47 protein-coding genes and 1 pseudogene (2 of these 48 only partly in view) are annotated in these 57,671 nt (G+C 59.2%); 18 read left to right on the top strand and 30 right to left on the bottom strand.

Annotated elements, in window-relative coordinates:
* The 10 genes from hemN to BLW70_RS17975 all read right to left on the bottom strand — a co-directional run.
* Positions 1-467, bottom strand: partial view of an oxygen-independent coproporphyrinogen III oxidase gene (gene hemN / locus BLW70_RS18015; protein WP_074876157.1) — the start only. 922 nt of this gene lie to the left of the window's left edge; 467 of the gene's 1,389 nt are visible here — the first part of the coding sequence; the start codon lies at positions 465-467; its stop codon lies beyond the left edge, outside the window.
* Positions 468-488: 21 nt separating this feature from the next.
* Positions 489-1,835, bottom strand: a complete 1,347-nt coding sequence (locus BLW70_RS18010; RefSeq protein ID WP_074876155.1) for an oxygen-independent coproporphyrinogen III oxidase — start codon at positions 1,833-1,835, stop codon at positions 489-491.
* A gap of 116 nt (positions 1,836-1,951) precedes the next feature.
* The gene (locus BLW70_RS18005; protein ID WP_074880659.1) at positions 1,952-2,395 is read right to left on the bottom strand and encodes a CopD family copper resistance protein; all 444 of its coding nucleotides are present in this window, start codon (positions 2,393-2,395) and stop codon (positions 1,952-1,954) included.
* Between the two features lie 899 nt (positions 2,396-3,294).
* On the bottom strand, positions 3,295-3,735 hold the full coding sequence (locus BLW70_RS18000; protein WP_046046902.1) for a CBS domain-containing protein: 441 nt from the start codon (positions 3,733-3,735) through the stop codon (positions 3,295-3,297).
* Positions 3,736-3,775: 40 nt separating this feature from the next.
* Positions 3,776-4,153 (bottom strand): nitrite reductase small subunit NirD, encoded by a 378-nt coding sequence (gene nirD / locus BLW70_RS17995; protein WP_074876153.1) that lies wholly within the window; start codon positions 4,151-4,153, stop codon positions 3,776-3,778.
* Positions 4,153-6,714 (bottom strand): nitrite reductase large subunit NirB, encoded by a 2,562-nt coding sequence (gene nirB, locus BLW70_RS17990; RefSeq protein WP_074876151.1) that lies wholly within the window; start codon positions 6,712-6,714, stop codon positions 4,153-4,155. Before nirB ends, nirD begins: the two co-directional genes overlap by 1 nt.
* A gap of 95 nt (positions 6,715-6,809) precedes the next feature.
* Positions 6,810-6,980, bottom strand: a complete 171-nt coding sequence (locus BLW70_RS30720; RefSeq protein WP_159439167.1) for a hypothetical protein — start codon at positions 6,978-6,980, stop codon at positions 6,810-6,812.
* A 316-nt stretch (positions 6,981-7,296) separates the two neighbouring features.
* Complete coding sequence (locus tag BLW70_RS17985; protein ID WP_074876150.1) at positions 7,297-8,523, bottom strand: RtcB family protein; 1,227 nt, start codon at positions 8,521-8,523, stop codon at positions 7,297-7,299.
* 275 nt (positions 8,524-8,798) lie between these two features.
* Positions 8,799-9,014, bottom strand: a complete 216-nt coding sequence (locus BLW70_RS17980) for a TOBE domain-containing protein (RefSeq protein ID WP_008145745.1) — start codon at positions 9,012-9,014, stop codon at positions 8,799-8,801.
* A gap of 132 nt (positions 9,015-9,146) precedes the next feature.
* Complete coding sequence (locus BLW70_RS17975) at positions 9,147-10,409, bottom strand: OprD family porin (RefSeq protein WP_074880656.1); 1,263 nt, start codon at positions 10,407-10,409, stop codon at positions 9,147-9,149.
* Positions 10,410-10,675: 266 nt separating this feature from the next.
* Here BLW70_RS17975 and BLW70_RS17970 point away from each other — a divergent pair, with 266 nt between their 5' ends.
* The 5 genes from BLW70_RS17970 (at position 10,676) to BLW70_RS17950 (ending at position 19,001) form a co-directional block, all read left to right on the top strand.
* A complete protein-coding gene (locus BLW70_RS17970) occupies positions 10,676-11,623 on the top strand; it encodes a LysR family transcriptional regulator (RefSeq protein ID WP_074876147.1) in 948 nt (315 codons plus the stop codon).
* 91 nt (positions 11,624-11,714) lie between these two features.
* A complete protein-coding gene (locus BLW70_RS17965) occupies positions 11,715-12,518 on the top strand; it encodes a putative hydro-lyase (protein ID WP_074880653.1) in 804 nt (267 codons plus the stop codon).
* Between the two features lie 477 nt (positions 12,519-12,995).
* Entirely contained in the window at positions 12,996-14,015 is a 1,020-nt protein-coding gene (locus BLW70_RS17960; protein WP_074880651.1) for a substrate-binding domain-containing protein, read from the top strand.
* On the top strand, positions 14,003-17,023 hold the full coding sequence (locus BLW70_RS17955) for an EAL domain-containing protein (RefSeq protein ID WP_074876145.1): 3,021 nt from the start codon (positions 14,003-14,005) through the stop codon (positions 17,021-17,023). The genes BLW70_RS17960 and BLW70_RS17955 overlap by 13 nt, the downstream gene beginning before the upstream one ends.
* A gap of 118 nt (positions 17,024-17,141) precedes the next feature.
* Positions 17,142-19,001, top strand: coding sequence for an ABC transporter ATP-binding protein (locus BLW70_RS17950; protein ID WP_074876143.1), 1,860 nt, complete (start codon positions 17,142-17,144; stop codon positions 18,999-19,001).
* Between the two features lie 143 nt (positions 19,002-19,144).
* Here BLW70_RS17950 and BLW70_RS17945 read toward each other — a convergent pair whose 3' ends face one another.
* The 11 genes from BLW70_RS17945 to BLW70_RS17895 all read right to left on the bottom strand — a co-directional run bounded on the left by BLW70_RS17945 (position 19,145) and on the right by BLW70_RS17895 (position 35,884).
* Positions 19,145-20,053: an amino acid ABC transporter substrate-binding protein gene (locus BLW70_RS17945; RefSeq protein ID WP_074876141.1), complete on the bottom strand. Its 909-nt coding sequence runs from the start codon at positions 20,051-20,053 to the stop codon at positions 19,145-19,147.
* Between the two features lie 48 nt (positions 20,054-20,101).
* A complete protein-coding gene (potE, locus tag BLW70_RS17940; RefSeq protein WP_074876139.1) occupies positions 20,102-21,442 on the bottom strand; it encodes a putrescine-ornithine antiporter in 1,341 nt (446 codons plus the stop codon).
* 78 nt (positions 21,443-21,520) lie between these two features.
* Entirely contained in the window at positions 21,521-23,821 is a 2,301-nt protein-coding gene (locus BLW70_RS17935) for an Orn/Lys/Arg family decarboxylase (protein ID WP_074876137.1), read from the bottom strand.
* A 34-nt stretch (positions 23,822-23,855) separates the two neighbouring features.
* Positions 23,856-26,039: an ornithine decarboxylase SpeF gene (speF, locus tag BLW70_RS17930; RefSeq protein WP_074876135.1), complete on the bottom strand. Its 2,184-nt coding sequence runs from the start codon at positions 26,037-26,039 to the stop codon at positions 23,856-23,858.
* Positions 26,040-26,851: 812 nt separating this feature from the next.
* A complete protein-coding gene (locus tag BLW70_RS17925; protein ID WP_074876133.1) occupies positions 26,852-28,162 on the bottom strand; it encodes an MFS transporter in 1,311 nt (436 codons plus the stop codon).
* A gap of 93 nt (positions 28,163-28,255) precedes the next feature.
* Positions 28,256-29,473, bottom strand: coding sequence for a fumarylacetoacetate hydrolase family protein (locus BLW70_RS17920; RefSeq protein WP_074876131.1), 1,218 nt, complete (start codon positions 29,471-29,473; stop codon positions 28,256-28,258).
* Positions 29,474-29,499: 26 nt separating this feature from the next.
* Positions 29,500-30,558 (bottom strand): Ldh family oxidoreductase, encoded by a 1,059-nt coding sequence (locus tag BLW70_RS17915; protein ID WP_074876129.1) that lies wholly within the window; start codon positions 30,556-30,558, stop codon positions 29,500-29,502.
* 16 nt (positions 30,559-30,574) lie between these two features.
* The gene (locus tag BLW70_RS17910) at positions 30,575-32,155 is read right to left on the bottom strand and encodes an aldehyde dehydrogenase (NADP(+)) (protein WP_074876127.1); all 1,581 of its coding nucleotides are present in this window, start codon (positions 32,153-32,155) and stop codon (positions 30,575-30,577) included.
* Between the two features lie 36 nt (positions 32,156-32,191).
* Positions 32,192-33,739, bottom strand: a complete 1,548-nt coding sequence (locus BLW70_RS17905) for a UxaA family hydrolase (RefSeq protein ID WP_074876124.1) — start codon at positions 33,737-33,739, stop codon at positions 32,192-32,194.
* Positions 33,740-33,903: 164 nt separating this feature from the next.
* Positions 33,904-34,866 carry a LysR family transcriptional regulator gene (locus BLW70_RS17900; protein ID WP_074876123.1) on the bottom strand — a complete coding sequence of 321 codons (963 nt, stop codon included), beginning with the start codon at positions 34,864-34,866 and terminating at the stop codon, positions 33,904-33,906.
* Positions 34,867-34,936: 70 nt separating this feature from the next.
* Positions 34,937-35,884: a LysR family transcriptional regulator gene (locus tag BLW70_RS17895; protein ID WP_074876121.1), complete on the bottom strand. Its 948-nt coding sequence runs from the start codon at positions 35,882-35,884 to the stop codon at positions 34,937-34,939.
* Between the two features lie 101 nt (positions 35,885-35,985).
* Here BLW70_RS17895 and BLW70_RS17890 point away from each other — a divergent pair, with 101 nt between their 5' ends.
* Positions 35,986-37,302 carry an L-fuconate dehydratase gene (locus BLW70_RS17890; protein WP_074876119.1) on the top strand — a complete coding sequence of 439 codons (1,317 nt, stop codon included), beginning with the start codon at positions 35,986-35,988 and terminating at the stop codon, positions 37,300-37,302.
* A gap of 271 nt (positions 37,303-37,573) precedes the next feature.
* Here BLW70_RS17890 and BLW70_RS17885 read toward each other — a convergent pair whose 3' ends face one another.
* Positions 37,574-38,005, bottom strand: coding sequence for a con-10 family general stress protein (locus BLW70_RS17885; protein ID WP_074876117.1), 432 nt, complete (start codon positions 38,003-38,005; stop codon positions 37,574-37,576).
* A gap of 264 nt (positions 38,006-38,269) precedes the next feature.
* On the opposite strand from BLW70_RS17885, the gene BLW70_RS17880 reads away from it, so the two are divergent.
* Positions 38,270-38,827 (top strand): ATP-dependent Clp protease proteolytic subunit, encoded by a 558-nt coding sequence (locus BLW70_RS17880; protein ID WP_074876115.1) that lies wholly within the window; start codon positions 38,270-38,272, stop codon positions 38,825-38,827.
* A 190-nt stretch (positions 38,828-39,017) separates the two neighbouring features.
* Here BLW70_RS17880 and BLW70_RS17875 read toward each other — a convergent pair whose 3' ends face one another.
* On the bottom strand, positions 39,018-40,172 hold the full coding sequence (locus tag BLW70_RS17875; protein ID WP_074876113.1) for a carboxylate-amine ligase: 1,155 nt from the start codon (positions 40,170-40,172) through the stop codon (positions 39,018-39,020).
* A 197-nt stretch (positions 40,173-40,369) separates the two neighbouring features.
* On the opposite strand from BLW70_RS17875, the gene BLW70_RS17870 reads away from it, so the two are divergent.
* Complete coding sequence (locus BLW70_RS17870) at positions 40,370-40,618, top strand: DUF6555 family protein (RefSeq protein ID WP_074876111.1); 249 nt, start codon at positions 40,370-40,372, stop codon at positions 40,616-40,618.
* A gap of 60 nt (positions 40,619-40,678) precedes the next feature.
* Here BLW70_RS17870 and BLW70_RS17865 read toward each other — a convergent pair whose 3' ends face one another.
* From BLW70_RS17865 to BLW70_RS17855, 3 genes are read right to left on the bottom strand one after another with little or no spacing between them, the layout of a single operon-like run.
* A complete protein-coding gene (locus BLW70_RS17865; RefSeq protein ID WP_074876110.1) occupies positions 40,679-41,497 on the bottom strand; it encodes a DUF3618 domain-containing protein in 819 nt (272 codons plus the stop codon).
* A complete protein-coding gene (locus tag BLW70_RS17860) occupies positions 41,494-41,925 on the bottom strand; it encodes a phage holin family protein (RefSeq protein WP_074876108.1) in 432 nt (143 codons plus the stop codon). Before BLW70_RS17860 ends, BLW70_RS17865 begins: the two co-directional genes overlap by 4 nt.
* Positions 41,925-42,575, bottom strand: a complete 651-nt coding sequence (locus BLW70_RS17855; protein WP_074876106.1) for a hypothetical protein — start codon at positions 42,573-42,575, stop codon at positions 41,925-41,927. Before BLW70_RS17855 ends, BLW70_RS17860 begins: the two co-directional genes overlap by 1 nt.
* Before the next feature lie 716 nt (positions 42,576-43,291).
* Between BLW70_RS17855 and wecB the strand changes: the two genes are divergently transcribed.
* The 6 genes and pseudogenes from wecB to BLW70_RS31135 form a co-directional block, all read left to right on the top strand.
* Complete coding sequence (gene wecB / locus BLW70_RS17850; protein WP_235865041.1) at positions 43,292-44,458, top strand: non-hydrolyzing UDP-N-acetylglucosamine 2-epimerase; 1,167 nt, start codon at positions 43,292-43,294, stop codon at positions 44,456-44,458.
* A gap of 36 nt (positions 44,459-44,494) precedes the next feature.
* Complete coding sequence (locus tag BLW70_RS17845; protein WP_074876104.1) at positions 44,495-46,708, top strand: hypothetical protein; 2,214 nt, start codon at positions 44,495-44,497, stop codon at positions 46,706-46,708.
* 12 nt (positions 46,709-46,720) lie between these two features.
* Positions 46,721-48,835, top strand: a complete 2,115-nt coding sequence (locus BLW70_RS17840) for a glycosyl transferase family protein (RefSeq protein WP_074876102.1) — start codon at positions 46,721-46,723, stop codon at positions 48,833-48,835.
* Complete coding sequence (locus tag BLW70_RS17835) at positions 48,832-51,372, top strand: NfrA family protein (protein WP_074876100.1); 2,541 nt, start codon at positions 48,832-48,834, stop codon at positions 51,370-51,372. Before BLW70_RS17840 ends, BLW70_RS17835 begins: the two co-directional genes overlap by 4 nt.
* Before the next feature lie 11 nt (positions 51,373-51,383).
* Positions 51,384-52,247, top strand: a complete 864-nt coding sequence (locus BLW70_RS17830) for an alpha-amylase family protein (RefSeq protein WP_074880646.1) — start codon at positions 51,384-51,386, stop codon at positions 52,245-52,247.
* A 127-nt stretch (positions 52,248-52,374) separates the two neighbouring features.
* A pseudogene (locus BLW70_RS31135) lies at positions 52,375-52,525 on the top strand (saccharopine dehydrogenase NADP-binding domain-containing protein); the annotation flags it as partial.
* Between the two features lie 317 nt (positions 52,526-52,842).
* Here the strand turns inward: BLW70_RS31135 and BLW70_RS30835 are convergent.
* Together BLW70_RS30835 and BLW70_RS17825 are read right to left on the bottom strand one after the other, a co-directional pair.
* Positions 52,843-52,992, bottom strand: coding sequence for a hypothetical protein (locus tag BLW70_RS30835; RefSeq protein ID WP_162842858.1), 150 nt, complete (start codon positions 52,990-52,992; stop codon positions 52,843-52,845).
* Between the two features lie 63 nt (positions 52,993-53,055).
* Positions 53,056-53,283 (bottom strand): PLD nuclease N-terminal domain-containing protein, encoded by a 228-nt coding sequence (locus BLW70_RS17825; RefSeq protein WP_074876098.1) that lies wholly within the window; start codon positions 53,281-53,283, stop codon positions 53,056-53,058.
* A gap of 169 nt (positions 53,284-53,452) precedes the next feature.
* Here BLW70_RS17825 and BLW70_RS17820 point away from each other — a divergent pair, with 169 nt between their 5' ends.
* Together BLW70_RS17820 and dapF are read left to right on the top strand one after the other, a co-directional pair.
* Positions 53,453-54,472 carry an AbrB family transcriptional regulator gene (locus BLW70_RS17820; protein WP_074876096.1) on the top strand — a complete coding sequence of 340 codons (1,020 nt, stop codon included), beginning with the start codon at positions 53,453-53,455 and terminating at the stop codon, positions 54,470-54,472.
* 272 nt (positions 54,473-54,744) lie between these two features.
* Complete coding sequence (dapF, locus tag BLW70_RS17815) at positions 54,745-55,563, top strand: diaminopimelate epimerase (protein WP_074876094.1); 819 nt, start codon at positions 54,745-54,747, stop codon at positions 55,561-55,563.
* 77 nt (positions 55,564-55,640) lie between these two features.
* On the opposite strand, the gene BLW70_RS17810 is transcribed toward dapF, so the two are convergent.
* A complete protein-coding gene (locus BLW70_RS17810; RefSeq protein ID WP_074876092.1) occupies positions 55,641-56,006 on the bottom strand; it encodes an avidin-fold protein in 366 nt (121 codons plus the stop codon).
* A gap of 196 nt (positions 56,007-56,202) precedes the next feature.
* Between BLW70_RS17810 and BLW70_RS17805 the strand changes: the two genes are divergently transcribed.
* The gene (locus tag BLW70_RS17805) at positions 56,203-56,478 is read left to right on the top strand and encodes a hypothetical protein (protein WP_074876091.1); all 276 of its coding nucleotides are present in this window, start codon (positions 56,203-56,205) and stop codon (positions 56,476-56,478) included.
* 50 nt (positions 56,479-56,528) lie between these two features.
* On the opposite strand, the gene BLW70_RS17800 is transcribed toward BLW70_RS17805, so the two are convergent.
* A complete protein-coding gene (locus BLW70_RS17800; protein WP_074876089.1) occupies positions 56,529-57,083 on the bottom strand; it encodes a TetR/AcrR family transcriptional regulator in 555 nt (184 codons plus the stop codon).
* Between the two features lie 125 nt (positions 57,084-57,208).
* Between BLW70_RS17800 and BLW70_RS17795 the strand changes: the two genes are divergently transcribed.
* Positions 57,209-57,671, top strand: partial view of a DJ-1/PfpI family protein gene (locus BLW70_RS17795; RefSeq protein ID WP_074880643.1) — the 5' portion only. It continues 158 nt past the right edge of the window; only the first 463 of its 621 coding nucleotides appear in the window; it begins with the start codon at positions 57,209-57,211; the stop codon falls past the right edge of the window.

Genomic DNA, 57,671 nt, shown 5'->3' with positions numbered 1-57,671 from the left:
GTGCGTGGGTCGACCTCGATGGAGAACTCATGGTTATCGCTATCATCCATGTTGAACGCCTGGTGCAGGCAGTCCATCAGGTCGGCCAGCTGCTCGCTGGTCAAATAGGTCGGCGTGCCGCCCCCCAAGTGCAACTGGGTGAGTTTGCGGGTGCCGTCGAACAAGGCCGCCTGCATCGCGATTTCACGCTTGAGGTACGTCAGGTACTCGACGGCGCGATGGGTTTTCTGGGTAATAATTTTGTTGCAGGCGCAGTAGTAACAAAGGCTTTTGCAGAACGGGATATGGATGTACACCGACAACGGCTTCGGCGCGGCCACCTGATTGCTGTCGCGGGCGGCATGCTGATAGTCATCAACCGCAAACGCCTGATGAAACTGCGGCGCCGTGGGGTAAGAGGTGTAACGCGGCCCCGGGCGGTCGTACTTTTCGACCAGGGCGCGATTGAAATCAAAAGTCGTGTTCATGATCGATCAACTCGCAGGAGGTTAATGCTTCGCACCGCCCAAATCCTTTTCAAACAGGTTGCAGATGGCATCCACTTCCGGCCGACCGGCAGGAAGGATGCTGATGAAACGGTCTGATAACTCGATCAACCCGTCCCGACTCAATTGCTCCAGCAATGGCCAGGCGGCGGAGAAGTATTTGGAAAAAACCAGCCCGTAGCGCCGCTCGATAGCGCGGATATCCAGCTCCTGATCACAGGCCAGACGCTCCATGACCATTTGCCTGATCTGATCCCCCGCCTCGAAGCGCCAGCCTCGACACGTCGGCAATTGCTTCATGTCCAGTTGCTGCTGATAGCGTTCAATCTCGTCGGTATTTTGCGTGTACAGATCGTCGATCTGGCTGATGGCACCCAAACCGAATCCAACATGATCGCAATAGCCGTGACGGGAGAACCCTTCACAGGTACGGCGCAACCGGCCGCGCTCCTGGGCGATCGCCAAATCATCATCAGGCCGGACAAACTGCCCCAGACCGATGTAGTGATAACCCGCGCCAAGCAGTTGATCGAAGCAGATCTGGCGCATCGCACCCTTATCGTCCTGGCTGCACAGTGCTCTGACCTTGTCGCCGAGCACCGGCCGATAGCGCCGCGGGGGCCGGGCATAATCAAACACCATCAGCCGGTCCGGTTCCAGCTCGATAATGCTCGCCAGCTTCAGCGCAAAACTGTCTGGGGTCTGCCAGGCATGACCGAAACCCAGGTCGACATTAATGGATCGAAAGCCAAAGGTACGCGCGGCATCCATGAGCGACTGGATCGGCGCCGGGTTCTGGTAGCAGGCCACCGACCTGTCACAGTCGGCGTCGATATCCGGAACGCCGATGCTCACATGAGTGAATCCCTGGTTGCGCAGCAACCCCATGGTCGCCCAGTCGGTGTGGTGGAGGTCGACCTCGACGCTGTAGTCGCCGCCTTCATGTTCGAGAAAGTTGAACCGGCCACGCAGATGACTCATCAGCCGTTCCAGGTGGGCAGGCGTTGGGGTTCCTCCACTCAGATGAAACTGCTCGACCCGTTGTTGCGCACCGAGGTGACAACCGACGAGGTCGATTTCCCGCTCCAGATGCTGGAGGTACTGCTCGATACCGTTGTGCTCACCGTTGATAATGCGCGGGGAACAGGAAGACGGCTTGAGGCTGGAAGGCAACTGCACATTCAGGGACAGTGGACGGCATTTCTGACGGCTGACGCGCAGCGCACGAAGCAGATCAAGGGAGCCAATACCGTCATGAAATTTTTGCGTATCGGCATGACAGTTAGGGTCAAGCACGCCTTGATCGCACCGAGCGATCAACTCGCCTGGGTTGTGAAATAAATCGAGCATGGCGGTCTCCGAGACTGGCTGCGGACTTTCAGTCTCCGGGTTTAACCCTCAATGCTCCTTGATTTGCGTCAAGCGCAAGCGAAGTGTCTGCACGACGGACCAACGGTCAGGCCCGATTACCACGTCAGATAAAACATGCCCTTGGCCAGCAGCACGATCACGACCATGTGACCGAACAGGCTGCCGTGAATGAAGTGCAAGTATCGCGGGCTCATTCGGCCGCTTTTGAACAGGAACATGGCACCGAGGAAATGCAGCAACACACTTACGGCCACTGCGATTTTCAATGCCAGTAAGGTGCCGAACGATGAGGACAGTGGTGCGGCCAGGGCTGGCAAGTAGCGTAACCAGACCATGCCCAGCCCGGCGCCGAACAATACCAGCAGGACCCACGGCATCAGCGAGCGGGCCCGGCGGCCGATGCCCTGCTCCACCAGCAGCATCACCCTGGCGGGTAGCTGTTTGCGGATGCTTTCCAGGAACAGGACTTCGAAGAACACGGTGCCGATGAAGATCAGCGCGGCAAACAGGTGCAAGGTCAGAATCAGCGGATAGATCATGGTGTTTTCGCCTTGGGTCAAGGCAACCGGCGCTACGGCGAACATTGGGCGTGAGCGCACTGGCTGTCGGTCTCTGGAGACTACAGAGACTGGCTGGTTGTGCGGTTGATACTGATCAAGAAAGCGGCAAAACCCTCGAGTTCGGTGGCCTGTCTTTTGTTGATCGTGTGCATATCCATTTCTGCGGTGACGGCGGCTTAGGGTTCCGCCCTTACGGCGGGTCACTTGGAAAAGCGCCAAGTAACCAAACGCTCTTGCCCCTGACGTACGGTGCCTCGCTGTGGCTCTGCATGCCCTCGCTCCGGTCCTGCTCCGTGGGCCCGCCGCCATCGGCCATCCATGGCCGGGGGCGGCTAACCCGGCATCCATGCCGGGTTGCCCACTGCGCAGAACCTCCACTCGGCCTCCCGAGGGGGCGACTACCGCAACAGCACCGCGAGGCGGCCTACCGGCCGGCCTGTCTCTTCATGCGTACGCATTCCCCTGTCGGAGCGAGCCTGCTCGCAAAAGACGTGAACGATAACGCGTGCTGTCTGAATGAACGCGGTGTTCGGACGTTTTTCGCGAGCAGGCTCGCTCCCACAGGTTCAACGCCGCTTTTGATCTTGCTTTTGATCTTGATCTGCCCCGTCGGAAGGCCGAGCGCAGGTTCTGCGCAGTGGGCACCGCGGCAAGGATGCCGCGGTAGCCGCCCCCGGCCATGGATGGCCGATGGCGGCGGGCCCACGGAGCAGGACCGGAGCGAGGGCATGCCGAGCCACAGCGAGGCACCGTACGTCAGGGGCAAAAGCGTTTGGTTACTTGGCGCTTTTCCAAGTGACCCGCCGTAAGGGCGGAACCCTAAGTCGCCATCACCGCAGCAACGGATATGTCCCCCAACCTTAGTGGCGCTGCCCGGTCTAGTGCCCGCGAATGTAATGCTCCAGCTGCCGAATCAAATCCGCCTGCTCAACGATAGCTTCCTTGACCAGATCCCCAATCGATAACAACCCCATCAGTTCGCCGCCCTCCATCACCGGCAGATGACGCAGATGGCTGTCGGTCATCACCGCCATGCAACGCTCAATACTCTGCTGACTGTCAGCCGTCACCACCGGCGCGCTCATGATGTCGCGCACCGGCGTACCCACCGAAGAGCGCCCCTGCAGCACGACCTTGCGCGCATAGTCACGCTCGCTGATCACCCCGACCACCTGCCCGGCCTCGATCACCGGAAGCGCGCCCACATTCTTTTCGGCCATGATCCTCAGCGCTTCAAGCACCATTTCATCCGGCGCGATGCTATGCACCTGGCGGTTTTGTACGACCTTGAGTTTCAGCAATTGTGCGGCTGTTTTCATAAATGCCTCCGATGCGGATACGCGATGCTGTTGACCAGGCTCAAGCCACTCCGACTTCCACCACGCCGCTGTTCAACCGCACGGGCCAAACCCGCAGACGCTGTTGCGGATACTCCAGGCAGCTGCCGTCCTCAAGGCGGAAATGCTGTTTGTAGATCGGCGATGCAACCACCAGATCACCCTTGATACTGCCGACCAACCCGCGACCGATCACATTGGCCCCGGATTGCGGGTCATGGTTATCGATGGCGTAGAGGGTCCGCCCCTCGGCACCCGGCAGGTAGAACAGCGCCACTTGCGCGCCATCGAGCCAGACGACGACGCCGGAGTTGCTGACCAGGTCCTGTTGCCCGCACACCGTTTGCCAGGCCTCGGGGTTTTCCAGGGAATCGATGCGTTGGGTATTGGACTGGCTCATCAGGCAATCTCCTCGGTAACAGGGATAAGGTTGAGTTCGGCGGCCATGATCGGGCGCCGCTGGCCGCGTTCCTGGACGAAGTGGATGTCCGGGTCCGGGCGTTTATCGTTGACGAAGGTACGGAAGCGCTTGAGTTTTTCCGGGTCTTTGAGAGCGTTGGCCCATTCGCATTCATAGCGATTGACCACCAGTTGCATTTGCGATTCGAGCTCTTCACCCAACCCTAGGCTGTCGTGAATGATCACATCCTTGAGGAAATCGAGGCCGCCTTCCAGGCTTTCGCGCCACACCGAGGTGCGTTGCAATTTGTCGGCGGTGCGGATGTAGAACATCAGGAAGCGGTCGATGTAGCGGATCAGGGTCGCATCGTCGAGGTCGGTGGCGAACAGCTCGGCGTGACGCGGGCGCATGCCGCCGTTACCGGCGATGTACAGGTTCCAGCCTTTCTCGGTGGCGATCACGCCAACGTCTTTGCTCTGGGCTTCGGCGCACTCGCGGGTGCAACCAGACACCGCAAACTTGAGCTTGTGCGGCGAACGCAGGCCCTTGTATCGGTCCTCGATGGTCAGGGCCATTTGCACGCTGTCCTGCACGCCATACCGGCACCAGGTGCTGCCGACGCAGGATTTCACGGTGCGGGTCGATTTGCCGTAGGCGTGCCCGGTTTCGAAACCGGCTTCAATCAGCTCGGCCCAGATGTCCGGCAATTCATGCAACTGCGCGCCGAACAGGTCGATACGCTGGCCGCCGGTGATTTTGGTGTAGAGGTCGTATTTCTTCGCAACCACACCAATCGCGATCAGTTTGTCGGCAGTGATCTCGCCACCGGGGATGCGCGGCACCACCGAATAGGTGCCGTTTTTCTGCATGTTGGCCATGAAGGTGTCGTTGGTGTCCTGCAACGGCACCAGTGAGGCGTCCATGATCGGCTGGTTCCAGCACGACGCGAGAATCGAGCCCACCGCCGGTTTGCACACGTCGCAACCGGTGTGGCCACGGCCATGCTTGGCCAGCAATTCTTCGAAGGTGATCACCCCTTCTACCCGCACCAGCGCATAAAGCTCTTGGCGGGTATAGGCAAAGTGTTCGCACAGGCTCTTGTCGACGCTGACGCCACGGGCGATCAACTCGTGCTCGAACACCTGCTTTAGCAACCCGGCACAACCGCCGCAACCGGTGCACGCCTTGGTCTGCGACTTGAGCAAGCCAAGGTCGGTGCAGCCACCGTCGATGGCCGAGCAAATGGAACCCTTGGTGACGTTGTGGCACGAGCACACCGTGGCCGCTTCGGGCAACGCGCCCGGGCCCAGGGTCGGCGCGCCTTCGGACGATGGCAGAATCAGGCTGGCAGGTTCGGCCGGCAGCGCAATCGCGTTCTGCATGTATTGCAGCAGCGTGTCGTAATAGCTGTTGTCACCGACCAGCACCGCACCGAGTACGTGCTTGCCCGTCGCGTCCACCACCAGGCGTCGATAGCTGGCCGTGGTTTCGTCGATGAACTGATAACTGCGCGCGCCCGGCGTGCTGCCATGCGCGTCGCCGATGGAACCTACATCGACGCCCAGCAGCTTGAGTTTGGTCGACATGTCCGCGCCCATGAACGGCTCGGCGGCTTCGTTGCACAACAGTGCGGCAACGCCGCGCGCCATTTGATAGCCCGGGGCGACCAGGCCAAAAATGCTGCCATTCCACGCGGCACACTCGCCGATGGCGAAGATGTTCGGGTCGCTGCTCTGGCATTGGTCGTCAATCACCACGCCGCCGCGCGGGCCGACTTCCAGCGAGCATTGGCGGGCTAGTGCGTCTTGCGCACGGATACCGGCGGAAAACACGATCAGGTCGGTTTCAAGAAATTCGTCATTGGCGAAGTTCATCCGATAGCGGTATTCCTCGCCTGCACTGATCGATTGCGTGCCGCGCGACAAATGCACGCCGACGCCGAGCCGTTCGATCTGCGCCTTGAGCGCCAGGCCACCGTATTCGTCCAGTTGCACCGGCATCAGGCGCGGGGCGAACTCCACCACATGTGCTTCCAGCCCCAGGGTCTTCAGGGCGTTGGCCGCTTCCAGGCCCAGCAAGCCACCGCCGACCACCACACCGCGTCGGGCGTTGCTGGCCGCGGCACGAATGGCGTCGAGGTCTTCAAGGGTGCGATACACCAGGCGCGAATCGCCCTCGGCGCCTTCAATCGGTGGCACAAACGGATAGGACCCGGTGGCCAGCACCAATTTGTCGTAGGCGACGCTGCCTTGCGCGGTGATCACTTGGCGGCGTGCACGGTCGATTTCCAGCACCGGCACCCCCAGATGCAGGATGACGCCCGGGGTCTGGTACAGCGAGGCTTCGCCGAGGGCCAGCGACTCGGCATCGCGGCCGGAGAAATACTCGGAAAGGTGCACACGGTCGTAGGCACGCATCGGCTCTTCGCTGAACACGTGCAGCCGATAGTGATCAAGGGCACCGCGTTCGATCAGCTGTTCGACACAATGATGTCCGACCATGCCATTGCCGATCACGATCAGCGTTTGCAGCTTGTTCAAAGTGGCAACATTGGAATTCATAAGAGACACCCGTCGATAGCTGTTCAAAAAGCAAAAAAAAACGCCTGAAACCTTGCGGTTCCAGGCGTCTTTGCCTGTTCATTTACGGTGCTAAGTCAGGCATCTATGCCGGAACCACCGATGTTGCCCACGACCTGCTCGGCCAATCGATCGTCGTTGACCGAGGGGGCTGCCCACTCGACTGCGTCACAGTGGGCCTGAACAGTGTCTTGCAGACTTTGTGCCAGTCGGCGATTGGCAGCTTTTGCGCAGGTAAACAGGGCCATGGGGCGAATGCCGATCAGTTAAGCCTCAATGCTATTTGTAGCAGCTGGCGAAGCCTGCGTTCGGCTGCGAAGCGGCCGTGAAATCAGACGATGCGGTGTTTCAGGAAGACCGCAAACTCAGGTTTCACGACTGCTTCGCAGCCGAACGCAGGCTTCGCCAGCTGCTACGGATTGTGTCGTCCCTTAAAGATCGGCATTAGGCCTGGGAGCTTCAGAACATCCGAAATTTGCCTTCGCATAGTGCAAGGCAGTGTTGCGTGGCCTTATAAAAGTGCACAAAGGTCAGCAACTCGATGATGGTGAAATTCCATTGTTCCTATCCTTTTACGCACACCACCTGACGCAAGGTGTGCAGCACTTCCACCAGCTCGCGCTGGGCGTGCATGACGTGGTCGATGTCTTTGTAGGCCATCGGAATTTCATCGATGACGGCAGCATCCTTGCGACACTCCACGTGGGCGGTGGCACGGATCTGGTCTTCGACGGTAAACAGGCTTTTCGCCTTGGTACGACTCATGGTGCGGCCGGCGCCGTGGCTGCAGGAGCAGAACGATTCCTCGTTACCCAGCCCGCGAACGATGAAGCTTTTCGCCCCCATCGACCCCGGGATAATCCCCAACTCGCCCTTCTTGGCCGATACCGCGCCTTTGCGGGTGACCAGGATTTCCTGACCAAAATGCCGCTCTTTCTGCACGTAGTTGTGATGGCAATTCACCGCTTCCAGCGCCGCCTCAAAAGGCTTGTTGATCACTTTTCGGGTCGCCTGAATCACCGCTTGCATCATCAATGCACGGTTCTGCCTGGCGAAGTCCTGGGCCCAACCGACCGCTTCGACGTAGTCATTGAAATGTCGGCTGCCCTCTTTAAAGTAAGCCAGGTCACGGTCCGGCAGGTTGGCGAGGTGCAGACGCATGTCCGCCTGTGCCATTTGAATGAACAGGTTGCCGATAGCGTTGCCGACACCACGGGAACCGCTGTGCAGCATGAACCAGACCCGGTCGGTTTCATCCAGGCACACCTCGACGAAGTGGTTTCCGCTACCCAGCGTGCCCAAGTGCCCACGGTTGTTGGTGTTGGCGAGTTTCGGGTACTTGTCGGTGATCGCCTTGAACCGGGGTTCCAGTGCCGCCCAGGCCCGGTCCGCCTCACGCGGAACACTGTCCCAGGCGCCCTTGTCCCGAACGCCGCGCCCAATGGTGCGGCCATGGGGCACCGCTTTCTCGATCGCGCAACGCAAGCCATGCAGGTTGTCGGGTAAATCACTGGCGGTCAGCGAGGTGCACGCGGCGATCATCCCGCAGCCGATATCCACTCCGACAGCGGCTGGAATGATCGCGCCGACCGTGGGAATGACGCTGCCGATGGTCGAGCCCTTGCCCAGGTGTACGTCGGGCATCACGGCCAGGTGCTTGAAGATGAACGGCATCCTGGCGGTGTTCATCAATTGCTGTCTGGCTTCGTGTTCTACCGGGACGCCTTCGGTCCACAGCTTGATCGGTTTGCCGTTGGCGACTTCCAGCAGTTGATAGGTATGGGCTTGCATGATTTTGATTCTTTTCGATTGGCCGATCGTTCGGCGTTGTTCTGGCGCCTGGGGTGAAAAAGGTCGGTGCAACAGGCATGGCAGGTCGCCTGTCGAGAAAGGAACAGCCGCAGACGCGCCCGCTTTGATTTTCCTACTTCGCGAAAAAAGTGGACATATTTATTTACTGGAAATAACCGCCGATGCTTTTCTCCTGTCAGCGCTGATAACAGAAACGCCGCTCAGTGAGCGGCGTTTCTTGCGGGTTCTGCTGGAAAAACGAATAGCCCCCCCTTTCAGAGCTTGGCGATCGAGACTTCAGTGGATTTGACGAAGGCAATCACCTCGCTCCCCACTTTCAATTCAAGATCACGCACTGAACGGGTGGTGATCACCGAGGTGACGATGCCGGAGGCGGTTTGCACATCGATTTCGGAGACCACCTCGCCTGTCACGATTTCCTTGATGACACCCTTGAACTGGTTGCGGACGTTGATCGCTTTGATGGTCATGATGAGGCTTCCTGTCTGATGTCGAGAACATCCGCACGGATGTGCAGGCCTTCAAAATGAGCCTAACGGACAAACATTAAAAGGAATATATATAGATTTGTTTATTCCTTAATAGAATAACAAGCCCGACCGCTACCACAACGCCACGGTATAGCTAACGATCAAGCGATTCTCATCCAGGTCATTACCGAAGTTCGAACGCACTGACGCGTTACGCCATTTGAGGCCCAGCCCCTTCAATGAACCGTCCTGCACCACGTAAGCGATGTCGGTGTTGCGCTCCCATTCCTTGCCTTCACCTGGCGCAGTGCGTTGCACATTGTCGCCAGAGATGTAGCGCGTCATGAAGGTCAATCCCGGCACGCCGAGTGCAACAAAGTTGTAGTCGTAGCGCGCTTGCCAGGAATGTTCGTCGATGTTGGCGAAATCACCAATTTGCACGAAGTTGACCAGGTACGGATCGCTACGCCCGATATACGCAAACGGATCGTCGCCACTCATGCGCTGATAGCCAAGGCCCAGCGCATGGCCGCCCAGGCTGTAGGTGAACAGCGCGCCGAAGGCCTGGTTGTCGATATCACGAAAGTTGCCGTCTTCGGTGCTGCGCGCATAGCGCACGTCGCTCTTGAGCGACTGCCCGGAGCCCAGGTCCAGCGTGTGCACCAGCCCGAAGTAATTTTGCTGGTAGATGTTTTCCAGCTGGCCGTAGCGGTACTGCGCGGTCAGGTTCGGCAGGAACTGATAGTCCGCCCCGGCAAACTGAAACTTGTCGCTTTGCCCGCCGATGCGGTTGGCGGTCATGTCTTGATAGTCGGTGGAGTCGACAAAGTTGATCTGCGTGAGCTGACCGGCCGTGAGCTTCAAGCGATCGATTTCCTGCACATTCACCAGCCCGCCCTTGAACGTGCTCGGCAACAGACGGGTATCGTTGGAGCTCACCACCGGGTCCTTGATCTGCAACGTCCCGAATTTCAGGGTGCTGTTGGACACGCGCATTTTGCCCGTCAGGCCTGACTCGCCATAGCGATCCTGTGAGCCGCCGGACAAATCCGGTGGCAACAGATTAGTCCCCGCCGTCCCGCCACCGGAGTCCAGTTTGAAACCGGCCATGCCCAAAACATCCAGGCCGAAACCGAACGTGCCGGCGGTGTAACCCGACTCCATCCGCAACAGAAAACCCTGGGCCCATTCCTCGGCCTTGTCGCGCGAACCGTCCTGGCGAAAATCGCGGTTGAAGTAGAAGTTGCGCGCTTCCAGGCTGCCTTTGCTGTCCGCTACGAAATCCGCCTGAGCGGCCGGCGCACAGAGCAGACCCAGGCCGAGCAATGTGCCAGCCGAGGCGTACCCGTTGAATGGGCAGGTGCGCACCGCTTTTGAAGGCACGTGGACAGTCATGATTTTTTCCATGGAAGAGGTTCCTGCAGCAGCAAGCGAAGATGACGGACACGCCTCATTGTTTTTTTGTGAAGGCGATGTCGTGGTGGGCGAGCACAGCGACCTGCGTCGTGGAGCGGATTCTTCGTGCCGGGGCAGAACGGCGTCAAACGGGAAAAAGACGAGGTTATGCATAAGAAAATTTGATGCCCGCGAAGGCGGACTCTGGAGTAACAATTGCAACCCGCCCCTTCATTACAAGAGCCATAAGCGCCAAGGGAACCGCCATGAACCTCAAATTCCTCGAAACCTTCGTCTGGGTCGCCCGCTTGCAAAGCTTCAGCCTGACCGCCGAGAAAATGTTCAGCACGCAGGCAGCGATCTCCAGCCGGATCGCCGCGCTGGAAGACGAACTGGGCCTGCGCCTGTTCGTGCGCGATTCACGCGGGGTGTCGCTGACGCCCGAAGGTCTCAAGGTGCTCGACTACGCCGAGCAGATGCTCGAGGTTCAGCGCGCACTGAAACACTCGCTGGACAACACCAGCCCGCAACAGGGGCTGGTGCGCATCGGCGTGATGGACACGGTGATTCACACCTGGCTCAGCCCGTTGATGTCGACCCTGATGCAGACCTTCCCCGCCGTGGAAATCGAGATCACTGCCGACGCCGCGCGCAATCTCTGCGAGCAATTGCAAAAGGGCTATCTGGACATCGTTTTCCAGACGGACCTGATCCGCCACGAAAGCGTGCGCAACCTCGAACTGGCGCACTACCCCATGCACTGGATCGCCGCCAGCAACTCGATCTACGCCCGACCTTATGCCTCGCTCACCGAGATGGCCGGCGAGCGGATCATCACCTTCGTCAAACATTCACGACCGCATCAGGATGTGCTCAACCTGTTGCACGCCCATGGCATCGGCGCACCGCGTGTCAGTTGCGTCAACTCGGTGTCCGCCATGACCCGGCTGATTCGTGACGGCTTCGGTATTGGCGCCTTGCCCGCGGCACTGGTGGCCAAACCGCTGGCCAGCGGCGAGCTGATTCAGCTGGACCCCGGCAGCCGCTTGCCGCAACTGGACGTCGTGGCCTCGTGGCGCGCGGGGGTCGGACTGGAACTGATCGAGAACATCGTCGAGATGAGCCGCCAGGTGGTCTGCCAATACGCGGCGGATGTCGGGCCGTTACTCATGGTGGCGGCGCCCGGCCTCGACAGCCGACGGCCCCCTGAATAACTTTTAGTTGTCTGGGGGCAACAACATTCCTTGTTGGACGGCATCACCGCGGTTTTCTAAAAAGGCTCAACGAACCTGCCGAGACGCCATGATGAATCAACCCGCCCTGTCCTTCGAACAACTGCAGCGCAGCACTCCTCAGGCCCTGCGCCAAAGCATCGCCGCCGGGCACTATCAGGGTCACACCAGCGGCCTGGGCCAAGGCCGGGTGCAAGCCAATATCGTGATTTTGCCCAGTGACTGGGCCAATGAGTTTCTCAGGTATTGCACCATCAATCGTCAAGCCTGCCCGCTGCTCGACATTACCGAACCGGGCGATCCTTATTTCCGCCATCTCGGAACAGCCATTGATATTCGCCACGACGTGCCCCGATACAGGGTTTATCGCCATGGCGAACTGAGCGAAGAACCGCTGGATATCGAGCACCTTTGGCAGGATGACCTGGTGGCCTTCGCCATCGGCTGCTCGTTCTCCTTCGAACAACCGCTGCTGGATGCCGGCATCCCCCTCAAGCACATCGATCTGGGCCGCAATGTCGCCATGTACCAGACCAACATCGACACGCGCCCCACCGCTCGCCTCGGCGGCAAATTGGTAGTCAGCATGCGACCGATGAAAGCCGCTGCCGCCATCCAGGCCATTCAGATCACCGCACGCATGCCCAACGTCCACGGCGCACCCGTGCACATCGGCGATCCGTCGCTGATCGGCATCCACACGCTCGACACCCCGGACTACGGCGACGCCGTCCCCATTGAAGCTGACGAAATACCGGTGTTCTGGGCCTGCGGTGTGACCCCTCAATCGGTGGTGCAGGCCTCACGCCCGCCACTGTGCATCACCCATGCCCCCGGTTGCATGCTAGTGACGGATTTGTGCAACAGCGCTTTGTAAAGGCGTGGGTGTGCCATAACCAAGGAACGACACCCTCTGTAGCAGCTACAGATGGCGTTTTGGGTGCCATTTTTTTTGCCTGTTGTTTAAGCAAAGTCGAAGCCTTGTAAAACCACTCAATGTAGTCAACGATGCGATTGGCCTTCGTCCCTTGTTTTGTGCCATGGACCCTGTCCCATTTCCTGAATGTTCGGGACTAAAGTTCGCGCACATTACCCACAAAAGACATGATGACAGCGAAACCGACTATCCTTTCGGACAGTGGACGCTGCACTCTTGGCAAAAAGGGACGCCATGCCAGACTATGATCGCGCCATCGGCTCCAGACCCGGCATCATATGCGGTGATCGAACTTGCCTGATCAGGCCCGGGCTACTCTGGCGGGCTTCGATTGCGCTGTTCTGTCTTTTCACCGCCACTCCCGGATTCGGCCAGAACCTGCCAACCACAGCGGATGTCGAAATCGCCACGGTTACGGTGATCCAAGCGCAGGAAATCGTTTCCAGAGCCACCCTCGAAGCCGTGCGCTGGAGCGGCCCTGAATCCGGCCCGCAAGTCCTGCGCGGCAAGAGCATCGCCTTTGTCGCAGAAGATTTGCGCAACGGAGGCATTGTCGGTGTCGCGCAAGGCGCTCGCGAGGCAGCCAAGGCGATGGGCTGGACGCTGAAGATATTCGATGGCGCCGGATCATCGACCGGGCGCGCAAAGGCCTTTTCCGATGCCCTGGCAGCGAAACCCGACGGCTTGATTCTGTGCGGCTCCGACGCCCTTGAGAACAAGGCGGCGCTGGCCCTCTTCGCCAAGAGGGATGTGCCGGTGGTTGCCTGGCACGCCGGGGCACGGCCCGGGCCGATTGACGGCACACCGGTGGCCATGAACGTCACGACCGACCCGCTCGAAGTGGCCCGCCTCACGGCCATGGCGGCAGTGGCACAGTCGAACGGACGCGCCGGCGTGGTCATCCTGACCGACTCCAAGTACAGCATCGCCATGGCGAAAGCCAAGGCCATGGAAAACGTCATTCGGGGCTGTCGGGAATGTACATTGCTGGAAGTGCGCGATGTCGCGATTTCCGAAAGTGGCGAGAAGATGCCGGTGATCACCAAGGAGCTGCTTCAGCGCTTTGGCAAGCGCTGGACCCATACGCTGGCCATCAACGATATCTATTTCGATTACTCGATTGCCTCATTGACCAACGCCGCCATACCCAGCGACGGCATCAGCCTGTTGTCTGCCGGTGATGGCAGTGCCTCGGCTTTCTTGCGCATCCAGGCAAAGACCTACCAGACCGTCACCGTGGCCGAGCCGCTCAACCTGCATGGCTGGCAAGTGATGGATGAACTGAACCGGCTGTTTGCAGGTCAGCCAGTGAGCGGCTTCGTCGCGCCGATTCACCTGGTCAATGCCGACAATATTGCCTTCGACGGCGGAAAGAAATTCCAGTACGACCCTGACAATGGCTATCGAGACATCTATCGCCACCAATGGAATCCCTGACATTGGACGTTATTTCCCGGCTCGGACGCCGGCTGTTGCCGCAATCGCTACGCGCACAGTTCACCCTGGCGTTTCTGACGCTGGCGCTGCTGATCCTGGCGAGTGGTGCAACGGCGGTCTATGCCTTGCGCACATCGAACAACGCCACCCGCCAGCTGACGGATGAACGACTGGTCCGCATGCAAAACGGGCAAGACATGCTGCAACGTACCTTGCTGATCGAACGCCAGACCGATCAGCTCCTGACGACCCGCTCCCCGGACACCTTGCGTTCAAGCTATGCGGCGACCGTCGAACAGCTTGAAGCCCTCGATCGACTGGTGCAGCAGCTGACTGCCGCGAACAGTGGCGTGGCGATACTCGACATGCATCAGTCGAGTCAGATGTTCCGCAATACCGCCAACATCGTCGCGCAGCTGCGAGAAAGCCTGCTGCAAACCGAGGTCACCTTCGCGCAAACCATGGAGGATCACACCGCTCGGTTAACCGCGACTCAGGCCCGGGCCAGCCTGGAACTGGCGGTGTTACTTTTCGATCTGCCGCAGGCTGTTGACAGTGATGCCGTGCAACGGCTGCGGACCCGATATGAACGCCTGTCACGCACCGCAGGCAATTTGACCGACGCTAATGTGCAAACGCCCGATCTCTTCTCCCTGCGCCTGAGACTCATCAATCAGCAAAACGTCATACAGCGCGTTAATGAGGAGCTGAAGAATGAGGCTGGGGTTCTGGTCGCGGTGGCCCGTGCGCAATCCAGTGCATACACCGAAGACTATCGAGAAGCTCTGCAGCGTCTGGTCGAAGCTTCAAATCGCAGCCAGCAATGGGTGCTGATCATGTTGGGTGCCAGCCTGGTGTTCGCCTGGTTCGTGACTCGGGTCTTCATGGGCCGTCATGTGCTGATGCGCCTGAATGAAATAAGCCGGCAATTGCGTCAGGAACACACTGACAAAACGCATTTGATGATGGCGGAACATGGAAAGGACGAGATCGGCAACATGGCTCGCGCGGTGAATCAGTTCCTCAGGGACCGGCTTCAGCTGGAAAAAAGAACGGTCCAACTGAGTATCGCCACAGAGCGGCTCGCCCTGCAGAACAGCCGATTGGAGCAAGAAGCCGTCATCCGCGCCGGGCAACGTCACGTCCTGGAGCTGATCGCCAGGAGCACCGAGCTTGCAGAGGTCCTCGACAGCCTGGCGCATCTGGTGGAGTCCCAGCTGGAGGGGATGATGGTGTCCATCCTGTTGTTGGACGAGGATGGCAAGCACTTGCTGCACGGGGCGGCCCCCAGTTTGCCGACAGCCTATAACCAGCTCATCGACGGGATTGCGATCGGTCCGAACGTCGGTTCATGCGGCACCGCGGTGTATCGACGAGAGCCGGTCATCGTCACGGATATCGAGCTGGATCCGCTGTGGGAGGAGTACCGTTCAGCCGCTGCACCCTATGGATTTCGCGCCTGCTGGTCGACGCCGATCCTGTCCCATGAGCGAAAGGTATTGGGGACGTTTGCCTTGTATTCCAACACCGTCCGCAGCCCCAGCTCGACCGAGACGCGACTGATCGACATGGCGACACCGCTTGCCGGCATTGCGATAGAACGCCAGCTGACCGAAAAGCGCATTCGCTATATGGGCGACCATGACGCGCTGACCGGGCTGCCGAATCGCACACTGCTCGAAGACCGTCTCAAGCAGGCAATGCTGTATGCCCAGCGCTACGACCGCCTGGTGACGGTGGTGTTTCTCGATCTGGACAAATTCAAACTGGTCAATGACAGCCTTGGCCACAGTGCTGGAGACGAACTGCTGAAAACCGTCGCCCAGCGCATGCAGGAATGCGTACGCCGTACCGACACGGTCGTGCGACTGGGTGGCGACGAGTTTGTGATCATCCTGTTCGACCAGCCCTCAGACCTCGACGGTGTTACTCCGGCCCTGCACAAAATCCAGGAAGCCATCCTGCGGCCGATTCAGCTCAGCGGGCATACACTGCACGTCACCTGCAGCATGGGGTTGGCCACCTACCCTGCCGACGGCAGCGATACCGACACGTTGCTCAGCAACGCGGACGCTGCCATGTACCGGGCCAAGGAACTGGGTCGCAACAGTTACCAGTTCTATACCAGCGAGATGAATAACAAGGTCCAGGGCAAGCTCGTCATGCAAGACGGGCTTCGAAACGCACTCAACCATGACGAGTTCCTGCTGCTGTACCAGCCCCAGGTGGATTTGCGGTCTGGTCAGATTATCGGCGTAGAGGCACTGATCCGCTGGCAACACCCCGAGCTCGGCATGGTGTCTCCCATCAAGTTCATTCCGCAGGCCGAGGAGACCGGGTTGATCGTGCCGATCGGCGACTGGGTGATTCATACCGCATGCAGACAGAACAAGGCCTGGCAGGATGCGGGCTGGCCGCCAATCACCATGTCGGTGAATATTTCTGCACGCCAGTTCGTCGAAAGGGATCTGATCGAGCGGGTGATGCACGCCTTGCAAGAAACCGGACTGAACCCGAAGTACCTCGAGCTGGAGCTGACCGAAAGCCTGATCATGCAAGACCTTCAGCAGGCCATCAGCAAAATGAAGGAACTGCAAGCGATGGGCATCAGCCTCTCGATCGACGACTTCGGCACTGGCTACTCCAGCCTCGCAGCCCTGAAAAGCTTTCCGATCGCGAGACTCAAGATCGACCAGTCATTCGTGCGCGACCTGCCCGACAACGAGAACGACAAAGCCATCGCCACCGCGGTGATTTCGTTGGGGCACACACTGAACCTGAAGGTCATTGCCGAAGGTGTCGAAACCGAAGAGCAGCAAACCTTCCTGCGTGAAAACGGTTGCGATGAAATTCAGGGCCACGTGTTCAGTACTGCGGTCTGCGCAGAGGAAATCAGCCTGTTATTGCGTACGCCCCGTTCACCTCAACCGAGTCGCATGGCGAGCCCTGACTCGGTGAAGCGAAAACGCGATGCAAATCGCCCAAGCAGCCCAATATCCAGGCATTGAACTGCGCAGGCTCTCGCCCGCCAACCCGGACTTAAGCGCTACCCGCCAATCCACATAGCCCTCATGGCAACCATATAAATGGCAGAATCGCCTTAACTTGATCGTTTCGGAGACCACCATGCTTCGCGCATTTGAACAAAAACTCGACCCCTTCCCGCCCGACGAGGTGCCGCCGCCACCCGAGGGCCTGGCTCGGTTCCTGTGGGCATGCACACGGGGCGCCCGCGGCTATATTCTCGCGTTTGCGCTGCTCAGTGCCGGGGTGTCGATCTACGAAGCCTGGCTGTTTTCTTTCCTCGGTCAGGTCGTGGATCTGCTCTCGACCTGGCAAGCCGGTGGTGATGCGGCAGCGCAGGAAAGTCGCGTGTTGTGGGGGATGGGCATCGTCATGGTGGCCAGCATCGGGCTGGTGGCGTTGCGGACCATGGTGCAGCACCAGATATTGGCGATCAATCTGCCGTTGCGGCTGCGTTGGGACTTCCATCGCCTGATGCTGCGGCAAAGTCTTTCGTTCTTTTCCGATGAGTTCTCCGGCCGGGTCACCACCAAGGTGATGCAGACTGCGCTGGCGGTGCGCGACGTGCTGTTCACCCTTATCGAGATCGCACCCGGCATCGGGGTGTATTTCATCGCGATCATCGCGCTGGCCGGCGGCTTCGCCCTGAAACTGATGCTGCCCTTCATTGCCTGGCTCGTGTTGTTCGGCCTGGCCATGCTCTACTTCGTGCCCCGCTTGGGGAAAGTCGGGCAGGAACAGGCCCATGCGCGCTCCTCGATGACCGGACGTATCTCAGACGCCTACACCAACATCACGACAGTGAAGCTGTTCTCCCATTCCAATCGTGAAGCGCACTTCGCGCGCGCGGCCATGGAGGATTTCAAGCAGACCGGTTTTCGCCAGATGCGCCTGGTCAGCCAATTCGAGATCGTCAACCAGGCATTGGTGGTGGCGTTGCTCATGGCCGCCGGCGGTTATGCACTTTGGCTGTGGCACCTGGGCGAAGTCGGCACAGGTGCGGTGGCGGCAATTACCGCCATGGCGTTGCGTATCAATGGCATGTCGCACTGGATCATGTGGCAAATGACCTCGCTGTTCGAGAGCATCGGCACTGTGCAAGATGGCATGGCAACCCTGACCCGCGGCCCCAAGGTGCAGGATGCGCCGGACGCGGGCGTGCTGGTGACCGCTGGCGGGGCGGTAACTTTCGACAATGTGAGCTTCAACTACAATGGCGAACGCCAGGTGCTCGATGGCTTGAGCCTGAACATTCGCCCGGGCGAAAAAATCGGCCTGGTAGGCCGCTCGGGCGCGGGCAAATCCACGCTTATCAACTTGCTGCTGCGCTTTTATGACGTCGACGGCGGGCAGATTCGCATTGACGGGCAAGACATTGCGCACGTGACACAAGACAGTCTGCGCAGCGCGATCGGCATGGTCACCCAGGATACTTCCCTGCTGCACCGTTCCATTGGCGACAACATCGCCTACGGCCGACCCGATGCCAGCGACGCACAGATCCGCAGTGCCGCGATCAATGCCCAGGCCGATGAGTTCATCAGCCAACTGAGTGACCGCCAAGGTCATACCGGCTACGACACCTTGGTGGGCGAGCGTGGCATCAAGCTTTCCGGCGGCCAGCGCCAGCGCATCGCCATTGCCCGGGTGATGCTCAAGAACGCTCCGATCCTGCTACTTGACGAGGCTACCAGCGCGCTGGATTCGGAAGTCGAAGTGGCCATTCAGGAAAGCCTCGATGAAATGATGAAGGGCAAAACCGTCATCGCCATCGCCCATCGGCTGTCCACGATCGCGGCGATGGATCGACTGATTGTCATGGATGATGGACGCATCGTCGAACAGGGCACCCACACTGAACTGCTTGCCAGGAACGGTATCTACGCGCGGCTGTGGCACCATCAGAGTGGCGGATTCCTGGGTGAGGACCGGGAGATGACCGAGGTTATGGACCAGGTATGAACGTGAACGGCCCGGGGATGATCTGCAAGTGGCGGCGTTGAGTCCGATTGCAGAAAAACTCGTTGGCTGGCTCATTGAACGATGAGCGCCGTATAAAAAGGCCGCCCGCAAGCGTAATGCAGGCGGCCTTTCGCTGACGATTGTCACCGGGGCAATGCATAAACCCTGAACAGTTTTTTCACCGTATCGTCGGTACCGCCCAGGTACTGGTCGTATCCCTTTTCTATGGCGCCGGAGGAATAGGCTTCGCTCAGGGCCGTATCAACCAGCAAGCGGAAGTCTTCGTCGTTGCGATCCACCATCATCGCCACCGGCGAGTACTCGAAAATGCGGTCCAGGACCATCAGGTTCCTGGCTGCGCCCTCCTTCGTGATTTCGTTTCGCAGCAGCATGCGTTCTGAGAAAAAGGCATCGGCCTTGCCCTCGGCGACCAGTTTGATGCCCTGGTCAGTGTTGTCCACGGTCACCAGCGAGGCGATCACGTTGAGCAGGCGCATCCGTTCGCGAATCCAGTCTTCGGTCACTCCTCCCTCAAGGGTCGCGTAGGTTTGGTTGGCCAGACCATTGTTGATGCTGGCACGCCAGGTCGGACCGGTGTAGGCGACCTGGCCGTTGAGCACATTGAGCAAAGGCGCGGCAGCATCCTTGCGCACCACGACTGAGAGGCCAGCGGTATAGATCGGTATGGAGTAACTGATCATCTTGCGCCGCTCCAGGGTTGGCGGAGTCGGCGTGCAGAGGATATCGACCTTGCCCTGGCTCACAGCACTGACCTGTTCCGAAACTTGTACCGGCTGGTAGCGCACTTTGAGGTCGGGCAGACCCAACTCGCTCTTGAGCTTGTCGGCAATTTTCAGGCACAGGTCGATGGCATAACCGTTGGCCTTGTCGCCTTCCTGCTTGCTGAAGGGTGCCAGGTCCGGCATGTAACCCAGCGTAAAGGTGTGGCTGCTGCGCACGCGTTCAAGGGTGTCGGCGCCGGCCATCAGCGGCAGCGTCGAGAGAGCGAGGGCAAGCAGCAGCCTGGTGGTTGTGGCAAATGGTACGTTCATGTCCGGTTTCCCCGTATGCAGATGTCTGTGCAGTCCTGTTGGCAGCGCCTAAGGGTTTACGGCCCTGGCCTGGTTGGTGGCTGGCGCTTCGGTGAAGCGCTTGGCGAGGAATCCATAAAGCAGGTAGCCGACCGCGAGTACCAGGGTGCCGCCCATGACTGCGTCCTTGCCGCAGGCATACAGGGCGTACAAGCAGTACGTGACTGCAATCAACAAAACCACCACGTTACGCGTGTGAACTGCTGATGAGACGCCTGCCTTGTGCATGATCACCAGCAGGCCCGTCAGCGCGGTGATATAGGGGATCAGGTTGGTGACCGCTGCCAGGCTGACCAGCTTGCTGAACTGGGCGGCGGCATCGGGCGAGATGGTCGACAGGGCCATGAGGGTCTGCAGCACCCCGCAAACGATCATGCCAACGACAGGCGCATTCATGGAATTGACCTTGCTGAACAGCTTGAGAAACAGATTCTGGTCAGCCGTCATCTTGGCCGTTTGCGCCAGGGTAAATTGCCAGCCCAGCAGCGAGCCGACACAGGCCATGACGGCCAGGGCCATGACGATATTACCCACCATCGGGCTGAACATCGTGGCGTAGACCAGCGCGAAAGGTGCCGAGGACTTGGCCAGTTCATCGTTGGGAATGATGCCCTGGATGACGGTGGTCGACAGCACATAAACCACCGCGGCTCCGAGGGTGCCGAACAGACAGGCCAGCGGTACGTTGCGCTTGGGGTCTTCCACGGCATCGGTGGCCTGGGCTGCGGATTCCATGCCCAGGAATGCCCACAGGGTCAGGGGTATGGCTTTGCTGACGGCTTCGGAAATCGCCAGGTTGTTGGGGTTCCAGGCGGCGGCCAGCACATCCGGCTTGAACCAGAACCAGCCGATGATGCTCAGGCCGGCTACCGGAATGATCACGCCCCACACCGTGAAAGCGCCAATCTTGCCGGTGATGCCAGGGCCACCGAAGTTGGCGAAGGTAGTCAGCCAGATCAGCCCGATCGTGCCGACGCATAACGGAATGGCTCCCGTGCCGAGCCAGGGCACGAAGGCCGTCATGTAGCCCACCGCCGAGATGGCCACGGCCACGTTGGCGATGGCCAGGGACAGGAAGTACAGGTACGAACAGAGGAAAAAACCGGATTTTGAATGGGCTTCCTCGGTGTAGGCGGACAAGCCGCCTGAACGCGAACAAAAGACGCCGCACTGGGAAAAACAGTAGGCGATGGCCATCGAACCGATTGCGGTGAAAATCCATGACAGCAGCGACACGGCCCCCAACTGAGCCATATTAGTGGGCAACATGATGATTCCCGAGCCCATCATGTTGACTGTTACCAGCGTCGTGAGCCCCATCAGGCCCATTTTTTTGCTTGAATCAGCCATCGCAAACTCCTTGCCTTGTGCGAAGTTTTGAACCTGGGTTCGGCAACGTGCAGCACGCGACCGGACAGGGGCTACTGCTTACTGCTTGACTACGTAAACCTTGTAGGTCGGGCGCCCCTGGCTGTCGCGTTCGATCTCGACGCCATGGTTGTCATGTTCAAAACCGGGAAACCGGCCGTCGAAAGTCTCCATCGCCAGCAAATAGTCGACGATCGCTTTTTTGTCATTGCCTGCTTTTTCACCAGGCATCATCAGCGGAATGCCTGGCGGATAAGGAACGATCTGCACGGCAACGGTGCGATCGACCATATCGCGTACGGCAATCTGCTCGATTTCACCTTTGACCAGGCAGGCAAAAGTCGCCCTTGGCGAGGACACCGGGTCGGGCAGCAAGGTGTAGGCGGCATCCATGTTGTGCAGCATTTTCGTGGCCAGCATGTCCTGGTGCATCTCTTCGGCCAGGTCCTTGAGGCCCAGGCCGCTGTAACGCTCACCATGGCTGTCGACCAGGTCAGGCATCACCTGTTCGAGGGGCGAGTTGCCATCGTAGTGTTTCTTGAACTCCATCAGCCCAGCCACCAGCGAACCCCATTTGCCCTTGGTCACCCCCAGGCTGAACAGCAGCAGGATTGAGTAGGGTTCGGTTTTCTCGACCACGATGCCGCGACTGGAAAGGAAGGACGACACCAGCGGAGCCGGGATGCCGCTGTCCTCCATCTGCCCTTCAAGGGTTTGCCCTGGCGTGAGCACGGTGACCTTGATCGGGTCGAGCATGCAGTAATCGCTGCCCAGGTCGCCGAAACCGTGCCAGGTTGCCGTAGGCCTGAGCACCCAGGCGTCGCCGTGGTGCAACACCTGCGGGTCGACGTCAGCAAACGGCACGCCGTCGATCTGGTCCGGTTGCCACACGCCGAACCACCAGTCCTTGGCGTTGCGTTGCTGTATTTCGTTGTTCAGACGCGCCATGGCTTGGCGAAAGGCAATGGCTTCGTCAATGGATTCATCGGTCAGGTAACCACCGGCATCGTTCATCATTTTCGCCGAGACATCGGTCGACGCGATGATGCTGTATTGCGGTGATGTCGAGGTGTGCATCATGAAGGCTTCGTTGAACAGCGCCGGCTTGACCGGCACCTTGCCCGAGCGGATATGGATCATCGAGGCCTGGGACAGCGCCGCCAACAACTTGTGGGTGGAGTGGGTGACGGTCACCGTGGCGTCGTCGGCATGCCGTTCGCCGCGATGCATGCCATAGCGCCCCTCGTACAACGGATTGAAACGGGCATAGGCATACCACGCTTCGTCATAGTGAATGCGGTCGACGCTCTGGCTCAGTTCGCGGGTGGTGGTCTGCACGTTGTAGCAGAGACCGTCGTAGGTCGAGTTGGTCAGCACCGCCAGCACCGGCCTGGCAGTCTTGTCGGTTGCCAGTGGGCTGTCAGCGAGTTTCTGTGCAACGGCCGCAGGCGTCAGCTCGCTAAGCGGCACCGGTCCGATCAAGCCACGCGCATTGCGCCGTGGCCGCAAGTACAGCGGCACCGCGCCGGACATGTTCAAGGCATAGTTCAACGACTTGTGACAGTTGCGATCGACCAGAACAGGGTCACCATCGGTCACTGCCGAATGCAGGACAATCTCGTTGCTCGCGGAGCTGCCGCCCACGGAAAAGAAGGTGAAGTCAGCGCCAAACACGCGTGCCGCATATTTTTCCGCTTCATTAATCGGGCCGGAATGGTCATTGAGCGAGCCCAGTTCGCCGACCGAAACACTCAGGTCCGAGCGAAGCATCTGCTCACCGTAGAAGTCGAGAAAAGTACGGCCCACCGCAGTTTTCATGAAGGCGGTACCACCGGTGTGCCCCGGGGTATGCCAGGAATATTCATGGGTGCCGGCGAAGTTCACCAGTGCGCCGAAAAACGGCGGGAGAATACTGTCGAGGTAACGCCGGGCGGCGGCTTCGACGCGTCCAGCGATGAACTCCGGACTGTCTTCGGGCAGCCAGATAAAGCCGTCGATGTTCTCCACGAAAGCCAGCGGCACCTGGCTCTGATGTGCCTGGCTCATGCCGAGCATGATCGGCAACTGTGCCGTGCGGCGACGGATCAGCTGAATCAACTTCAGCGCCTGGTCCTGATTGTTTTCGCAAAGGCCCCAGCCAATGATCGCGCAGCAGTAGGCGGAGTTGGCACTGACGGCGATGTCTGCCTCCTCCAGCGACCCGACCAGTTCCACCTCCATCTCATGCTCACGCAAGACGGCAGCAATCGCCTGAGCACTGCGCAGAATGATGCTGTCGTCATGTTCCTGGATGTTGGCCACGATCAGCACCGGGAAGCGCTGTGCCAAATCGACTGGCAAGCGGGTAAGCGAGTGACTCATGCGTATCTCCTTGAGCAATGTTGAAAATGCAACATCAGACCTTGAGCACGTACCCATAGGCGCGGGTACGACCGCCGTCCTGTTTCAGGTACACGCCCTGCAACTCCGGTGTGAAGCCAGGCAAGCGGTTAATGCCCTCCTCCAGTGCCAGGAAGTACTTGAGCACCGCGCCGCCCCATATTTCCCCGGGCACCACGCAGAGCACGCCGGGTGGATAAGGAAGCGCACCTTCGGCCGCAATGCGGCCATCGGCGTCAGCCAGGGGCACAAGCTCGACATTGCCGCGGATGTACTCGATTTGCGCCTGCTGTGGATTCATGGCCTTTTTCGGGAAGTGTTCCTTGCGGAACATTTCCTTCTGCAACTGCTGCACGTTGTGGTGGCGATAGAGGTCGTGCATTTCCTGGCAGAGTTGGCGAATGGTGTAGTTGCGATAACGCTCCTCGTGCTGGCTGTAGATAGCTGGCAGCACCTGGCTCATGGGCGCGTCGTCATGTACGAAGCGTTCGAAACGCGCGATCTGTGCCGCCAGATGGCTCATCTTTGCCCAGTCTTCGGCCGGCGTGAGCAGGAACAGGATGGAGTTGAGGTCACACTTTTCCGGAACGATGCCGTTCTGGCGCAAGAAGTTGGCCAGGATGCCGGCATGAATACCGAAATCGGTATAGCTGCCATCCACTGGATCGATGCCCGGCGTGGTGAACAGCAACTTGCACGGGTCGATGAAGTACTGCTTCTCGGCATAGCCCGGGAAGGCATGCCAACGATCCTTCGGATGGAACTCAAAGAAACGGACGTCGCTGGCGATGGCGTCGGTCGGATGGTCCTGCCAGGGGCGCCCGTCGATTGAATCCGGCACGAAGGGGCGGACCAGGGTGCAGGCTTCCAGGATCAGCTTGCGGGCATTGATGCCGAACTTCACGCAGTCGTCCCACAGGCGCAAGCCGCTACGGCCTGCGTGAATACGCGCATTCACATCCAGCGAGGCGAACAAGGGGTAAAACGGGCTGGTGGATGCCTGGGCCATGAAAGCGTTGTTCAGCCGTGCGTGATTGCAATAACGCGGCTGGCCCTTGATGTGTCGGTCCTTCTTGTGAATTTGCGAAGCCTGGGAAAAACCGGCCTGCTGTTTATGCACCGATTGCGTGACGAAGATCCCGGGGTCGTTCTCGTCCAGATCGAGCAACATGGGCGAGCAGTCCTTCATCATCGGGATGAACTGTTCGTAACCGACCCACGCCGAATCGAACAGGATGTAGTCGCACAGTTTGCCGATGCGCTCGACCACCTGCCGGGCGTTGTAGATCGTACCGTCATAGGTACCCAGTTGAATGATCGCCAGGCGAAAGGGTCGTGGAAGTTGAGCTTTGTCCGGTGCGACTTCGGTAATCAATTGGCGCAGGTAGTCTTCTTCGAAACAATGGGCGTCAATGCCGCCGATAAAACCGTAGGGATTGCGCGCGGTTTCCAGGTAGACCGGTGTGGCGCCGGCCTGCAGCAGCGCGCCCTGGTGATTGGATTTGTGATTGTTGCGGTCGAACAGCACCAGATCGCCCGGGGTCAACAGGGCGTTGGTCACCACCTTGTTCGACGCCGAGGTGCCGTTGAGCACGAAGTACGTCTTGTCGGCGTTGAACACTTTCGCGGCGTGTTTTTGCGCCAGCAGCGCCGGGCCTTCGTGGATCAGCAGATCACCGAGTTTGACGTCGGCGTTGCACATGTCGGCGCGAAACAGGGTCTCGCCGAAGAAGTCGAAGAACTGCCGGCCCGCCGGGTGTTTGCGAAAGAACTGGCCGCCCTGGTGGCCCGGGCAGGCAAAGGTCGCGTTGGCCGATTCGGTGTAGTGCTTGAGTGCGTCGAAGAACGGTGGCAGCAGGGTTTCTTCGTAGGCTTTGGCTGCGGTCTCCAGTTGATTGCCGTAGTACTCGGCATTATTGCTGGACGAATCGAAGACGCCATTGACCTGCAAAATGACATCCTGCAGCTGTTTATAGACCTCCAGGGAGCGATTGCTGCGTCCCTGGGATGCCACGAGGAAGATAGGGATATCGAAGCCTGTTCGCTTGATGGAGTCCAGCGCCCCTGCTGCCAAATCATCTACCGAAAGAACGGCGACCGCGACATCGGTAAGGTCGGTCTGGTCGAACGGGACGATTTCACGGGTCGTACGAAAGCAATTTCGAACTGCATCGCTGGCAGCGATTTTCAAAGCGTTCATAACCAGAATCTCTCGGTCTGTTTGACGTTGAAGTTCCTGGGACGACCATCTTTAAATGGCATCAGGTCCCGGAGTCAGAAGCGATTGCCCTATTGGGTATAGTTCATTTTTATATTCTGTTGCTCGTTAGCTAGTTTTTTTTGAGGGGGTATGTGAGGCATGGCGCAGTAACCGGACCATTTCTGCTAACAGGCCTTTCGGTGTTTGTCCGGGGTTATCGGGAGCTCTATTTCGAGAGTGTTAATCGATAACAGAGCATCGTAATATCGACTCTGTACTACATACTTTCGGACACCAAAGCTTCTCTTTTTCAACGCGGCATAAAGGTCACGTATAAAAAACGCTACTCATTAAGTGGCTTTTCTTTAAGAAATCTGGAGCGGGAAACGAGACTCGCAACTGGCGTCCGTCCCGTTGAATTCCAAGGGGTTCTTTCTTGCCTAGGCAGACTCAATTCTGGATTTCAACCCATCAAGAGCGCCAACTGGCGCGAAGCGTCGCGCGTGCTCCTTTAAACTCACCCGCTGCCCGGCAGCCCCTAAGGAACGGTTGGTAATCACAAGGAGGGGTCAACCACGGAGAAAAAGGCAAAAAGGCGCCGGCAAGCCGCAAGATGTGGAGCGCCGTATCGTGGCCACTACGTATTCACACAGTGCGACAAGGGACGGGCGACGATTGCTTCATCGCCCTCCTCCAGTCCATTCGATGGGCCGTTAGATCCCGCTGCTCGACCGCCTCAACGGTTACGTTGAACCAACTCGGCCGTTCGCCTCCCTGGGCGAGTGCCGCCGGCCGCCGATCACTTAAGGCCCTTACTCGGTCACACCAACGATGTGCTCAGGTGCAGGCTCGGCATCGCTGATCGGCGCGTTGAGCAACAGGTAATACGCCAGGGCCGAACACAGCGCCACCACCGCACTGATCATGAACGCGGTATTGAACGACCCCGAGTACTGGATGCTGAAGCCGGTGACAATCGGCGCGACGGAACCGGCGATGTAGCCGCCGAAGTTCTGGATGGAACCGAACGAGGCCACCCGACGGCTGTCGACGATGGTGTTGACGATCATCCAGGCCGTGGCACTGGCCATGTTGATGCTGAACAGCGCCAGGCAGAGCAGGATGATGCAACCGGTAAGGCCGGTGACAAACGACAGCGGCACGGTAAACAGTGCAGCCAGTACCAGGCCAGTGATCACGCCGAACTTGCGGCTGGCCAGGATGCTCATGCCACGGCGCACCAGCCTGTCGCAGAAGCGCCCGGCGACGATAGTACCCACCGCGCCGAAGCCATAGGCCAGCGACACCAACCACGCGGTCTTGTACAGGTTCATGCCATGCTCGCGCTCAAAGTAGCCCGGCAGCCAGGTCAGGTGCAGCCAGAGCATGTAGATCACGCCCATGAAGCCCAGGACGGCACCCCAGGTGCTGCGGTGTTTGAACAGGTCGAGCCAGCCGGCGAAGTAAGAGACCTTCGGTGCGGTGGCCGCTTGCACTTGAGGCTTCTTCTCGGTCGGCAACGGTTTGCCTTCAGCCGCGAGCTCGGCCAGGTACTGCGCCTTGCTTTTGTAGAAGGTCAGCCAGCACACGGCCAAGACGATACCGATTGCGCCAGTGATGATGAACATCCCGCGCCAGCCAAAGTTGACCATGAAAAGCGTCAGCAAGGGCGGCGCCAGGCATGGGCCCAGGCAGGTCGACGACCAGACGATCCCGGTCGGCGTACCACGCTCGTTGGCATCGAACCATTCGGACAGGGCCTTGGCCGCCGAAGGGAACATCGGTGCCTCGCCAATCCCCAACAGCACGCGCAGGCCCATGAAACCGGCGAAGCTGTTGACCATGCCAAACGTCGATTGAGCCACCGACCAGGCCAACAACGATGCGCCAAGAGCGATCTTGCTGCCCAGGCGGTCGATGATCATGCCCATCGGCAACTGCGCAAAAGCGTAGGCGATGGAGAAGGCCGACAACAGAATGCCCATCTGCGAGGGGCTGATCATCATGTCCTTCTGGATCGAGGTATTGGCGATCGACAGCGCACTACGGTCCAGGTAGTTGACGATGCCAATCAACAACAGGAAAACAACGGTGATGCTTTGATACTTCTTCAGTGTGTTCATCTGATGGCCTTTATTATTTTTATTGCAGCGGTTTCAATGCCCGGTGATCCTTCAAGCGGTGACACACTCATCCTTGGGGTATGACGAAAAGAATCAGGGCTGACGCGCCGTCACAGCCGCCTCAAGCAGGCCACGTCGACTCAGGCTCTCGATCAGTGAGCGCAGGCCGAAATTCCACTGCGGCGCCTGGTCGCTGGTGGTCACGCGGTTGCTCAGGGTGCCCAGTTGCGCGTTGCTGATGGCCACCATATCGCCCAGCTTGTGGGTGAAACCGTTGCCCGGCTGGTCGCGGTCCTGCTTGGGGGCGAACAGGGTACCGAGAAACAGCACCAGGCCATCGGGATATTGGTGGTTTTCGTTAAGGGTCTGCTGGACCAGGTCGAGCGGGTCGCGGCTGATCTGGCGCATCGAACTGTGGCCTTCAAGGATGAATCCGTCCTGGCCTTCGACGCGCAAATCCACTTGCGCGTTACGCACGTCATCCATGTTGAAAGTCTCGTCGAACAGACGCAGCAAAGGTCCCAGGGAGGTGGATGCGTTGTTGTCCTTGGCCTTGCCCAGTAGCAAGGCGCTGCGCCCTTCGAAGTCGCGCAGGTTGACGTCGTTGCCGAGCATTGCGCCACGCACGATACCGTTGCTCGACACCGCCAGCACCACTTCCGGCTCCGGGTTGTTCCAGCTCGACTTGGGGTGAATCCCGATGTCGGCACCGTGACCGACCGCCGACATCGGCTGGGCCTTGGTGAAGACTTCGGCGTCCGGACCGATGCCCACTTCCAGATACTGGGACCACAGGCCCTGCTCCACCAGGACCTTACGCAAGGCTTCGGCCTGGGCCGAGCCAGGGACGATTTGCGAAAGGTCAGCGCCAATGCGGCTGGCCAGCGCGTCGCGGATCGCGTCGGCCTTGGCCGGATCACCCTTGGCCTGTTCTTCGACCACACGTTCCAACAGGCTGGCGGCGAAGGTCACGCCAGCGGCCTTGACCGCTTGCAGGTCGATCGGCGCCAGCAGCCACGGCAAGTTTTCGTCGCGCAGGGTCGGGTCACTATTGTCCAGCAATGCGGGCAACTCGATCAGAGCCGGGGTCAAGGGTAATGCACGCAAATACGCCACGGGGTCAGCCACTTCAAGCAAGGCCGAGACGGTCGCCACATGGTCACTGATATCGTGCACGGCGCTGTCCTTGACCAGAACCACTGCTGGCCCCTGGCCGGGTAACCAGACACGTCCGACCCAACTGCCGGTATTGAATACGGTGGTGTTGTTGCTTAACTGCAGCGGTGCTTGTGCTCTTGATTCGTTTGTCATCTCTGCACTCTTGTTGTCGTTGTCAGTCATTGAAAAAGCGCTGGCAGTTGCAACTGCACGGCGGTCTGGTTGAGGTCATCGACCACCTTCTGTGACAGGTTCACGCCTTCGCGCAGGGATTGCTCGCGCAGCTTCAGGCCGGCCTGTCCAGGCAAGCGCACCGGGCGCTCCGGGTCTACCGGGCGGCTGGCCAGGATCAATTTGCTCAGGAACGAACTTTCGTCGGTGAAAGCATCCAGCCCGCCGAAGAAACGCGGGTCAATCACCACGGCTGTTGCCGAAGCCCCCCATTGATCGGGAACGTCCTTGCGCCCATGGCCGGCCAACCCCGAGGTCAGGGCCTCGACCAGAATCGCCAGAGCAAAACCTTTGTGGCCAAAGGCCTGACCACCCAGGGGCAGGATGCTGCCCGGCGGGGTGGTGAAGAAGTCGGCTGGGTTGTCGCTCAGGCGGCCCTCATTGCTCATCAACACCGGGTGCGGCAGTGTGCTGCCGGTATCGCGGCACTGGCCGATCAGGCCCAGGGTGACGGTGGACATGCTTACATCCAGCAAAATCGGCTCACCCCGGGTCGGGATACCGGCGGCAATCGGGTTGGGTGTGTAGATCGGGTCGATCCCGCCATGGGCGCACACCAGTCCCACTGACGGATCCGAGGAATACACCATCGCCACCAGGCCACGGTCAGTGAAAGGCTTCAGGTAAGCCGCCAGGCAACCGATGTGCGAGGCACGACGCACTACGGCGATACCTATGCCCTGCGCCGTGGCGCCTTTGGCCGCGCAGTCCAGGGCGCGGCTGACACAATAAGGGCCCAGCACATAGTGGCCATCGAACAGAGCCGAAATGCCGCTGTCCGAGACATGCTCAAGCAACTGGGTACGGGCCTTGACCTGCCCTGTCAGCATGCCGCCGATATAGCGGCTCACCAGATTGAGGCCGTGGGTGCGATGGCCCAGCAGTTCACCTTCGAGCAGTACCCGGGTCACCACCTGGGCAACTTCGGCATCAGCCCCTGCCGTTTCGAAAAGTTGCTCGACGAACGTGGTAAGCGTTTGCGCGTCGTAGCGTTTGGCTTCAGTCATGCTTGCTACTCCGAGATCAACCCAAGGCCGCTGTGCTGTGCTTGCCATCGACCAGACGCTGTATGCCCAGTGGGTTGGCGTTCTTCAAGACATCGGGCAGCAACGCATCGGGCACGTTCTGGTAGCACACCGGACGCAGGAAGCGATCGATCGCCAGCGTCCCGACCGAGGTGCCGCGTGAATCAGAAGTCGCCGGGTACGGGCCGCCATGGACCATGGCGTCGCACACCTCGACACCGGTCGGGTAGCCGTTGAGCAGCACCCGACCGACCTTCACTTCCAAGGCGCCGAACAGTTGACCAAATGCGGCCAGGTCATCGTTGTCGGCCAGCAGCGTGGCGGTGAGCTGACCACGCAAGGCGTCGACAGCGCGTAACAATTCAGCCTCGTCCGCTACCTGGACGACCACTGTGCAAGGGCCGAAGACCTCTTCCTGCAGCAGCTCATCCTGTTCCAGCAACAGGCTGATATCGGCCTCGAACAGCTGCGGCTGCGCCTGGTTGCCTGTTTGCGTCAAGCCGCTCAAGTGTTTGATGCGCGGGTGAGCAAGCAAGGCCTGCAAGCCTTTGCCGTAACTGTTCAAGGTGCCGACATTGAGCATGGTCTGTGGCGCCTGCTCGGCCATGTGTCCGGTCAAGCGCTCAATAAAAGTACTGAACGCCGGTGAGCGAATACCCAACACCAGGCCAGGATTCGTGCAGAACTGGCCACACCCCTGCACCACCGAGGCAGTCAGTTCCTTTGCCATCTGCGCGCCTCGATTGACCAGGGCCTGCGGCAAGATCAGCACCGGGTTGATGCTCGACATCTCGGCAAACACCGGGATCGGTTGCGCCCGAGCGGCAGCCATGTCGCACAGGGCACGGCCGCCCTTCAGCGAGCCGGTAAAGCCGACCGCCTGGATGCCAGGATGCTTGACCAGCGCTTCGCCGACGCCAGCACCGAAGATCATGTTGAACACGCCGGCCGGCATGTCGGTGCGCTCGGCGGCGCGGATCAGCGCTTCGGCCACCCGCTCGGCTGTCGCCATGTGACCGCTATGGGCCTTGAACACCACAGGACAACCAGCGGCCAGGGCCGCGGCGGTATCACCACCGGCCGTGGAGAACGCCAGAGGGAAGTTGCTGGCACCAAACACCGCCACCGGGCCTACACCGATGCGGTACTGACGCAAGTCAGTGCGTGGCAAGGGCGTGCGTGCAGGCAGAGCCTGGTCGATGCGTGCACCATAGAAATCGCCACGGCGCAGCACCTGGGCAAACAAGCGCATCTGGCCACTAGTACGACCGCGCTCACCCTGGATGCGGGCGCTCGGCAGCGCCGTTTCCTGGCAAGTCAATGCAATGAAATCCTCGCCCAAGCCGTCGAGCTCGTCGGCGATGGCTTCAAGAAATTCCGCCCGGCGTACCGCCGGCAGGTTGCGAAACAGCGCAAATGCCGCGCTCGCAGCTCCCACCGCCGTATCGACCTCCGCAAGGGTTGCCTGATGGAAAGCGCCTGGCAGTCGTTCGCCAGTGTGGGCGTCGACGCTGTAGACCAGGGTGTCGCCCAGCGCGCTGCGCTGGCCGGCAATAAAGTTGTATCCGGAAACTTGCATGTACTTTTCGCCTCGTGAAAGTTGCAGGGCTGTCAATCAGGTCACGGCACCGATCTGCCAGGGCACGAACTCGTTCTGCCCATAACCATGTTGTTCGCTCTTGCTGCGCTCGCCGGAAGCGATGCGCAGCATCTGTTCGAAAATGTAGGCGCCGCGCTCTTCAATGCTGGTGGAGCCGTCGGCGATGCCGCCGCAGTTCACGTCCATGTCTTCTTCCTGATGCTCGAACACCCGGTTGTTGGTCGCCAGCTTGATCGAAGGTGTCGGCGCGCAGCCGTAGGCTGAGCCCCGGCCGGTGGTGAAGGCGATCAGGTTGGCGCCGCCGGCGACTTGCCCCGTGGCCGAGACCGGGTCGTAGCCTGGGGTGTCCATAAACACCAACCCCTTGGCCCGGACCGCTTCGGCGTACAGGTACACATCCACCAGGTTGCTGGAGCCGGCTTTGGCCACCGCCCCCAGGGATTTCTCCAGGATGGTGGTCAGGCCACCGGCCTTGTTGCCAGCCGAGGGGTTGTTGTTCAGTTCGGCGTTCATGCGCTGGCAGTAGTCTTCCCACCAGTGGATGCGCGCGATGAGTTTTTCCCCCACCTCGCGGCTCACGGCGCGGCGCGTCAGCAGATGCTCGGCGCCATAGATCTCCGGGGTTTCCGAGAGAATCGCGGTACCGCCCGCCGCCACCAGACGGTCAACGGCATTACCGAGCGCCGGGTTTGCGGTGATGCCCGAATAACCGTCCGAGCCACCGCATTGCAGGCCGACGATCAGATGGCGAGCGCTGACCGGCTCACGCTGCACCTGGTTAGCCGTTGACAGCAATGCCTTGACCTGCTCGATGCCACTGGCGATGGTTTTCGACGTACCGCCTGCGCCTTGTATGGTGAAGGCACGTAACTGGTCACTGGCCTTGAGACCTTGAGTCTCAAGCAGGCTCTCGATCTGGTTGGTTTCACAGCCCAGGCCGATGATCAGCACCGCAGCAAAGTTAGGGTGGACGGCGTAGCCACCGAGCGTGCGACGCAATAACCCCAAGGCCTCGCCGTTGGGGTCCACTGCGCAACCGGCGCCATGCGTCAGCGCCACCACGCCGTCGATGTTCGGGAAGGCGGCCAATGCCTCGGGGTGGATATCCCGGCGAAAGTAATCGGCCACGGCCCGGGCCACGGTCGCGGAACAATTGACCGAAGTGAGGATACCCACATAGTTGCGGGTCGCGACGCGGCCATCGGCACGCACGATGCCCTGAAAGACGGCTTCAGTGCTTGGCGTGGCGTGGGCATCGACGCCAAAGGCGTAGTCACGGGCAAATTCGCCCATCTCCACGTTATGCACATGCACGTGGTCGCCGGCTTCGATGAGCTGTGAAGCAAAACCGATAATTTGCCCATAACGGCGCAGCGGCTGGCCCTGCTCCACACGCTGGGTAGCGACTTTGTGCCCAGAGGGAATCGGCTGGCGCACGGTGATCGCTTCGGCTTCCAGGCTCAGGCCTTCAGGCAGGACCTGGCGTGCAATCAGAACATTATCCAGGGGGTTGAGGCGGATCACGGCAGCGTCGCTGGTCCGGGTTCTGGCAATTAGTTGCATGGGACCTCTCAGGGCAGTACGGCAGTCTTCTTGTTATGGCGTCGCCCTTTCTGCGAAGGGCGAATCTGCGATAACTGTATGGACCCTGCCTGAACATTCCCAATGAGATGATCCGATCAATCGATAACCTGGCGTTATCGATTCGTCTTATTCAACCGTGTTAATCAATCAATCGCCGTCTCCTCCTCCCGTCGCTGGAGTGCGAAATCGAGCAGGATGTCGGCGAACTCACGGGCCGACCCTGTCAGTGGCTCGTCTTTGCGGGTGATGATGCCGTACTCCAATGGCGCCAGGCGTAGCGGGGTCTGCAGCTCTTTGAGCTGGCCGCTATCCAGCTGCGCTGCCACCATGGATCTGGGCAGCATGGCGATCATGGGCCCCGATTGCAGCAGTTGCAGGAACATCTGCATGGAGATGGTATCGACGCTGTCTGCCGGCGATGCGAGGCCAGCGGCCTTGAACGCCAACTCCAGGCGATCGCGAATGGGCGTACCGACCGGATACAGCACCCACGGCCACTGGCCCAGCGCTTCAAGCGGTGTAGAGTCCAGTTCGTTAAGCGGATGACGGCTGTTGACCACCAGGCTGAAGGGCTCAGGCTCCAATGGGTGGAAGTCAAAGACCTGGCTGTAACGCTCTTCGGTGAAGCGGCCGATCATCAGGTCGAGCTTGTTTTGCTCAAGCATGGTGAGCAGGTGATCGCTGGACTGCTCCACCACTTCGATCGACAGCAAAGGGCTGCGCGCCTTGATAGCGGCGATGGCCTGGGGCAGTACCATCGAGGTTGCCGCAAAAATCCCGCCCACCTTGAGAAAACCATGGCCGCCTTTGCGCAGCCGGTTGACCTGGTCGACAAACTTGTGTGAATCGGCCAGTGCACCTTGGGCGTAGCGCACCACGTGCTCGCCCAGCTCCGTTGGTGGCATGCTGCGTGGCAGGCGCTGGAACAGGGCAAAGCCGAACTGCTCCTCCAGGTCTCGCAGCATTTTGCTCAAGGCTGGCTGGCTGAGGTTCATCCGTATGGCGGTGGCGTGCATGTTGCGCGTGCGTGCCAGAGTGTCGATCAGCACCAGGTGCTTGAAGCGCACCCAGTTGCAAAAACTGGAATGGGTAATGTCCGACGGCATCGGGGTTAGTGCCTCCTGAAGGTGGTGTGCAGCGTCTGTCAGGTGTTGCGGGATGTCTGTAAAGCCAAAGCTATTGCTCCCGCAAATACTGCAGCAGCGTATTCAACGCCACCGACCTTGGCCGGGAACGCAAGGTCAGCAGGCCAATATTGACCATGGAGATCGGCAACTCGACCGGCAAGATAGCGACCATGCCATAGCGCGCATAATGCTCGGCCACGTCATTGGGCACCACCGCGATCATGTCCGAAGCCTCAAGCATCGCCGTGGTTGCCAGGATCGAAGCGGTCTCAATAATGTCCAGCGACTGCACCATACCGCCGGCCAGCAGGGCCGTTTCCACCCGGCGGCGCATGGGGCTGCCGATGGGGTGAAGGATCCAGGTCAATGTGATCAAGTCGGACAACTGCAATGGCGAGGCACCCGCCAATGGGTGACCAGCCCGGGCGATCACGCGCATCTGCTCGCCGTTGTCGAACAGTTCGATATCCAGGTCCTGACTGTCGCTCTGGTCCGGCAGGCGCCCCAGCACCACATCGAAATCTCCGCGCAGCAAGGCCGGCAGCAAGGTGTCACTAGTGCCCACCTCAATGGAAATCCGCACCTTCGGGTGATCGCGCTTGTACGCCAGCACCGCTTTGGTCAGCAGCCGGGGCACCGGCCCCATCACGCTGCCGACGCGCACCCGTCCCATGGCCCCGCGCTCCAGTTCAGAGATCTGCGCCTGGGCCTGCTCGAACTCATGCAGCGCACCTTGGGCGTAACGGATCATCACCTCGCCATAAAGGGTCGGCTGCATGCCGCGGGGCATGCGTTCGAACAGGCGCACGCCGAGGCGCTCTTCCAGTTGCTGCAACAGCAAACTGGCGGCCGGTTGCGTGGTGTGCATCGCGGTGGCTGCCCGCCGCAGGTTGCCGAACTCACCGAGCGCATTGAGCAAGGTGATCTGCCGGCTGGAGATTTTCAGGGCGCCGAGGTTACGCGGTGTGGTCGTAGTGGTTTCTGGACCAGCTGACATATCGAATCCGGTATCCCTACTTAGGAAACCGTGATTATGCACATATCACTTGGCGACCTACAGTCGAGTCTCCAACTGGTCATCGAGCACAAGAGCCCACCATGAGCATTCGAATCACCCAACTGAGCGTTCGCGACATCCGTTTCCCCACTTCCCTGTCGCTGGACGGATCCGATGCGATGAATAGCGCGCCGGATTACTCCGCGGCCTACGTCGTGCTGCACACCGACGCCCCTGCCGACCTTGAGGGTCACGGCCTGACGTTCACCATTGGCCGTGGCAACGAGATCTGTGTGGCGGCCGTGCAATCCCTGGCACCGATGGTGGTCGGCCTGACCCTGGAAGAGATCGTTGCCGACATGGGGGACTTCTGGCACAACATCACCGTGGGCGACAGTCAACTGCGCTGGCTGGGCCCGGAAAAAGGCGTGATCCACCTGGCCACCGCGGCCATCGTTAACGCGGTCTGGGACCTATGGGCCAAACGCGAAGGCAAGCCCGTGTGGAAGCTGTTGGCCGACATGACGCCGGAACAATTGGTCCGCTGCCTGGACTTCAGCTACGTCACCGACGTGCTCACCCCCGAAGAAGCCATCGCCCTGCTACGCCGCCAGGCGCCGGGCAAGGCCCAACGCGAGGCGCAGATGCTGCGCGAAGGCTACCCTGGCTACACCACCGCGCCTGGCTGGCTCGGTTACAGTGAAGAAAAAATGCGCCAACTGGCCCGCGAAGCGGTTGAGGATGGCTGGACCCACATCAAGCAGAAAATCGGCGCCAATCTGGAAGAGGACATCCGTCGCGCCACTGTTCTGCGCGAAGAAATCGGCTGGGAACGCAGCCTGATGATGGACGCCAACCAGGTCTGGGGCGTCGATGAATCGGTCGCCAATATGCGCCGCCTGGCGGTTTTCGAACCGCTGTGGATCGAAGAGCCGACCAGTCCCGACGACATCCTCGGCCATGCCAGCATCCGCCAGCGCATCGCACCGATTGGCGTCGCCACTGGGGAGCATTGCCACAACCGGGTGATGTTCAAGCAAATGTTCCAGGCCGGTGCACTGGACTTCTGCCAGTTGGACGCGGCGCGCTTGGGTGGTCTCAACGAGGTATTGATCGTGCTGCTGATGGCCGCCAAGTTCGATGTGCCAGTCTGCCCCCATGGCGGTGGTGTCGGTTTGTGCGAGTACATGCAGAACATCGCCCTGTTCGACTACATCGCCGTCTCGGCCTCGCTGCACAACCGTGTTCTCGAATACGTCGACCACTTGCACGAGCACTTCCTTGACCCCGTTGTGATCCGACGCGGCCGCTACATCCCTCCCCTTCGCCCGGGCTATAGCATCGAAATGACAGCTGAAACCCTGGAGCTTTACCAGTACCCCAACGGACAAGTGTGGATCGATATCGCCTGTACCTGATCGCCACGCCGCGACAACCGACAAAGTATTAGAAACCCAAAACCGCTCAACTTTCGAGGAGCAAGTGCATGTCACAGGGGGGGTCAAAGAGATAACCACACGCTCTGCGCCGCTATAGAGCTGACTGCTTAAAATGCGGTCATTGTGAAAGGCTAAAAATTATTGTGAAGCGATCAGTTTTTTCGCACCAACCAAATGAGCAAGATCTGTGTACACCCAAGAAAAAATCAAGCCCCGAAAAAACACGGGGCTTGATGTGAATCACACCTCATCAGGACTTACGTCCGCTACCAGGGCCTTGTTCACCTCCTTTGCGCCCTGCTTGAGAGGCTTTATCCCTGTCGTCGGCAAAGTTACCGCCGCGACCACTTCCCTGTCCGCCACTGGACGACCGATCCGCGTCGGAGGATTGTCGCCCACCCGAAGCCTGGCCACCTTTCTGGCCCGACTGCGAGATTTCTTCGTTGTCGTCGGTAAAGCTGCCTTCGCGTCCTGCGCCCTGACCACCGCCGGACATACGGTCAGCATCTTTTGACTGCTGTCCGCCTGAAGCCATGCCACCTTTTTGGCCAGCCTCAGAAGCCCGTTGTGGATCGTTGGCAAAATTGCCGCTTGATGCCTCGCCGCCTTTCTTGCCGGCTTCCGAGGCTTTTTCCCGGTCATTGCCAAAGTTTCCGGGGTTGTTGTTTCCAGTGTTAGCCATTTTTGTTCACCTCATTTTCAAGGACGAGCGCGTGTGCTCGCCTTCAATTACGAGGTCATGAAAAATCGAAAGTTTGAACGAAAATGCCCCTCTCGGGACGGGCGGAATGGGCAATATAGTTCCCGGAAAATCTGCCGGGAGCGACTGGCGGCACAGTCGCCGCCGATCACCCGGCGATTGGCTTATTTTTCAAAAGAGTTCAGATTTTTATTAGCCTGTATTGGCTTTTGGATCCTGCGAATGTCGTGCATGGGAGGTCAGTCGATGACTGAACACATCATCCATTTTCATTGCCAGATCGACCAGGGAACGACCGAGCGCTTCAGGGATTGTTGTCTTGAAGCCATCGATCAAGGTGCCACGTCATTGCTGTTGAACCTGTCGACGTGTGGTGGCAGCACCAATTTCGGCTTCACGCTCTATACCTTTCTGAAGTCGTTGCCGGTGCCGCTGTGCGCGATCAATGCGGGCAACATCGAATCGATGGGCATCATCATGTTTTTAGCGGCAAGCCGACGCATCACGTCGCCGCATGCGCGCTTCCTGATTCATCCCATGAACTGGTACTTCAGTCAAAAATCGGTCGACCATCAACGCTTGCGCGAATACCTGTCGAGCCTCGACAACGACCTCGCCCGCTATGTACAGATCTTCAACCTCGAGACCGCTGAGGCAGAAACCAAACTCGATATTTTCCATTGCCTTTCAGCGGAAGAGAAAGTCATCGCAGCCCACGAATCCCTGGCTTACGGCATCGCCCATGAGATGCAGCAGATGGTCTTCGCCGACGATGTCAAACACTGGAAAGTCAGCGGTGGTTGAGGTCAGCGCGGTCAGTTAAGCCCCCCACAATCCTGTAGCAGCTGGCGAAGCCTGCGTTCGGCTGCGAAGCAGTCGTAAAACCTGAACGCACGATCTATCTGATGCACCGTGTTGTCTGAATTCACGACTGCTTCGCAGCCGAACGGGGCGGTGCGACGTTTCGCTAAATCCCCTCGCCACAACGCAGCTGCTACAGGGTAGGCGTCGCTATTGAATCGCAAGGCTCTTGTGCCGTTTCCATCAGCAATTGATCCACGACTTGAGATAGCGCTGCAGGACCATCCTCTCCACCGCCTATGGCTCGTTTGAAGACGGTCCTCTGCCGCTCTGCACTGGTTCCGTCCCGGAGGATTCGGCGAGCTTGAGAAAAGGCGTTTTCCACCTGCATGTTCCGCGCTGCGTCGCCCAGCATCTGCTCCGCCAGGAACAGCCACTGCTCGGCAGAGAATGGCCGGTCGTAACCTTCAACGATGAACGCCGCATGGATACCAAATCGTTTAGCCCGCCAGCGATTTTCCTTGAGGATCCATTGCGACGCTTGCGAATAGGCTGACCCTGGCCGCGGTTGATCCATGGCGTAGGCGACCAGCAATCGAAACAACGAGGCAATGCACAGCGCATCGTCCAGGCGCGGGCAGGCATCGGTCATGCGCAATTCCAGGGTCGGGTAGTGCGCAGCAGGCCGCACTCCCCACCAGCATTCGCTGGCCTGTTTGATAGTGCCGGTACGGATCAACAAAGCGATATAGGCGGCGTAGGCCGCTTCATCCTCGAAGAACTCCGGTATGCCCATCCTCGGCCACTCGTCACACGCCGTCTGCCGGTAGCTCATGAAACCGCTGTCGACGCCGTCCCAAAATGGCGAGGAGCTACTGAGTGCCAGCAACAACGGCATCCACGGCAAGACTTCGTTCATCACTTGAATGCGATCCAGGTGTCGGCCAACTTCAACATGCACGTGCAAACCGGATAACAGGCTACGCCGAGCTACGCACTGATAGTCTTCGAACAGTTGAAGAAAATGATCTTGCCCGGTGGCCTGTTGCGTACGCCAGTCGGCCAGAGGATGGCTTGCGGCGCAGAGCAATCCCAGGTCAAAGGATTCGAGTGTGCACCGCAATCGATGGCGAGCCGTTACAAGGTACTCCTTTGCTTGCGCAAGGCTGGTGAAAATCGGCGAGGCCACTTCGATTTGACTCTGGAACATTTCATAAGCGAAACAATCGCCCGTCACCCGCTTGCACGCTTCAATCGACGCGCCGGGAGGCTGCTCGCACAGGCGTCGTGTGTCCAGGTCAGTGATGAAGTATTCCTCTTCAATACCGAACCTCAATGGCCTGTTCATTGAATTCATGGCAAGGCAATCCCCGAGCTGTTTTTGATGGGTCAACAGGACTCGACGCAGGTTCAGGGGCGCCGACAAGAGGCGCAAATCCAGACGAAAAAAACACTTGATTCACACGCTTCAGAAGGTCTGTTAAACACTTTGAATTTTTTTTGACGCACTCACTCCTTTGTCTATGAGCATAAGGAGGGGGTCTTATGAACCGCACTGATCTCTTCGTCATCGAGTACAAGCTCCATGGAGAGCCGAGGTCCTTCATCATCCGGGCCAAGAAAATGTGCAATGCGGATGCCTGGCATTGGGCGAGTTGTGATGCCGGATTGGCGCCTATTCCCAGGCCCGGGAAACCGCCGCTTAAAGTCGTATCCAAACCCCAGGCCGAGCGGTACGGCGTCACTGATGTGAAATGGCGCGAGTCCGCAGCGCTGGATTGGACGCAGGTTTAGACTTGACGAGGGATAAAAAACGGGAGGTCAGTTCTGGCCTCCCGCCTTTCATTCGACCTTTTACGAAGTGCCTAACCCTCGTGATAGATCGGCTGGTGAATCGGACGCAGGACGGCGCTCCCCATCCGGCCTGACCTCCGTCTGCGAATGATCAGTGGTCTTTGTCACGGTGTCGCGCACCGCCTCAAAGCCCTCCCGTGCCTGTTGCTTGACCTTGTCAGCCAGACCGGCGCTGGTCTTGCCCAGGTACCGCTGTTCAGTCGCCGTCGACGGCAAAGCCGCCCCCAGCATGGCGCCCAAGGCGATGCCAGCAGCGGCGACCACCAAGGGTTGTTCCTTGAGCAGATGGCTGAACTGATTGCTCATGACGTGGGTGCTGCGCACCAGCCGGTCGCCGACATCATGCACGGTGTGGCTGATGTTTTCGGTGGCGGCACCCAGGTTATCCGTCAGGTTGGCGGCTTTGCTTTTGACCGTCTGATAACCCTCTTTGAGCGTATCGGTGGTGTGGTGCAAATGCTCGCGCGCACTGTCGATACCGTCCGCCAGGCCATCGGCCCACTCGCCAACCCTGTCCTGATCGGGAACCGTTCGATAAACCGGGGTCGGCGGACGATTCTGACTCATCATCAACCACAGCAACCCGACTGACGTCAGTACCGCTGGAACGGGGTTGTTACGAACGCTGGTGCCCAAGTTACTGAGGAACATCGTGCCATTGCTCTGCAACAAACCCAGCGCCTGATCGAACATCTGACCCGGGGTGAATTTGCTTTCCAGCGCATCAACGATATTGCCGATGCTGGCCCGCTGCGCATCGATTTCACGTTCGATGGTTTCCGGACTTTTTTGTGATTCCAGTTCAAGTTCACGGTTCATGAGACTTTCCTCCGCAGGGCTTCCTGGTCTTTATTCAAAGCGTCCAGTGTGCGATCTGGCTTGAAGTGAGACGGCTCGAATTGTTTTTTTCCTGACTGCAACATGGCGAACCCGATGATCATCACCACCACACCCACAATCAGCGCAGCCAACCAGGGCGCCATCACGAGGCTCAGTCCGTAGACGGCAGACATCAACAAGATAATGAAGCCTGCCAGCAGCACAATCGCACCGCCCGCGACCGCGGCAATGCCGGCCTTGAGCGTCGTCAGGCTGGCTTGAAGCTCGGCTTTGGCCAATGCCAGTTCCTTGGTAAACAACGCTGGCACTTCGCGCGACAGCTGGCGTAACAAGCCGACAACCGACGCGTCATGCTCAGTGGCGGACACCGGTCTTGTGCCGGGAAAATCTGAATCTTCTCTGTTCATCACAGTTCTCCTTTGAAGGCTGTCGAGCCAGGTGTGGAGGTCGTTGCGAAGTCCGAAGGACGGTCTTGTTCATTTGGTGAAGGCGGCGTGATGCCAGTGTCCGGACCGGCGCCTGGATCGGTGCGTGGTGCCACGGAAGTTTCATAGGGTCGTTGGGCGCCAAAACCGCCTGGTGGCGGCATTGAATGGCCTGCCGCCGGGTCGCCGGTGTCGGGGAATGTCGCCGCAGGGGCGCTGCCGGCTTTGAGGAAGCGCGACAGGCCAAAACCCAGCGCAACACTGCCTGCGATGAAAAGTGCCGGGTTGTTACGGGCCAGGTCGGCCGCGTCGTGCAACAGCTGTTCGGCGCTCTTCCCACGCAGGTTGCCCGCCAGGCCGCTCATGGACTCCGCGATGTCTGACAGGTAGTCGGACATACCGAGCGTGTCTTTGCTTTCAATCTCGGAAACGAAGGATTTCGTTCCCTGCGCCAACGCCTCGATCTGGTCTGCTGCCGTGTCGCGGTATTGCCCAAACTGCGCATCGGCCTGCTGTCTTGCGTCGCCAAGCGCCTCTGTTACGTTTTCCTTCAAGTGTTGAAAATCCTGCTCCGGTGTTCCGGTGCCCTGCTGATCGGTCTGACCGTCCGTTCTGGTGTCTGAAGTATTCATGACTGCCCTCGCCTTCTAGATGAAAAAAGCGGTATCGGGTTCGCCACGAAACGCCCGTAGCCCCCCTCATTGCAGAGGACGGAGCAGCGTTATGGGAGTTCCAACGAAATGATGAGCGATGCGTCGGCAAGACAGATATGAACGGCAATGGCAAATATTGATTTAAAGACTTTAATCATAAAAATAACTTATTTTTGAAAACGACAATATAAAGGCGCCACTTAAGTGACTATCAAGCGCATGATAGCCCTGACAATCCGCTCTCACCGCGACACTTATAGATAAGGAATAATTCAAACTTCCAGACAAACGGACAATAAACTTTAAATACTTATAAAAACATAAACTTAAGCAATAATTTATTAACCCCGATAACTTTTCATAAAATATCGAAAAACTAGAAAAGACCCGCAACCCATATAAAAGTTTCAAACTTATTCGCTTAAATAAAAAACGCATATACCCCTTTGAGATATGTACATTCGATGCTAATAATCCCGGCCGGTTACTGCATCCAAACACTCAGTACATATCAACACTCCCACTGAGCACTCGGCCTCTCCCAACTCCAACTATCGCTTGCGGCCCAAGTTTCAATAGAACTTGAACTGCTGTTGTGCTGCGCACTGAAGCTGCGCAAGGAAGACACCATCATTCACCCTCATTCAAGGCTGAAAATCCTTTCGATCTTCGGTACCCGTCCGGAAGCCATCAAGATGGCGCCGTTGGTCAAGGCCCTTGCTGCAGAACCTGGCATTCATTCGCAGATATGCGTTACCGGCCAACATCAAAGCATGCTTAAACAGGTGCTGGATCTGTTCGACCTCAAGGCCGATTTCACCCTCGATGTCATGACCCCCCATCAGACGCTCAACTCGCTGACGGCGGCGCTTTACGGGGCGATTGATCCGGTTCTGGAAACGATTCGGCCGGACCGGGTGCTGGTGCATGGCGATACGACTTCTGCGATGGTGGCCGCGATGGCTGCTTTTCACCGTCGGATCCCGGTCGGTCATGTGGAAGCCGGGTTGCGAACCGGTGATATCTACAGCCCATGGCCGGAAGAAATGAACCGGCGCTGCATCGATATGGGGGCGGACATGCTCTTTGCGCCGACTCACGAATCGCGCAAAAACCTGCTCGACGAACGCCTTCAAGGTCGTTCCTTCGTGACCGGCAATACGGTGATCGACGCGTTGCAAATGACGGCGCGGCGCATTGAGCGGGACGCTGAGTTGCGTGCAAGCCTGGACCGGCAATTCCTGTTCCTGAAACCCGGCCGCAAGGTTCTGCTGGTAACCGGGCATCGTCGGGAAAACTTCGGCGAAGGCTTCCTCGATATCTGCAAGGCGCTGAGCCATTTGGCCCGACGGGCTGATATCCAGATCGTTTATCCGGTGCACTTGAATCCCAATGTCATGGGGCCGGTCACCGAGCACCTGGGCGACCTGCCCAACGTGCACCTGATCAAGCCACTTGACTACCTGGCGTTCGTGCGCCTGATGCAACGTGCGCATGTGATCCTCACCGACTCCGGTGGCGTGCAGGAAGAAGCCCCCTCCCTGGGCAAACCCGTGCTGGTCATGCGTGACGTTACCGAGCGCCCCGAAGCTGTCGCCGCGGGCACTGTGCGTCTGGTTGGCACCTCGCCCAACTCGATCATCGCTGGCGTCAATGCATTGTTCGATGACGACTTGCTGTGGCGCCGTTGCTCCCAGGCTGCCAACCCTTATGGCGATGGCAAGGCCAGTGCGCGCATCGTCGACGCCCTGATGGGTCGCCCGGTCGATGAATTCGTCGTGACACGGGGGCTTTTACCCAAGTTCCTGCACTACCCGTCCGGGGTGCCTGTTACCGAAAAATATCACCCGGCCTTCACCTGAACCGCTTCTCCCCTTATCAGCTCGAGATCTACCTGAATGAAGTCTTCCGTTGCCATCCATACGGGTGCGCTCAGCGCCCTTGCCTGTGGCGTGAGTCTGCTCGCACTCATGCCGACCTTTGCTCTGGCCGCGGACAGCCCGCTCACCCAGGCGATCAACCGGCTCAATGCCGACACGCGCCAGGAGCGTGAGGTCCGCTTGAGCGATCTGGGGATCGACGCTCCCATCATCCTCGGTTCGACCGATGCCCGCCGCGAACTGTATCTGCCGGTACCGGCGGGTGTGCCGCTGACGGATGCCACCCTGAATTTCGACGCCAGCTACCTCAATGGCGAAGGCGGCCGCAACACGCTGCTGTTGTCGCTGGACGGTTATCCGGTGCGCGCGCAAGGGCTCAGCGAACCCCAGGGCGACGCCAGCGTCACGCTCGGCGTGGATAAGAAAGCGCGAGAAAACGGCTCGTTACGCCTCGGGGTTGCCTGGTCGTCAATCGTGTCCCGTGTGCTGTGCGAAGACGAACGCGCCATCGGCAACGTGTTGCGCATCGAACCGGACACCCGCCTCACTTACAGCTACGACGCCAGCCAGTTGCAGGACGTCGGTGCCGCCTGGACGGCATTGCCCGGCAAGCCGGGGATCATGGTCGCGCCGGGCACCTTGTCCGCCGAAAGCTACGACGCGGCCTGGCGCCTGGGTGTGGCACTGGAGCGGATTGGCAAACACAGCCGCATCCTGCCCTTCCCCGCCGTGCAGGACAGCGTTGACCTGACCGGCCTGCGCATTCCGGCCGAACTGCAAATGATTCCAGCCTTCGCCAGCCTCAACGTTAAAGGCCCGCACGTTCTGGCGAACCCGGCAGAAATCGGCGCCCTGTTGATGTTGGGACAGACGCCGAACGTCCAGGCGGATCTGGCCGTCAACGATCCGCAACTGCTCAATGCCGTCAACCAATCCCTGGACGCGTTGCAGAGCCAGGTTCAAGGCCTGGACGCAACGGCAGCCCGCGCCTTTACGCAATGGCGTGAGCGGCATATCAACGCAGGCCTGGCCGCCACCGGCACGGACAACGTGCGCCTCGCATTGCTGGGCACCCGCCCGGTGCTGATGATCGCGCCACAAGCGACCGGCAAGGCGCTGGCCTTGTTCAGTTCAGCCTGGAACACATTGGCACGCAGCCGCCAATTGACCGTCAGCGAAGCACAAATGCCCTTGAGCGCCGACGGCCGCGTGGCCTTGTCGCGCCAGGGTGGAAACGCCGGCGCCATTGACGTGCTGGCCAAATCCGACTGGAGCACCTCGTTCCCGCTGGGCAGCGTCGCCTACGACGGTCGTTTGCCGGTGAAGGCCGTGATCGATTTGTCTGCCGCCCCTGGCGCCTCGGATACCGCGCCGGTGGCCTCGCTGTTTCTCAACGATTACCTGATCGGCGCGCAACAGCTGGTGGCCGACGGTGAGAAGCAACGCATCGAAGCGCGAATCCCGCGGTACGCCCTGGGTTCGAAAAACGTGCTGCGCGTCTCTTTCCAGCGTCAGCCGGTCAGCGACCGTTGCCTGGAAACACCACAGGCCTTCCCGGTCTCAGTGCTGCCGACCAGCCACATCGTGCTGGAAAAAACCGCGTTGGATGATGACTTCTCCGGCATGGCTGCGCGCTTTGCCATGGACGCGCAAATCCTCGTGCCGCAGGCCTACCTTGAGCAACCGGCGAGCAGTTTGCCGCAAGTGATTTCGGTCGCTGATGCCACCGGCGTTTCACCGTTGCGTGCGCACTTGAGCGTCAGCGCCGACTCCAAGGTTTCGGCCACGCCGGACAAAGCCTTCCTGGCGTTCGAGCTGCCGATCAAGGACAGCAAAGAGTCGGTGCAGGTCGATGAGCAGGGTCGCCTGCGCATCAATCACAAGGATCAGGTGCTGCTGGACGTCCATCCCCTCAATCATCTGGCCTCGCTGCAAGTGGTGGATGCTGGCGGCCAACACGGTCTGGTCTATCACGCCCTGGGCAACGACGCGCCCCGCTTCGCCAGGCAGATTCTGCTGACCCGCGGCGACGTGGCCATCCTCGGTGATAACGGCGTGCTGTCCACCTTCGATGCCAAGGATCCAAGTGGCAGCCAACTGATCGACAACGACGAACCCAAGAGCCTGGACGCCTGGCGCACGCCGTCGCTGTTGTGGCTGATTCCGGGTGGAATCCTGTTGGTCCTCATCCTGATGCTGGCTGGCCGTAACGCCCGTCGCAATCGCCAGTAACGGAAGCCCTCGATGACGTCGCTCTATTGGCCCTATTGGCTGGCCCACTACTACAGCTTCCTGGAGATCTCGACCATCGTGGTCGCGGTGCTGATCCTGATTTCCAGCCTGGACGACCTGTTTATTGACCTGTGGTACTGGTCTCGCCGCCTGTTCCGCAAGTTCACTGCGGACCGCAGGTACCGGCCGCTGACCGCCGAACAGTTGATGGCCCGTGATGAACAGCCTCTGGCAATCATGGTCCCGGCCTGGCTGGAATATGACGTCATCGCCCCGATGATCGAAAACATGGTCTCGACCCTCGATTACCAGAACTATGTGGTTTTCGTCGGCACCTACATCAACGACCAGCGCACCATCGATGAAGTGGAACGCATGCGTCGGCGTTACAAGCAGCTGCATCGCGTGGAAGTCCCGCATGCCGGGCCAACCTGCAAGGCCGACTGCCTGAACTGGGTGATCCAGGCCATCTTCCTGCACGAAAAAACCCACGGCATGACCTTCGCTGGCGTCGTGTTGCACGACAGCGAGGACGTGCTGCACCCGCTGGAGTTGCGCCTGTTCAACTACTTGCTGCCGCGCAAGGACATGATCCAGTTGCCCGTGGTTTCGCTGGAGCGCAACTGGTACGAATGGGTGGCCGGCACTTACATGGACGAATTCGCCGAATGGCATGGCAAGGATCTGGTGGTGCGTGAAAGCATGACCGACACGGTGCCATCGGCCGGAGTCGGCACCTGTTTCTCCCATCGTGCCCTGCGAGTACTGGCCGGGGAAACTCAGAACCAGCCGTTCAACACGGACAGCCTCACCGAGGACTATGACGTCGGCGCACGCCTGGCCAAGGTCGGCATGAACGCGATCTTCGTACGCTTCCCGGTGCAGTTTCGCGTGCTGCGCAAATCATGGTTTCGCAAGCCTTACGAATCGACCCTGAAGATGCCGTTGTGCGTTCGCGAATTCTTTCCCGACACCTTTCGCACTGCGTTTCGCCAGAAAGCCCGCTGGACATTGGGCATCGGCCTGCAAGGCTGGGAGCAAATGGGCTGGAGCGGCTCACTGGCCAACCGATACCTGCTGTTCCGTGACCGCAAAGGCATCGTGACGGCGTTCGTCAGCATCATCGCCTACGTGATCCTCTTGCAGTTGCTGGGCCTGATTATCCTGCGCCAGAGTGGCCTGTGGGATGTGAGCTTCCCGACCCCGTTTGAAACCAGTGGCGCGATCAAATACTTGCTGCTGGCCAACGGTATCGCGCTGGCCTGGCGTATCGCACACCGCTGCTATTTCACCACCGTGCTGTACGGCTGGCAGCATGGTTTGCTGTCCATTCCGCGGATGGTCGTGGGCAACTTTGTCAACTTCATGGCCGCCTCACGGGCCTGGCGCATGTTCCTGGTCGGCAAGGTGCTGAACCGCAAGCTGGTGTGGGACAAGACCATGCACGACTTCCCGTCCACCGACCTGGTTGCTTTCGCACCGCGCAAGTTGGGCAGCGTATTGCTGTCCTGGCAGGCGATCAACGAAACCGACCTGCAAAGCGCCCTCGCCGAACAGAAAACCCGGCACATGCCATTGGGGCGGATATTGCTCAGTAACGGCTGGCTGGATGACGAGACACTGGCTGAAGCCATTGCCTTTCAGAACGACTTGCCGCGCGTGTTCAATGTGGCGGCCATGGCTCAGGATTCCACCCAGGCCCTGGACGATGAATTCGCCCTGCGCTGGCGCGTAGTGCCGCTTGGTTTGAATGCCGACGGCCGAGCGCAAGTCGCGGTGGCCAGTCCACTGACAGCTGAAGGCCTGCAACAGATCAGCGATGAACTGGGCACCGAACCGCTACAGCTGATCGCCCGGGAAAGCGAAATCGTCGCGCAGTTGCGTCAACAGAACGTGCGTGAAGGCCAATCGGTGCCGGATGCGCGAGCGCCACTGTTGGGTGACCTGCTGATCGAAATGGGGCTACTGGATCGCGACGTGTTCAGTCGCGCCATGTTGCAGTACCGCCCACAGCATCACGGACGCATCGGCGACTATCTGGTCGACAGCGGCGTGTTGCCCCGCTCCACCATCGAAAAGGCCGTGGCCCGTCAGCACAGCCACTACCCTGAGGAACTTCCGGCATGAACCGTCCCTTCCTGACCCTAATGGCCACGGGACTGTGCCTGATACCCGCCGTTGCGCCTGCCGAGACGCTGCCATTGCCGTTGACCGGCCCGGCCTATGTCACGGCCAACGAGGCCTATAGCGCTTACGAACGCAAAGACTACGACCTGGCCATTGCCAAGGCCCGCGAGGCGTTGCGTCAGCGGGCCGATATCACCCGTTTGAACACGCTGATTACCTTGGCCCAGCGCGACAAGGATCTGCGGGATCATCCCAAACGCTACCCACAGTCGCGCCAAGCCCCGGGCTTCGGCGCCGCGGCAAAGGCGTTCAAGGCCTATGATCGCGATGACTTCGGCGCGGCTGCCCAGGCGGCACGCACCGCTGTCGCCCAGGCGCCGAAACGCATGGATTATCGGCTGCTGCTAATCGAGTCCTTGCAGCGTCAACAGCATCTGCAAGAAGCGGATCAGGCCACCACCCAGGCACTGGCGATGTTCCCGGACGACGAGACTTTGCTGCTGCGCCGTGAAGCGATTCGTCGTCAACTGGCGGCGCCGCTGGCGGTACAGGGGTATCACGCCCTGGAGCAAGGCAATGTGACCTTGGCCGTTGACCAGGCCAGGAAAGCCGTCGCCTGGGCGCCCGAGATCAGTGCCAATCAGCAACTGCTGATCAGTGCGCTGCTGGCTGGCAAGGATTACCACGGCGCCGAACAGGCTGCGTCGGCTGCATTGGCACAGAACGATGGGGACATTGCGCCGTGGATTTTGCGCAGCTACGCCCTCGACCGCCAGGGCAAAACCCGGTTAGCCCAGGCTGACCTGAATCACGCGCTGGCCGTCGATGGCCTGCCGAAAGCGGAAACCCGCCACATTCGGTTTTTCGCCGCCGACACCGCGTTGGCCCATGGCGAGCCGCAGCAGGCGCTCGATCATTTGCAGCCACTGACCGACGATGACAGCGGCGAACTGGCCCGCCGACGGACTGCCGCGCGAATGGCGTTGCGGCAGAAAAACAACGGCTTGAACGCTGTCGCCCTCTTTCCGGCACCCGCATTGAACTGTCAGGAAAGTGCCTTCGGCCTGGTCTGCAATATCTGGCCGGGCAACCGGCGCGACGGGGGAACCGACATGGCCTCCCAGGCCTACGCGGCGTTGGCCCGCAAGGCCCCCGAGACGGCAGTTGCCCTGGCGAAGGTAGCCATTGATCGCGCACCGGAAAATCCGGCCTACCGACGTCTGTTGGTCAGCGCCCTGAGTGAGCAGAAACGCTTCCCCGAAGCCATCACCGCAGCCAACGACGGCCTCAAGTTCAATGCCGATGACGCGCAACTGTTGGCCCAGCGTGGTCGTCTGCGTCAGCAATCGGGGGACGATGCCGGGGCTCGCAAGGACTTTACCCAGGCCTTGGCACTGGGCAGCTTGCCCGCTTACGAGGAGGCCAGCCTGTATGCGGCGATCGGTCAGCGCCGAACTGCGCGCGAGCGATTGCAGCAAGCGCGGGCAACGGGCGAACTGGAATCGATGAGCGACCTGCAGATCGCCTACCTGTCGGTCCAGGCGGGTGATGACGACGGCGCCCACACGTCGTTCCGCAACGCCGATGCCGATAACCGGCTCACGCCGACGGCAACGCAGGACGCGGCGTATACCGCAATGCGGGTCAATGACGACGAGCAAGCCGTCAGCTACTTCAAGCGTGTCATCGACGCACAAGCCTCCGGCGAACGGGACATGTCGGCGCAGCAGTTGTTCGATACCCGCCGCGCAGTGGCCGATGTTTCGCGCACCTGGGGCTTGACCAGCACCACCAGTTATCGCGGCAACAATTCCAGCAGTGGCCTGAGTTCAGCCCCGAGCGGCGGCAGTAGCAATGACAGCTTGCAGAACAGCACCGAACTGTCCTGGCGTCCCTTGGGCTATCGCAACGCCCGTTTTGTCGAACTCTACGGACGCGTCACCGACACGCTGTGGAGCAAGAACGGCGATTCGGACACTGGTTTCGATGCGCTGCAAGGCGCTGTCGGCGTACGGGTCAAACCGTTCACCTCGCTGAATGTGATGGCCGCGGTCGAACGCACGTTCCCGTTGGGATCGTCGGACATTGACGGTGATTGGCTGGTGCGCCTGGGCTACGGTTCAAGCATCGGCACCGATCTGCGGGTCGATGCCTCCAGCTGGTGGACCTCGCAGTTGTTCGCCGAGGCCGGGCACTACATCAACGACTCGCGAGACTATTTCAACAGCGAATGGCAGGTGGGTCGCAGCTACGCTATGGGTGGAGCAGGCTCGCGCTGGGTGAGTTTCCCGCATGTCGTGGCGGCGTTCGACTACGACTCCAAAATGAACAGTGGGACCGATGCCGATGGCAGCACCGACTCATCATCCGGCAAGGCCGGTGGCGTGGGTGTAGGTAATAACGTTCGCTACTGGTTCCGCGAGGATGCCTACAACGCTCCCCGCTCCTACGTGGATTTTTCCTTGCAGTATCGCGTGAAGGTGCTGGGTGACGATCGCGCTCAAGGCGTGTTCGGGCGCCTGACTTATTCCTATTGAAAGGCCCTGCCGTGAAAGTCTTTAACTACAACGTCAGTCGCGCGGCTGTTGCTGCGCTCCTGTTTGCCGTCACGCTTGCCGCAACGACCGGCGTGCTCTACGTGACGCGCACCCAGGCTGTCGAACCGGGGATTGTCGGCATCGTCTGGCAGCCGGACAACCAGACCGTCGGCATCAGCGGGCACTGGGAAAAACTCGGGGCTCGTGAGTTGCTGGTGCAGTGGACTGTGGTCGACGATCAGGCCTTCATTCCCGGTACCGGCTTGCCCGGCGTGCCGGTGCTACCCGATTGGGCGCGCATCGCCAAGGCGCCCTGGGCGCAGGATGTCATCCTTGGGCTGGCGGGTTATTTCAGCGAAAACCGTTCACGGGACAACATCGAGCAACTGGCTGCTGTCTCGGAACGCATCGCCAAACTGCCCACGCCGTTAAACGTCACCGGCTGGTATTTCCCCGTCGAAGTCGACCCGAGCTGGACCCGTGCCAAAGAGCTGCCCGCCCTGCTGGCCAAATTACCGCGACCGTTATGGATCAGTGTTTATGACGGCGCCAATATCGGCCCTGCCGCCACGGCCGAATGGCTCAAACGCTGGCTGCCGGATGACATCGGCGTGTTCTTCCAGGACGGCGTCGGTGTCTACGCCCGCAGCGCGCCGGTCGCCAGAACCTACGCCGACGCCTTGCGCCAGCGTCTGGGTGAAAAACGTGTGCGCATCATCGTCGAAGCCTTTCGCCCGAGTTTCGGTGGCGGATTCCGCTCCGCGACGGCCGCCGAGCTCAAGACCCAATTGGCGGCCTATGACGGTTACCCGCTCTACCTGTTCGACGGACCGCACTACGTGACCGATGAGTTGGTGGAGCAACTGGTGCGCTAATACCCATCGCCTCAATGGCACCGAAACATCCAGAAATTGTCGCACTTTAAACAGCGCTACATTTCTCGCGCAAAGATTGAATGCGGAGATTTAATCATGAGCACAACACGGCGACCAAGCCTATGACCTTGGAGTGAAAGTCATTCATATCGCCGAATACGATTTTCAGTGTACTGATCGCCGTAAAGAAATCGGAGAGTTCGTAAACACATGGTCAGTGGAAGGCTTCATCCCCGGAGGCATGCCAGCCCGCTGAACTTGGCTGGGGCAGCCATGAGTTTCCGGAGCACAGCATCAGCCGGACGACCCTTGGCAATTTCGCAATTTTCGAGCCGGCTGGTGAATGCATGAAAGAACTTCAAGATCGGTTTCGACGATGAAGGGTCGGTCATGGATCTCATTTTTCCTGGCACTTCAGCGGGTGTCCCTTACCCGGAATAGAAATGTCAGCGGCACGCGAATTGTTCCTGGCGCGTGATCTGGAGCGCTACCACCTCGATTGAGATAATCGCCTGAAGCCGTCATCGCCCCGGTCGCAATAGATCCCGCTGCTCCAAATCGTATTTCAACGTCTCTCCTTCATCGTCCTGGGGCATTACTTGCTCTGTTCAGCCTTACCTTCTTGCATCTGCACCGATGATTTGGTGCCGTCGGTATTTTGCTTGGTTGTATTTTTTGAGCTATCGAAGCAACCCTGCAGCAGAAACAGGCTGCCGAGGGTAAGGCACACGTATAGTTTTTTCATGGCTGTCTCCTGCTTTGGTAAATTTCAAAAAACCTTCAACGCTGTCGACAAACGGACAAGGTTTTATCCTTTGCTGTGTTCCTGCGAGGTTGGCCCCTCCTTGATTCCGCGCGGCCCTGCAACACCCCAAACGATCAATCCAAACACTGGAAAGAGGATGAGGCCGATAGCCCAAGCCGCTTTCACCCCCACCGTTTTGTCGCTGCGAAACACACTGATGATGGCCCAAAGGTCAACGAGCAGAATGAACACCGCGACAGCGATTGAAAAATAGCTGGTAGCTTCAGACATGATTTGGCCCTCCTGCGATTACTACTGATTAGGTCTCAGCCGAAGACAGGGGTTCAACTCGGGTTTTGCCACGAAAGGGATGTCACTTGACGCTTCAGACCGTTAGGTGGGACAACGTGCGTGGCCCGGATGCAAGCGTTGGGTTCAACAGGAATCAAGGAAGACTCATTTGAAAACCCTACTGTGTTTGCTGATCGCCAGCGGCGTCGGCACCGCGCTGCAATATGCCGGTCTCCCCCATGGCCTGTTGCTTGGTTCAATACTCGCCACTGCGTTGATCGCCAGTAACTTGCGTTTTTCCCCAACGCTGCATTTCAGCCTTGGCTACGTGCAAATCGTATTGGGGATCGCGACCGGCCTGATGTTCACCTCGTGGAACAGCCAAACGGCGGCCGCCATGTTGCCGAGCCTGGGCTTCATGCTGCTGGGCTTGATGGTCCAGAGCACCGTGGCTGGTTTGTGGCTGATGAAGGTTTCGGGATGGAATCCGAAGGACTCCTTGTTAGCCGTGTATCCGGGAGCACTCGCCGCCGTATTTGATTTACTCGAGTCCGAGTGCGCATCCGGCAAAGTGATCGTCGTGCATCTGGTGCGACTGCTGTCGATCACCGTGCTGGTCAGTTTCTGCATTCCCGGACAGACCGACGTGCCACTTGCCCAGACCAGCCCGCTGCTCATGAGCACGGTGCTGATCCTGCTGTCGCTGATCGCCTTGTGCCTGTTGTTCGGCCGTTTGCTGCTGCGCGTTGGCGTTCCAGCACCGTTCATGCTCACCGCGATCATTGTCACCGGCGTTTACATGAAAATGGGCTATCTCCAGGCCTTCCACCTGCCGTCATGGAGTGTCAACACCGCCGTGGTCCTCCTTGGCGTGCTGATCGGCTCGAAATTCAAAGACATCAGCCTCGCAGAACTTGTCCGCCACGGCCGAGCCGGGTTGGTGGCCGTCGCCTTGATGTTGCTGATCGCCGCGGCGTTTGCCGCAATGGCCGGACGGGTACTGGGCAGCGATCCGTTGTCGTTGTGGCTGGCGTACATGCCTGGCGCCATCGAAACCATTACCCTCGTCGCCTTCAGTGGCGGGCTGAATGTGGTGTTCATCCTGACCCATCACCTGGCGCGCATGGTGGTGCTGCACTTTGCGCCGGCGCTGGTCGTTCAGGCACGGCACTGGCGAGAAGACGTTTGATCGCCGGAAGGACTAAGCCGGAGAGATCGTGGCCAGGGCACCAATCAGAATGGTCAACACCAGAAATCCGCCCAGGAAAATCGCCATCTTGCCCATTGGGCCTCCTACATTATGAGTTTGCGGTGCAGCGTTCGCCGCGAGTGCGGAGCGTGCCGTTATTGTGAGCCGGCGGCTGTGTGCGTTACAGATGCAGATAGCGCAGGAAAATACGGATCAGAACACCGAGTTGGGGCTGGATCGCCTTTAAACATCAATTGCGCCAGGATCTTTTTATGCCGCTGAGTTTTCAAAAAATGCACGCCAATGGCGATGACTTCGTTGTAGTGGACTCACGAAACGCGGCTAACCCAATGACAAGTGCCCTGGCTCGGCAAATGGGTGATCGGAACCGAGGCGTCGGATTCAATCAACTCGCGGTGGTGCTCGATTGCGATGATGCCGATGCACGTTTGATGTTTTGGAATGCTGATGGCTCCACACTGGATGTTTGTGGCAGCGCCACGCGGGGCGCCGCGCATATGCTGATGCGCGAATCGAACAGCACTTCGATAGCGCTCCGAACCAACCGTGGTCTACTCACTTGCGAACGAACTTCAATCGGCGCAATTTCCGTCAATATGGGAGAGCCGCTTTTCGGCTGGTCGGATATTCCCCTGGCTCTGGAACTGGACACTGCTGTTTTGCCACTTACCGGTGACCCAACAGCTTGCAGCATGGGAAATCCGCACTGCACCTATTTCGTGGAGGATCTAACAGCCATCGATATAGCGACCATCGGCCCGACAATTGAAACCAATCCCCTGTTTCCACGCAGGACGAACGTGCATTTCGTCCAGATCATCGACCGAAAACACATTCGGTTGCGCATTTGGGAGCGCTGGGGTGGCATTCCGCTCGGTTCAGGTTCCTGCTCTTGCGGTGCCGCTGTTAACGGAATTCGTCGTGGCTTGTTAGATAACTCCGTTGAGGTTGAATGTGATGGCGGAACCGTAACGGTTCAATGGGATGGCGTGGGACCTGTGTTTCTCATCGGACCGGTCGAGGCGACTTTTTCGGGAGTATTCATGGATGGTTTATTGCACGTTTTATAGCTGCTTTATCATGGTCATCAGGGGAGTTGATCCTTTACGAAAACACCCTGCGGAATTATCAAAAAAATACTTAACCGCTACGCGACAAGCTCGACATAGCTCGACTCCCCACCTCCAGTCGCGCCCGACAGCCAACCCCATACGAAGGTCAGCGTGGTACGTCCTGCGTGATCAATGCCTACCGTGCCCCGGGACCAGCCGGAAAGAATCTCACCATCCGTAGTCAGGCACTGATAAAGAAGCTCAATGGTATCGGGGCCCGTCGCACGTCCGACTTGATTACCCAGGCGGATATGGCCGCCCTTGTAAGTACCCCAAACAGCATTTTCCTCGACATGGTAGTGAAATATTGTGCGTGCATCGGACAGCCCTTGGGCGTTGTCTGTTACTGAAAATCGGCGATTGTTCAAACGCTCGCTGATTTGAGAAAAGTGGATTTCCATAATTGTCGCGTCCTTTAGTCGAGATGTATCAATCCAGTCTTCAGTGATCTTAAGCCACATTATCGTGACAGAAGAAGGCACTGCTTTGGCCCGATGGAGCTGCGAACTCGGGAGACACCGTTTGTCAGCTTCTTAGCACCTTCCCTTTCCCGCTTTTTCCAACGCTGTACATCCCCTCACACGGCAGGCCCATCTGATGAACAGGACAATTGCTGCACTCACCATCGCAGGCCTGTTCGCCTGCCCGCTTTTCTCACTTGCGACCGAAAAGGTCACTGAAGATGCTGCTGTGCCACCTGCCACGCTCCCCGGAATCAATCAGACCCAGGGCACTGAATCCAAAGAGGAAAAGGCCGACAAAAAAGGTGAGGAAGCTTCGGGTTCAAACTCCGGCGCCGACCCGGAAGCGATGGAAAAAGATGCGGCCACCTCTAGCGATTCGGAGGACATTGAGCAAAAACCAACGCAGTAGCGTTATGACGGATGCGAAGTCTCCATTAATCGCTATTGTTACAGCGCGCGTCAGGCCCGCCACGGTGGAAGAGCCCCTTCGAAAAGAGAAAAGGCTCGATGCATGAAACTGTTGAAGCGAGCGGCATCGCGCCGCAGCCCTGCCTGTTGACCACCAATCAGGCACATATGGGCCACAAGCCCGATCACTTCTGCTTCGCCTGGCAGATGGACCAAGCGGCGGCAAGTTCGTATCGCGAAGTCCAGACGTCTAGTATCCACACGCTGCTGAAACTCGCCTACCAACGGATCGTGCAGCGACCAGGCTCGGATGGCAACTTCCCGCCCAGGTTGTTTCTCAGCGGCAATATTCAAGTAGCGTTTCAAGGTTTCGCCCGCACTACGACCCTGCGCCGCATAAGCGAGCATGCGCTCCGTGTAGTCTTCTTCCCAAGCGGCCAGCAAGGTGCGGACAAAGTCTTCGCGATTGCGGAAATGGTGATAGAACGATCCGCGGGTCACATTCAATCGGCGCGATAGGCTCTCGGCCGAAACGCCAACATGCCCTATTTGGTCGAGGGCCTCAAAACCAGCCGCGATCCAATGGTTACGAGTTAGTGTGCTCACCAGTTTTTTCGCTCCATATTTAGCGCCATACAGACTGTGTATGGTGCGCAACCGATTGATACGCTGCGAACACCAGCAAAGATGGCCGTTGCGTTTTGCACGCCGCACTTTTCATGGAGCTCGCCTTGAAAAAAATCGTTCTGGTTGCTTTCGACCAATTCACTGATATCGACCTGTTCCTGATGTGGGACATCTTAGGCCGTAACACTGAGGACTGGCACGTCCGAATATTGGGTTCCAGCGCTATCGTGCGATCGGCGCACGGCTTGCCTGTTTCGGTGCACGGTCCGCTTTCCGAGGCCAATAGTGCTGACGCGGTATTGTTCGTCAGCGGCAAGGAAGGGATACCCGCTGCACTTGCCGCCCCGGATTTCCTGCCGTCGTTTGAACTTGACTCCAAGCGCCAGCGAATCGGCTCCATATGCGCCGGAGCGTTCATTCTCGAGCGGCTTGGGCTGCTCAACGGCCAAGCCACTACACACCCGGATGCACGATCGGGATTACAAGCTCTGGGACTTGAGTCCGTGAATCAGCCTCTTGTATGCCAGGGAAACGTTGCAACCGCTGGCGGATGCCTTTCGGCGCTCT

It is taken from the genome of Pseudomonas frederiksbergensis (assembly GCF_900105495.1).
Classification (GTDB): domain Bacteria; phylum Pseudomonadota; class Gammaproteobacteria; order Pseudomonadales; family Pseudomonadaceae; genus Aquipseudomonas; species Aquipseudomonas frederiksbergensis.
The sequence above is the reverse complement of the archived record's forward strand: the minus strand, read 5'-3'. Positions and strand labels throughout refer to the sequence as shown.

What these genes read in the sequence shown, in the direction of transcription:
- BLW70_RS17985 (WP_074876150.1), bottom strand. Translation starts at nt 8,523, where the DNA reads ATGCAAGCCCATACCTATCAACTGCTGGAAGTCGCCAACGGCAAACCG.
- BLW70_RS17955 (WP_074876145.1), top strand. Translation starts at nt 14,003, where the DNA reads ATGGAATCCCTGACATTGGACGTTATTTCCCGGCTCGGACGCCGGCTG.
- BLW70_RS17920 (WP_074876131.1), bottom strand. Translation starts at nt 29,473, where the DNA reads ATGACAAACGAATCAAGAGCACAAGCACCGCTGCAGTTAAGCAACAAC.
- BLW70_RS17950 (WP_074876143.1), top strand. Translation starts at nt 17,142, where the DNA reads ATGCTTCGCGCATTTGAACAAAAACTCGACCCCTTCCCGCCCGACGAG.
- BLW70_RS17945 (WP_074876141.1), bottom strand. Translation starts at nt 20,053, where the DNA reads ATGAACGTACCATTTGCCACAACCACCAGGCTGCTGCTTGCCCTCGCT.
- BLW70_RS17885 (WP_074876117.1), bottom strand. Translation starts at nt 38,005, where the DNA reads ATGGCTAACACTGGAAACAACAACCCCGGAAACTTTGGCAATGACCGG.
- BLW70_RS17805 (WP_074876091.1), top strand. Translation starts at nt 56,203, where the DNA reads ATGAACAGGACAATTGCTGCACTCACCATCGCAGGCCTGTTCGCCTGC.
- BLW70_RS17970 (WP_074876147.1), top strand. Translation starts at nt 10,676, where the DNA reads ATGAACCTCAAATTCCTCGAAACCTTCGTCTGGGTCGCCCGCTTGCAA.
- nirD (WP_074876153.1), bottom strand. Translation starts at nt 4,153, where the DNA reads ATGAGCCAGTCCAATACCCAACGCATCGATTCCCTGGAAAACCCCGAG.
- BLW70_RS17965 (WP_074880653.1), top strand. Translation starts at nt 11,715, where the DNA reads ATGAATCAACCCGCCCTGTCCTTCGAACAACTGCAGCGCAGCACTCCT.
- BLW70_RS17935 (WP_074876137.1), bottom strand. Translation starts at nt 23,821, where the DNA reads ATGAGTCACTCGCTTACCCGCTTGCCAGTCGATTTGGCACAGCGCTTC.
- BLW70_RS17835 (WP_074876100.1), top strand. Translation starts at nt 48,832, where the DNA reads ATGAACCGTCCCTTCCTGACCCTAATGGCCACGGGACTGTGCCTGATA.
- BLW70_RS17905 (WP_074876124.1), bottom strand. Translation starts at nt 33,739, where the DNA reads ATGCAACTAATTGCCAGAACCCGGACCAGCGACGCTGCCGTGATCCGC.
- speF (WP_074876135.1), bottom strand. Translation starts at nt 26,039, where the DNA reads ATGAACGCTTTGAAAATCGCTGCCAGCGATGCAGTTCGAAATTGCTTT.
- BLW70_RS17870 (WP_074876111.1), top strand. Translation starts at nt 40,370, where the DNA reads ATGAACCGCACTGATCTCTTCGTCATCGAGTACAAGCTCCATGGAGAG.
- BLW70_RS17880 (WP_074876115.1), top strand. Translation starts at nt 38,270, where the DNA reads ATGACTGAACACATCATCCATTTTCATTGCCAGATCGACCAGGGAACG.
- BLW70_RS17890 (WP_074876119.1), top strand. Translation starts at nt 35,986, where the DNA reads ATGAGCATTCGAATCACCCAACTGAGCGTTCGCGACATCCGTTTCCCC.
- nirB (WP_074876151.1), bottom strand. Translation starts at nt 6,714, where the DNA reads ATGAATTCCAATGTTGCCACTTTGAACAAGCTGCAAACGCTGATCGTG.
- BLW70_RS17895 (WP_074876121.1), bottom strand. Translation starts at nt 35,884, where the DNA reads ATGTCAGCTGGTCCAGAAACCACTACGACCACACCGCGTAACCTCGGC.
- BLW70_RS17925 (WP_074876133.1), bottom strand. Translation starts at nt 28,162, where the DNA reads ATGAACACACTGAAGAAGTATCAAAGCATCACCGTTGTTTTCCTGTTG.
- BLW70_RS17975 (WP_074880656.1), bottom strand. Translation starts at nt 10,409, where the DNA reads ATGACTGTCCACGTGCCTTCAAAAGCGGTGCGCACCTGCCCATTCAAC.
- BLW70_RS30720 (WP_159439167.1), bottom strand. Translation starts at nt 6,980, where the DNA reads ATGGCCCTGTTTACCTGCGCAAAAGCTGCCAATCGCCGACTGGCACAA.
- BLW70_RS17900 (WP_074876123.1), bottom strand. Translation starts at nt 34,866, where the DNA reads ATGCCGTCGGACATTACCCATTCCAGTTTTTGCAACTGGGTGCGCTTC.
- wecB (WP_235865041.1), top strand. Translation starts at nt 43,292, where the DNA reads ATGGCGCCGTTGGTCAAGGCCCTTGCTGCAGAACCTGGCATTCATTCG.
- BLW70_RS17825 (WP_074876098.1), bottom strand. Translation starts at nt 53,283, where the DNA reads ATGTCTGAAGCTACCAGCTATTTTTCAATCGCTGTCGCGGTGTTCATT.
- BLW70_RS17845 (WP_074876104.1), top strand. Translation starts at nt 44,495, where the DNA reads ATGAAGTCTTCCGTTGCCATCCATACGGGTGCGCTCAGCGCCCTTGCC.
- BLW70_RS30835 (WP_162842858.1), bottom strand. Translation starts at nt 52,992, where the DNA reads ATGAAAAAACTATACGTGTGCCTTACCCTCGGCAGCCTGTTTCTGCTG.
- BLW70_RS17860 (WP_074876108.1), bottom strand. Translation starts at nt 41,925, where the DNA reads ATGAACAGAGAAGATTCAGATTTTCCCGGCACAAGACCGGTGTCCGCC.
- BLW70_RS17915 (WP_074876129.1), bottom strand. Translation starts at nt 30,558, where the DNA reads ATGACTGAAGCCAAACGCTACGACGCGCAAACGCTTACCACGTTCGTC.
- dapF (WP_074876094.1), top strand. Translation starts at nt 54,745, where the DNA reads ATGCCGCTGAGTTTTCAAAAAATGCACGCCAATGGCGATGACTTCGTT.
- BLW70_RS17810 (WP_074876092.1), bottom strand. Translation starts at nt 56,006, where the DNA reads ATGGAAATCCACTTTTCTCAAATCAGCGAGCGTTTGAACAATCGCCGA.
- BLW70_RS17980 (WP_008145745.1), bottom strand. Translation starts at nt 9,014, where the DNA reads ATGACCATCAAAGCGATCAACGTCCGCAACCAGTTCAAGGGTGTCATC.
- BLW70_RS17855 (WP_074876106.1), bottom strand. Translation starts at nt 42,575, where the DNA reads ATGAATACTTCAGACACCAGAACGGACGGTCAGACCGATCAGCAGGGC.
- potE (WP_074876139.1), bottom strand. Translation starts at nt 21,442, where the DNA reads ATGGCTGATTCAAGCAAAAAAATGGGCCTGATGGGGCTCACGACGCTG.
- BLW70_RS17840 (WP_074876102.1), top strand. Translation starts at nt 46,721, where the DNA reads ATGACGTCGCTCTATTGGCCCTATTGGCTGGCCCACTACTACAGCTTC.
- BLW70_RS17910 (WP_074876127.1), bottom strand. Translation starts at nt 32,155, where the DNA reads ATGCAAGTTTCCGGATACAACTTTATTGCCGGCCAGCGCAGCGCGCTG.
- BLW70_RS17875 (WP_074876113.1), bottom strand. Translation starts at nt 40,172, where the DNA reads ATGAACAGGCCATTGAGGTTCGGTATTGAAGAGGAATACTTCATCACT.
- BLW70_RS17865 (WP_074876110.1), bottom strand. Translation starts at nt 41,497, where the DNA reads ATGAACCGTGAACTTGAACTGGAATCACAAAAAAGTCCGGAAACCATC.
- BLW70_RS18010 (WP_074876155.1), bottom strand. Translation starts at nt 1,835, where the DNA reads ATGCTCGATTTATTTCACAACCCAGGCGAGTTGATCGCTCGGTGCGAT.
- BLW70_RS18005 (WP_074880659.1), bottom strand. Translation starts at nt 2,395, where the DNA reads ATGATCTATCCGCTGATTCTGACCTTGCACCTGTTTGCCGCGCTGATC.
- BLW70_RS18000 (WP_046046902.1), bottom strand. Translation starts at nt 3,735, where the DNA reads ATGAAAACAGCCGCACAATTGCTGAAACTCAAGGTCGTACAAAACCGC.